General features: G+C 72.7%; 53 protein-coding genes (2 of these 53 cut by a window edge). 34 read left to right on the top strand and 19 right to left on the bottom strand.

The genetic code is table 11. The features are described 5' to 3' along the window. On the bottom strand, nucleotides 1-442 hold the 5' portion of the coding sequence (locus DEJ46_RS17145) for an alpha/beta fold hydrolase (protein WP_190622703.1). It extends 413 nt beyond the left edge of the window; 442 of the gene's 855 nt are visible here — the first part of the coding sequence; the start codon lies at nucleotides 440-442; its stop codon lies off the left edge, out of view. Between the two features lie 71 nt (nucleotides 443-513). Here DEJ46_RS17145 and DEJ46_RS17140 point away from each other — a divergent pair, with 71 nt between their 5' ends. Then, a complete protein-coding gene (locus DEJ46_RS17140; RefSeq protein WP_150267452.1) occupies nucleotides 514-1,512 on the top strand; it encodes a WD40 repeat domain-containing protein in 999 nt (332 codons plus the stop codon). Between the two features lie 88 nt (nucleotides 1,513-1,600). Continuing rightward, a complete protein-coding gene (locus DEJ46_RS17135; RefSeq protein WP_150267450.1) occupies nucleotides 1,601-1,966 on the top strand; it encodes a hypothetical protein in 366 nt (121 codons plus the stop codon). Between the two features lie 30 nt (nucleotides 1,967-1,996). Here the strand turns inward: DEJ46_RS17135 and DEJ46_RS17130 are convergent, their stop codons facing one another. Further along, nucleotides 1,997-2,794 (bottom strand): TetR/AcrR family transcriptional regulator, encoded by a 798-nt coding sequence (locus tag DEJ46_RS17130; protein ID WP_150267448.1) that lies wholly within the window; start codon nucleotides 2,792-2,794, stop codon nucleotides 1,997-1,999. A gap of 120 nt (nucleotides 2,795-2,914) precedes the next feature. On the opposite strand from DEJ46_RS17130, the gene DEJ46_RS17125 reads away from it, so the two are divergent. Both DEJ46_RS17125 and DEJ46_RS17120 read left to right on the top strand, forming a co-directional pair. Then, nucleotides 2,915-3,946: an ATP-binding cassette domain-containing protein gene (locus DEJ46_RS17125; RefSeq protein ID WP_150267446.1), complete on the top strand. Its 1,032-nt coding sequence runs from the start codon at nucleotides 2,915-2,917 to the stop codon at nucleotides 3,944-3,946. Continuing rightward, entirely contained in the window at nucleotides 3,943-4,791 is an 849-nt protein-coding gene (locus DEJ46_RS17120; protein WP_150267444.1) for an ABC transporter permease, read from the top strand. Before DEJ46_RS17125 ends, DEJ46_RS17120 begins: the two co-directional genes overlap by 4 nt. A gap of 75 nt (nucleotides 4,792-4,866) precedes the next feature. Here the strand turns inward: DEJ46_RS17120 and serC are convergent, their stop codons facing one another. Then, nucleotides 4,867-5,985, bottom strand: a complete 1,119-nt coding sequence (serC, locus tag DEJ46_RS17115; protein WP_150267442.1) for a phosphoserine transaminase — start codon at nucleotides 5,983-5,985, stop codon at nucleotides 4,867-4,869. Nucleotides 5,986-6,036: 51 nt separating this feature from the next. Between serC and DEJ46_RS17110 the strand changes: the two genes are divergently transcribed. Both DEJ46_RS17110 and DEJ46_RS17105 read left to right on the top strand, forming a co-directional pair. Beyond that, complete coding sequence (locus DEJ46_RS17110) at nucleotides 6,037-8,799, top strand: FAD-binding and (Fe-S)-binding domain-containing protein (protein WP_150267440.1); 2,763 nt, start codon at nucleotides 6,037-6,039, stop codon at nucleotides 8,797-8,799. A 56-nt stretch (nucleotides 8,800-8,855) separates the two neighbouring features. Continuing rightward, a complete protein-coding gene (locus DEJ46_RS17105; protein ID WP_150274509.1) occupies nucleotides 8,856-9,137 on the top strand; it encodes a pyrimidine/purine nucleoside phosphorylase in 282 nt (93 codons plus the stop codon). A 346-nt stretch (nucleotides 9,138-9,483) separates the two neighbouring features. Here DEJ46_RS17105 and DEJ46_RS17100 read toward each other — a convergent pair whose 3' ends face one another. Further along, nucleotides 9,484-10,017 (bottom strand): DinB family protein, encoded by a 534-nt coding sequence (locus DEJ46_RS17100; protein ID WP_150267438.1) that lies wholly within the window; start codon nucleotides 10,015-10,017, stop codon nucleotides 9,484-9,486. Between the two features lie 188 nt (nucleotides 10,018-10,205). Here DEJ46_RS17100 and DEJ46_RS17095 point away from each other — a divergent pair, with 188 nt between their 5' ends. After that, nucleotides 10,206-10,784: a GNAT family N-acetyltransferase gene (locus DEJ46_RS17095; RefSeq protein ID WP_150267436.1), complete on the top strand. Its 579-nt coding sequence runs from the start codon at nucleotides 10,206-10,208 to the stop codon at nucleotides 10,782-10,784. On the opposite strand, the gene DEJ46_RS17090 is transcribed toward DEJ46_RS17095, so the two are convergent. Beyond that, nucleotides 10,771-11,628, bottom strand: coding sequence for a LysR family transcriptional regulator (locus DEJ46_RS17090; protein ID WP_150267434.1), 858 nt, complete (start codon nucleotides 11,626-11,628; stop codon nucleotides 10,771-10,773). The genes DEJ46_RS17095 and DEJ46_RS17090 overlap by 14 nt on opposite strands. 171 nt (nucleotides 11,629-11,799) lie before the next feature. Here DEJ46_RS17090 and DEJ46_RS17085 point away from each other — a divergent pair, with 171 nt between their 5' ends. The 5 genes from DEJ46_RS17085 (at nucleotide 11,800) to DEJ46_RS17065 (ending at nucleotide 14,572) form a co-directional block, all read left to right on the top strand. Then, on the top strand, nucleotides 11,800-12,729 hold the full coding sequence (locus DEJ46_RS17085; RefSeq protein ID WP_411757757.1) for an EamA family transporter: 930 nt from the start codon (nucleotides 11,800-11,802) through the stop codon (nucleotides 12,727-12,729). 35 nt (nucleotides 12,730-12,764) lie between these two features. Next, on the top strand, nucleotides 12,765-13,142 hold the full coding sequence (locus DEJ46_RS17080) for a VOC family protein (protein WP_150267432.1): 378 nt from the start codon (nucleotides 12,765-12,767) through the stop codon (nucleotides 13,140-13,142). 128 nt (nucleotides 13,143-13,270) lie between these two features. Continuing rightward, a complete protein-coding gene (locus DEJ46_RS17075) occupies nucleotides 13,271-13,453 on the top strand; it encodes a DUF1272 domain-containing protein (RefSeq protein ID WP_150267430.1) in 183 nt (60 codons plus the stop codon). Nucleotides 13,454-13,499: 46 nt separating this feature from the next. Continuing rightward, a complete protein-coding gene (locus DEJ46_RS17070) occupies nucleotides 13,500-13,964 on the top strand; it encodes a pyridoxamine 5'-phosphate oxidase family protein (protein ID WP_150267428.1) in 465 nt (154 codons plus the stop codon). Nucleotides 13,965-14,077: 113 nt separating this feature from the next. Continuing rightward, complete coding sequence (locus DEJ46_RS17065) at nucleotides 14,078-14,572, top strand: carboxymuconolactone decarboxylase family protein (protein WP_150267426.1); 495 nt, start codon at nucleotides 14,078-14,080, stop codon at nucleotides 14,570-14,572. Between the two features lie 61 nt (nucleotides 14,573-14,633). Here DEJ46_RS17065 and DEJ46_RS39160 read toward each other — a convergent pair whose 3' ends face one another. After that, a complete protein-coding gene (locus DEJ46_RS39160; RefSeq protein ID WP_190622700.1) occupies nucleotides 14,634-18,446 on the bottom strand; it encodes a hypothetical protein in 3,813 nt (1,270 codons plus the stop codon). 7 nt (nucleotides 18,447-18,453) lie between these two features. After that, nucleotides 18,454-18,768 (bottom strand): trypco2 family protein, encoded by a 315-nt coding sequence (locus tag DEJ46_RS17055; protein WP_150267422.1) that lies wholly within the window; start codon nucleotides 18,766-18,768, stop codon nucleotides 18,454-18,456. A gap of 234 nt (nucleotides 18,769-19,002) precedes the next feature. Between DEJ46_RS17055 and DEJ46_RS17050 the strand changes: the two genes are divergently transcribed. Genes DEJ46_RS17050 through DEJ46_RS17030 form a run of 5 tightly spaced genes read left to right on the top strand, consistent with a single transcriptional unit; the run spans nucleotide 19,003 to nucleotide 26,105 of the window. Next, complete coding sequence (locus tag DEJ46_RS17050) at nucleotides 19,003-19,791, top strand: TIGR03084 family metal-binding protein (RefSeq protein WP_150267421.1); 789 nt, start codon at nucleotides 19,003-19,005, stop codon at nucleotides 19,789-19,791. Further along, entirely contained in the window at nucleotides 19,791-21,485 is a 1,695-nt protein-coding gene (locus DEJ46_RS17045; protein ID WP_150267419.1) for an acyclic terpene utilization AtuA family protein, read from the top strand. The genes DEJ46_RS17050 and DEJ46_RS17045 overlap by 1 nt, the downstream gene beginning before the upstream one ends. After that, complete coding sequence (locus DEJ46_RS17040; RefSeq protein ID WP_150267417.1) at nucleotides 21,482-23,080, top strand: acyl-CoA carboxylase subunit beta; 1,599 nt, start codon at nucleotides 21,482-21,484, stop codon at nucleotides 23,078-23,080. The genes DEJ46_RS17045 and DEJ46_RS17040 overlap by 4 nt, the downstream gene beginning before the upstream one ends. A gap of 8 nt (nucleotides 23,081-23,088) precedes the next feature. Continuing rightward, nucleotides 23,089-24,975, top strand: coding sequence for an acetyl/propionyl/methylcrotonyl-CoA carboxylase subunit alpha (locus DEJ46_RS17035; RefSeq protein WP_150267414.1), 1,887 nt, complete (start codon nucleotides 23,089-23,091; stop codon nucleotides 24,973-24,975). Further along, entirely contained in the window at nucleotides 24,972-26,105 is a 1,134-nt protein-coding gene (locus DEJ46_RS17030) for an acyl-CoA dehydrogenase family protein (RefSeq protein ID WP_150267412.1), read from the top strand. Before DEJ46_RS17035 ends, DEJ46_RS17030 begins: the two co-directional genes overlap by 4 nt. 24 nt (nucleotides 26,106-26,129) lie before the next feature. Here DEJ46_RS17030 and DEJ46_RS17025 read toward each other — a convergent pair whose 3' ends face one another. Then, nucleotides 26,130-27,773 carry an FG-GAP repeat domain-containing protein gene (locus tag DEJ46_RS17025; protein WP_150267410.1) on the bottom strand — a complete coding sequence of 548 codons (1,644 nt, stop codon included), beginning with the start codon at nucleotides 27,771-27,773 and terminating at the stop codon, nucleotides 26,130-26,132. A 127-nt stretch (nucleotides 27,774-27,900) separates the two neighbouring features. After that, nucleotides 27,901-28,296 carry a RidA family protein gene (locus DEJ46_RS17020; protein WP_150274506.1) on the bottom strand — a complete coding sequence of 132 codons (396 nt, stop codon included), beginning with the start codon at nucleotides 28,294-28,296 and terminating at the stop codon, nucleotides 27,901-27,903. Nucleotides 28,297-28,412: 116 nt separating this feature from the next. Between DEJ46_RS17020 and DEJ46_RS17015 the strand changes: the two genes are divergently transcribed. The 4 genes from DEJ46_RS17015 to DEJ46_RS17000 all read left to right on the top strand — a co-directional run bounded on the left by DEJ46_RS17015 (nucleotide 28,413) and on the right by DEJ46_RS17000 (nucleotide 32,421). Next, nucleotides 28,413-29,381 (top strand): helix-turn-helix transcriptional regulator, encoded by a 969-nt coding sequence (locus tag DEJ46_RS17015; protein ID WP_150267408.1) that lies wholly within the window; start codon nucleotides 28,413-28,415, stop codon nucleotides 29,379-29,381. A gap of 138 nt (nucleotides 29,382-29,519) precedes the next feature. Continuing rightward, nucleotides 29,520-31,097 (top strand): 4-coumarate--CoA ligase family protein, encoded by a 1,578-nt coding sequence (locus DEJ46_RS17010; protein WP_150267407.1) that lies wholly within the window; start codon nucleotides 29,520-29,522, stop codon nucleotides 31,095-31,097. Then, nucleotides 31,094-31,816: an enoyl-CoA hydratase family protein gene (locus DEJ46_RS17005; protein WP_150267406.1), complete on the top strand. Its 723-nt coding sequence runs from the start codon at nucleotides 31,094-31,096 to the stop codon at nucleotides 31,814-31,816. Before DEJ46_RS17010 ends, DEJ46_RS17005 begins: the two co-directional genes overlap by 4 nt. Beyond that, nucleotides 31,804-32,421 (top strand): TetR/AcrR family transcriptional regulator, encoded by a 618-nt coding sequence (locus DEJ46_RS17000; RefSeq protein WP_150267404.1) that lies wholly within the window; start codon nucleotides 31,804-31,806, stop codon nucleotides 32,419-32,421. Before DEJ46_RS17005 ends, DEJ46_RS17000 begins: the two co-directional genes overlap by 13 nt. Nucleotides 32,422-32,457: 36 nt before the next feature. Here the strand turns inward: DEJ46_RS17000 and DEJ46_RS16995 are convergent, their stop codons facing one another. After that, nucleotides 32,458-33,501 carry a M4 family metallopeptidase gene (locus DEJ46_RS16995; protein WP_150267402.1) on the bottom strand — a complete coding sequence of 348 codons (1,044 nt, stop codon included), beginning with the start codon at nucleotides 33,499-33,501 and terminating at the stop codon, nucleotides 32,458-32,460. Nucleotides 33,502-33,892: 391 nt separating this feature from the next. On the opposite strand from DEJ46_RS16995, the gene DEJ46_RS16990 reads away from it, so the two are divergent. Beyond that, a complete protein-coding gene (locus DEJ46_RS16990) occupies nucleotides 33,893-35,008 on the top strand; it encodes an isopenicillin N synthase family dioxygenase (RefSeq protein ID WP_223834707.1) in 1,116 nt (371 codons plus the stop codon). 10 nt (nucleotides 35,009-35,018) lie between these two features. Here the strand turns inward: DEJ46_RS16990 and DEJ46_RS16985 are convergent, their stop codons facing one another. Beyond that, the gene (locus tag DEJ46_RS16985) at nucleotides 35,019-36,122 is read right to left on the bottom strand and encodes a citrate synthase 2 (protein ID WP_150267400.1); all 1,104 of its coding nucleotides are present in this window, start codon (nucleotides 36,120-36,122) and stop codon (nucleotides 35,019-35,021) included. A 248-nt stretch (nucleotides 36,123-36,370) separates the two neighbouring features. On the opposite strand from DEJ46_RS16985, the gene pdxH reads away from it, so the two are divergent. Both pdxH and DEJ46_RS16975 read left to right on the top strand, forming a co-directional pair. Next, entirely contained in the window at nucleotides 36,371-36,997 is a 627-nt protein-coding gene (pdxH, locus tag DEJ46_RS16980; RefSeq protein WP_223835471.1) for a pyridoxamine 5'-phosphate oxidase, read from the top strand. Nucleotides 36,998-37,353: 356 nt separating this feature from the next. Then, the gene (locus tag DEJ46_RS16975; protein ID WP_150267397.1) at nucleotides 37,354-38,703 is read left to right on the top strand and encodes a PAS domain-containing protein; all 1,350 of its coding nucleotides are present in this window, start codon (nucleotides 37,354-37,356) and stop codon (nucleotides 38,701-38,703) included. A 106-nt stretch (nucleotides 38,704-38,809) separates the two neighbouring features. Here DEJ46_RS16975 and DEJ46_RS16970 read toward each other — a convergent pair whose 3' ends face one another. From DEJ46_RS16970 to DEJ46_RS16955, 4 genes are read right to left on the bottom strand one after another with little or no spacing between them, the layout of a single operon-like run. Next, entirely contained in the window at nucleotides 38,810-40,066 is a 1,257-nt protein-coding gene (locus tag DEJ46_RS16970; RefSeq protein WP_150267396.1) for an ABC transporter permease, read from the bottom strand. Continuing rightward, entirely contained in the window at nucleotides 40,066-40,863 is a 798-nt protein-coding gene (locus tag DEJ46_RS16965; RefSeq protein WP_411757826.1) for an ABC transporter ATP-binding protein, read from the bottom strand. Before DEJ46_RS16965 ends, DEJ46_RS16970 begins: the two co-directional genes overlap by 1 nt. A gap of 11 nt (nucleotides 40,864-40,874) precedes the next feature. After that, on the bottom strand, nucleotides 40,875-41,933 hold the full coding sequence (locus tag DEJ46_RS16960) for a peptidoglycan-binding protein (RefSeq protein WP_150267392.1): 1,059 nt from the start codon (nucleotides 41,931-41,933) through the stop codon (nucleotides 40,875-40,877). Continuing rightward, entirely contained in the window at nucleotides 41,930-42,451 is a 522-nt protein-coding gene (locus tag DEJ46_RS16955; RefSeq protein ID WP_150267390.1) for a hypothetical protein, read from the bottom strand. Before DEJ46_RS16955 ends, DEJ46_RS16960 begins: the two co-directional genes overlap by 4 nt. Before the next feature lie 88 nt (nucleotides 42,452-42,539). Here DEJ46_RS16955 and DEJ46_RS16950 point away from each other — a divergent pair, with 88 nt between their 5' ends. Continuing rightward, nucleotides 42,540-43,196, top strand: a complete 657-nt coding sequence (locus DEJ46_RS16950) for a response regulator transcription factor (protein WP_150267388.1) — start codon at nucleotides 42,540-42,542, stop codon at nucleotides 43,194-43,196. A 122-nt stretch (nucleotides 43,197-43,318) separates the two neighbouring features. Then, on the top strand, nucleotides 43,319-44,503 hold the full coding sequence (locus DEJ46_RS16945; protein ID WP_150274500.1) for an ATP-binding protein: 1,185 nt from the start codon (nucleotides 43,319-43,321) through the stop codon (nucleotides 44,501-44,503). Between the two features lie 29 nt (nucleotides 44,504-44,532). On the opposite strand, the gene DEJ46_RS16940 is transcribed toward DEJ46_RS16945, so the two are convergent. Then, nucleotides 44,533-45,288 (bottom strand): SIS domain-containing protein, encoded by a 756-nt coding sequence (locus DEJ46_RS16940; protein ID WP_150267386.1) that lies wholly within the window; start codon nucleotides 45,286-45,288, stop codon nucleotides 44,533-44,535. Nucleotides 45,289-45,485: 197 nt separating this feature from the next. Here DEJ46_RS16940 and DEJ46_RS16935 point away from each other — a divergent pair, with 197 nt between their 5' ends. From DEJ46_RS16935 to DEJ46_RS16915, 5 genes are all read left to right on the top strand, one after another. Then, nucleotides 45,486-46,175: a metal-dependent transcriptional regulator gene (locus DEJ46_RS16935; protein ID WP_150267384.1), complete on the top strand. Its 690-nt coding sequence runs from the start codon at nucleotides 45,486-45,488 to the stop codon at nucleotides 46,173-46,175. A 474-nt stretch (nucleotides 46,176-46,649) separates the two neighbouring features. Continuing rightward, nucleotides 46,650-47,633, top strand: coding sequence for an alpha/beta fold hydrolase (locus DEJ46_RS16930; RefSeq protein WP_150267382.1), 984 nt, complete (start codon nucleotides 46,650-46,652; stop codon nucleotides 47,631-47,633). A gap of 43 nt (nucleotides 47,634-47,676) precedes the next feature. Continuing rightward, nucleotides 47,677-48,522, top strand: a complete 846-nt coding sequence (locus DEJ46_RS16925; protein WP_150267380.1) for a hypothetical protein — start codon at nucleotides 47,677-47,679, stop codon at nucleotides 48,520-48,522. Nucleotides 48,523-48,668: 146 nt separating this feature from the next. Further along, nucleotides 48,669-49,901, top strand: coding sequence for a peptidase inhibitor family I36 protein (locus tag DEJ46_RS16920; protein ID WP_150267378.1), 1,233 nt, complete (start codon nucleotides 48,669-48,671; stop codon nucleotides 49,899-49,901). A gap of 247 nt (nucleotides 49,902-50,148) precedes the next feature. Then, entirely contained in the window at nucleotides 50,149-50,604 is a 456-nt protein-coding gene (locus DEJ46_RS16915; protein ID WP_150267377.1) for a peptidoglycan-binding protein, read from the top strand. A 56-nt stretch (nucleotides 50,605-50,660) separates the two neighbouring features. On the opposite strand, the gene DEJ46_RS16910 is transcribed toward DEJ46_RS16915, so the two are convergent. Further along, nucleotides 50,661-51,746, bottom strand: coding sequence for a helix-turn-helix domain-containing protein (locus DEJ46_RS16910; RefSeq protein ID WP_223834705.1), 1,086 nt, complete (start codon nucleotides 51,744-51,746; stop codon nucleotides 50,661-50,663). Nucleotides 51,747-51,947: 201 nt separating this feature from the next. On the opposite strand from DEJ46_RS16910, the gene DEJ46_RS16905 reads away from it, so the two are divergent. Then, complete coding sequence (locus tag DEJ46_RS16905) at nucleotides 51,948-53,024, top strand: GH25 family lysozyme (protein ID WP_150267374.1); 1,077 nt, start codon at nucleotides 51,948-51,950, stop codon at nucleotides 53,022-53,024. Between the two features lie 16 nt (nucleotides 53,025-53,040). On the opposite strand, the gene DEJ46_RS16900 is transcribed toward DEJ46_RS16905, so the two are convergent. Both DEJ46_RS16900 and DEJ46_RS16895 read right to left on the bottom strand, forming a co-directional pair. Further along, nucleotides 53,041-53,277 (bottom strand): DUF397 domain-containing protein, encoded by a 237-nt coding sequence (locus DEJ46_RS16900; protein WP_150267372.1) that lies wholly within the window; start codon nucleotides 53,275-53,277, stop codon nucleotides 53,041-53,043. Further along, entirely contained in the window at nucleotides 53,274-54,089 is an 816-nt protein-coding gene (locus DEJ46_RS16895; protein ID WP_150267370.1) for a helix-turn-helix domain-containing protein, read from the bottom strand. The genes DEJ46_RS16900 and DEJ46_RS16895 overlap by 4 nt, the downstream gene beginning before the upstream one ends. Before the next feature lie 81 nt (nucleotides 54,090-54,170). Here DEJ46_RS16895 and DEJ46_RS16890 point away from each other — a divergent pair, with 81 nt between their 5' ends. Further along, nucleotides 54,171-54,581, top strand: a complete 411-nt coding sequence (locus DEJ46_RS16890) for a hypothetical protein (protein WP_150267369.1) — start codon at nucleotides 54,171-54,173, stop codon at nucleotides 54,579-54,581. A 169-nt stretch (nucleotides 54,582-54,750) separates the two neighbouring features. Continuing rightward, nucleotides 54,751-54,983: the start of a hypothetical protein gene (locus DEJ46_RS39155; protein ID WP_223834703.1), read on the top strand. Its footprint extends 733 nt past the window's final position; the window shows 233 of its 966 coding nt (coding positions 1-233); the start codon lies at nucleotides 54,751-54,753; its stop codon lies beyond the right edge, outside the window.

The raw sequence follows: 54,983 nt of genomic DNA, 5'->3' as shown, positions 1-54,983 counted from the left end.
GCTCCTCCTCGCGCCACGGCCGCCGCGCCGCCGCGAGCCGCTCCTCGCCCGTCGTGTCGAGCCCGACGGCCGCCGTGCCCGGGGTGAGAAGGACGAGTCGGGCCACCCGCTCCGGATGGCGGGCCGTGTACAGCGCGGCCAGGTTGGCGCCCGCCGAGTGTCCCAGCAGGTCGACGGTGTCGAGCCCCAGCTCGGTCCGCAGCGCCTCGACGTCCTCGACCATCCGGTCGCAGCGGTACGAGGACGGGTCCTCCGGCACCGCCGACGCGCCCGTGCCCCGCAGATCGAGGCGGACCAGCGTGCGGCGGGCGTCGAGTCCGCCCAGCCCGTCGAGGTACACGGAGTCCTGCGCGGGGCCGCCCGGCAGACAGATCAGCGGGGCGCCGGACCCGGACGCGTGGTATGCGAGCAGGGTGCCGTCGGGGGCGGTGAAGGTAGGCATGCGCGCGACCATGGCAGCGGCTCCGACGCAGGTCAAGCGGGTTTCCGTGGCGTCGTGGCAGGCTTGGGTCCATGCGAACTGCTCTGTGCGCCCTCGGTGCGGCGGCGGCCCTGGTGCTGCTCCCCGCCGGTCATGCCCGTGCCGAAGGGCAGGAACCCGACCGGGACTTCAGGATCGCCGACCCCCGGATCACCGAGTCCAGCGGTCTCGCGGCGAGCCGGGCCCACCCGGGGATCTACTGGACGCACAACGACCAGGACGCGCCCCTGATCTACGGCATCGACTCCCGTACGGGCGAGACCGTCGCGACCCTGACGATGCAGGGCGTCGGCACCCCCCGGGACATGGAGGCCATCGCCGTCGGCCCGGACGGCGACATCTACGTCGGCGACATCGGCGACAACCTCGACGGCTCCTGGGACCACGTCTGGATCTACCGCTTCCCCGAGCCGAAGACGCTCAAGGACCAGAAGGTGGCGGCGGAGCAGTACGACGTGAAGTACGCCGACGGGCCGCGCAACGCCGAGGCCCTGATGGTCCATCCGAAGACCGGCCGGGTGTACATCGCGAGCAAGAACGAGGACGGCGGCGGCCTGTACGCGGGCCCCGAGAAGCTCTCCCCGTCGGGGACGAACACCTTCCGGCGCATCGGCGACGTGCCGTGGGTGACCGACGGAGCCTTCTCCCCGGACGGCGGACGGCTCGTCCTGCGCGGCTACTTCAGCGCGAAGGAGTACGCGTGGAAGGACGGCCGCCTCGGCGACGGGGGCACGGGCGTCGGCGCCCCCTTCCAGGGGCAGGCGGAGTCGGTGACGTACACGACGGACGGCTCGGCCTTCATGTTCGGCTCGGAGGGCGGGAACAGCAAGGTCGTACGGGTGGACCGGGATGCCGGGTCCGACCGCCCGGCCACGGAGGCACCGGGCTCACCCAAGGAACCGGACGCCCCGGCCGCCACGCCCGGCGCGGGCGACGGCCAGGGCGGCCAGGGCAGCGCGACCGTGGGCTTCCTCGTCCTCGCGGGCGCCACCGTCCTCGTCCTCGGCTTCAAGCGCCTGCTGCGCCGCTGACCCGCGGGGGCGAGACTGGAAGGAGACCGGAGAACCGGGGCGACCGGAGCCCGGGACCGGACCGGCCGTGGAGGAGTGTGGAGGAGTCATGACGGCAACCACCCGCGAGACCACCCCCGTCGCGCTCGAAGGCGGTGGTGTGGAGCTGCGCATGAAGGAGGCCGGAGGGGGCATGTCCGCCGCCTTCATCCACCTTCCCGCAGGCACCGACATGGCGCCGGCCCTCAAGGGCCTGGAAGGCGACCTGTGCCAGTGCCCCCACTGGGGTTACCTCTTCAAGGGCCGGATCAGGATGCGGACCGCCACCGGCGAGGAGATCTACGAGGCCGGACAGGCCTACTACTGGGGCCCTGGGCACGCCCCGGAGGCGCTTGAGGACGTCGACGTCGTGGAGTTCTCGCCGACCGACGAGTTCACCGCGGTGATCGATCACGTGAAGGCGCAGATGGGCTGACTCGCCGCGCACTCGCCGTGAAGGAGACTCTCAGGCGCCGGTGTCGCCGGTGTCGTCGGTGGCGCCGCTGACACCGCTGACACCGCCGGTGCCGTCCCCGCCGCCCGCTCTCGCCACGAGGATCTCGAAGCCGTCCAGGAGCCTTTCGAGGCCGAAGGCGAAGTGGTCGACGTCGCGGGAGAAGGTGTCGGCGGCGAGCGCCGCCATCATCGGGTAGTCGCCCGATGCCATCGCCCGCTCCAAGTAGGGCTGTTGCGTGCGCCAGAACTCCTCGTCGTCCACGCCGGTCTCCTTCGCGGCCTCGACGGCCTGGAGCTCCATGCGGGCGATGCCCGCCGTGTAGCTCTGCACGGTGATGACGACCGAGATGGTCTCGGGGTCGCCCAGACCCATGCCGTGCGGCCCCTTGAGCCCCGACAGGCAGAGCTCCAGGCCGCGCAGTGCGCTCGGGCCGAGGACGGAGCGGGCCTCGTTGACCTTGAGCAGCCAGGGGTGGGCCCGGTAGAGGCCGAGGGTCGTGCGGGCGAGCTCCGTGATCGTGTCCCGCCAGTGGGTGGGCGGGGGCGGGTCGGCCTCGAAGGACTCGCCCTGGACGCGGTCGAGCATCAGGTCGAGGAGCTCGGTCTTGCCGGGGACGTACCGGTAGAGCGACATCGTGCCGACGCCGAGCTCGCTCGACACCCGCCGCATCGAGACGGCGTCGAGGCCTTCGGCGTCGGCGAGGCCGACCGCCGTGGCGACGATCCGGTCGAGGGTGAGGCCCGGCCTGGGGCCGCGGCTGGGTCGGTCGCCCGTGCCCCAGAGGAGGTCGAGGCTGCTCGTCGTCATGCCGCCACTCTAAAACTGAGTACGCTGTACTCTTAATTGGGTACGGTGTACTCAGATGCTCGCGGAGACGCGAGCGCTACGTGCGTGAGACGCGAGTCCATGACCCACCGGAGGTCCCCCATGCCCGAACACGCCGTCCTCGCCGAGGGCTTGAGCAAGCGGTACGGAAAGAAACGGCGCGACGACGTCACCCACGCCCTCGACGGCTTCGACCTCGCCGTCCGCCCCGGCACCGTCCACGGCCTCCTCGGCCCCAACGGCGCCGGCAAGACCACCGCCGTCCGCATCCTCGCGACCCTCCTCAAGGCCGACGGCGGCCGCGCCGAGGTCGCCGGCGTCGACGTGGCCCGCGACCCGCGCGCCGTCCGCGCCCGCATCGGCCTCGTCGGGCAGTTCGCCGCCGTGGACGAGGGCCTCACCGGACGCCAGAACCTCGAACTCTTCGGCCGCCTCTTCCACCTCGGCGGCCGCGCCGCCCGCGTCCGGGCCGCCGAACTCCTCGACCTCTTCGCCCTCACCGAGGCCGCCGACAAGGGCGCCGGCCAGTACAGCGGAGGCATGCGCCGCCGCCTCGACCTCGCCGCCTCGATGATCCTCGCCCCCGCCGTCCTCTTCCTCGACGAGCCGACCACCGGCCTCGACCCGCGCGCCCGGGGCGAGGTCTGGGACGCGGTCCGCACTCTCGTCGCGGCCGGGACGACCGTCCTCCTCACCACCCAGTACCTGGACGAGGCCGACCGGCTCGCCTCCCGGATCACCGTCATGGACCGGGGCCGGGCCATCGCCGACGACACCCCCGACGGCCTCAAGGACCGGGTCGGCGGCGACCGCGTCGAGGTCGTCGTCGCCGAGCGCGCCGACCTCCCGGCCGCCCGCGCGGTCCTCGCCCGGATCGCGGGCACCGACCCCCGTACCGACGAGGCCGAACGGCGCGTCCACGCCCCCGTCACCGACCGGGTCGCCGCCCTGACCGAGGTCGCCCGCACGCTCCAGGAGGAACGGATCGCCGTCGAGGACCTGGCGCTGCGCCGACCCGCCCTGGACGACGTCTTCCTTCTGCTGACCGGCGGCCGGGGGACCGCCACGGACGGGGAGGAGTCGACCACCGGCCGGGAAGAGACCGCCACGGACCGGGAAGAGGTCGCCGCATGAGCACGATCGACGGCACCACGGGCACCACGGGCACCACAGGCACCATCAGCACCGCCGGCCGCGCCTACTGGGCCTGCGCCGACACCCTGACCCTCGTCCGCCGCACCCTGCTCAACTACCGCCGCACGCCCTCCGCCATCCTCTGGCAGCTCGGCTTCCCCATCGTCTCCGTCCTCCTCTACGGCTTCGTCTTCGGCAGCGCCATGCTGGTGCCGGGCGGCGGCGACTACCGCGAGTTCCTGATGCCGGGGATGTTCACCATGACCATGGCCTTCGGGCTCATGAACACCGCGGCGGCCGTCGTCTCCGACAACGCCAAGGGGGTCGTGGACCGCTTCCGTTCCATGCCGATGGCCCCGTCCGCCGTCCCCGTCGGCCGCGGCCTCTCCGACCTCATGATCGCCGCCGCCGAGCTCGCCATCCTCGCGGCGACCGCCCTCGCCATCGGCTGGACCTCGGACGGCGGACCCGGCGCGACCGTCCTCGGCTTCGGCCTGCTGCTGCTCCTGCGCTTCAGCCTGATCTGGGTGGGAGTGTGGTGCGGTCTCGTCCTGCCGAACACGGAGGCGGCGGGCGCCCTCTACGCGGTGATCTTCCCGGTCACGATGATCTCCAGCGTGTACGTGGCACCCAGCCTGATGCCCTCCTGGCTCGCGCCCGTCGCCGCCTGGAACCCGATCTCGTCCACGGTCACGGCCACCCGCGAGCTCTTCGGCAACCCCGGCGCGGGCGGCGACTCCTGGGTCGAACAGCACGCGGTCCTGATGGCCTTCGCCTGGCCGCTGGCGGTCACGGCGGTCTTCCTGCCCCTGGCGGTCCGCCGCTACCGGTCGCTGAGCCGGTGACGCGCGAGGGCCCGGCATCGGACGAGATCCGATGCCGGGCCCTTCGTACGCAAGCGTCCGTACAGGAGCGGAGAGTTACAGCTTCTCGATGACGTAGTCGATGCACGCCGTCAGCGCGCGCACGTCCGCCGGGTCGATCGCCGGGAACATCGCGATCCGCAGCTGGTTGCGGCCCAGCTTGCGGTACGGCTCGGTGTCCACGATCCCGTTGGCGCGCAGCACCTTCGCGACCGCCGCCGCGTCGACCTCGTCCGCGAAGTCGATCGTCCCGATGACCTGCGAGCGCTTCGCCGCGTCCGCGACGAACGGCGACGCGTACTTGGACTCCTCGGCCCAGCCGTACAGCGCGTCCGAGGACTCCTTCGTCCGGGCCACGGCCCAGTCGAGACCGCCCTGGCCGTTGATCCACTTCAGCTGCTCGTTGAGCAGGAAGAGGGTCGAGAGCGCCGGGGTGTTGTACGTCTGGTTCTTCAGCGAGTTGTCGATCGCCGTCGGGAGGGAGAAGAACTCCGGAATGTGCCGGCCCGACGCGTGGATCTTCTGCGCCCGCTCCAGAGCGGCCGGGGAGAAGGCCGCGAGCCACAGGCCGCCCTCGGCGGCGAAGGACTTCTGCGGGGCGAAGTAGTAGACGTCCGACTCGGTGATGTCGACGGGCAGACCGCCCGCGCCCGAGGTCGCGTCGACCAGGACGAGCGCGCCCTCGTCGGCACCGGCGACCCGCTTGATCGGGGCGGCGACACCGGTGGAGGTCTCGTTGTGCGTGTACGCGTAGACGTCGACGCCCGCCTCGGCCACCGGCTCCGGGTGCGTGCCCGGGTCGGAGGGGATCACGGTCGGCTCGGCAAGCCAGGGAGCCAGCTTGGCGGCCTTCGCGAACTTGGAGGAGAACTCGCCGAAGGTGAGGTGCTGCGACTTGTTCTCGATGAGACCGTGGGTCGCGACGTCCCAGAAGGCGGTGGAGCCGCCGTTGCCCAGGATCACCTCGTAACCCTCGGGGAGCGAGAAGAGGTCGGAGACGCCGGCACGCACTTCGCCGACCAGGTTCTTGACCGGGGCCTGGCGGTGGGACGTGCCGAGGAGAGAGGAGCCGGTCGCGGCCAGGGCGTCCAGCGCCTCCGTACGCACCTTGGAGGGGCCCGCGCCGAAACGGCCGTCGGCGGGCTTGATGTCAGCGGGAATCTGGATCTCAGCCACGAGGCGGAGAGTATCGGGTCGGGAAGGGACCGGTCGCGGGATGTCCGCCGGATGAGACGAGGACTGAGACATCCTGGCGTTGTGGGAACACACGAGGATCATGCGCCCGCCCTCGCCGCGGAGCTGCGCGCCGCCGTCGCCGGAGACGTCGACTTCTCCGTCACGGCGAGGGCCCTGACGACGATGGACGCCTCCAACTACCGCCGTGTGCCGGTCGGTACGGTCGCGCCGCGCGACGCGGACGACGTGGCGGCGGCCCTGGAGGTGTGCCGCGCCCATGGCGTCACGCCGGTCGTCGCGCGGGGCGGCGGCACCTCCATCGGCGGCCAGGCCACCGGCACGGGCGTGGTGCTCGACCTCACACGGCACATGGGCGGGATCGTCTCCATGGACCCGGAATCGCGCACGGCCGTCGTCCGGCCGGGGCTCGTCCTCGACCGGTTGCGGGAGGCGGCGAGGCCGTACGGGCTGACCTTCGGCCCCGATCCGTCGACGCACAGCCGCTGCACCCTCGGCGGAATGATCGGCAACAACGCGTGCGGGGCGCACTCGGTCGCCTGGGGGACCACGGCGGACAACGTGCGCTCGCTGGATGTGGTGACCTATCGGGGAGCGAGGTTGACACTCGGCCGGGACGGGCAGGGCGCGCCGCCCGGACTGAAGGAGCTCGTCGACCGCCACCTGGCCCTGCTGCGGACCGGCTACCCGGCGGGCCTGCCGCGCCGGATCTCCGGCTACGCCCTCGACGCGCTGCTTCCGGAGCGCGGGACGGACGTGGCCCGCTCCTTCTGCGGCAGCGAGGGCACGCTCGGGGTGGTGACGGAGGCGACGGTCCGGCTCGTCCCGCTGCCGGCCGACCCGGTCCTCGTCGTCCTCGGGTACGCGGACGAGAGCGCGGCGGCGGAAGCGGCGGCGGGACTGCTCGTGCACGAGCCGCTGACGGTGGAGGGCATGGCCGCCGACCTGGTGCGCGGCGGCGCGGCGGGGCTGCCGGAGGGCGGGGCGTGGCTGTTCTGCGAGGTGGACGGGGAGGGGGCGGCCCGGCGGCTGGTCCGGGCCGCGGACGCCGTCGACGCGGCGCTGGTGTCGGACCCGGCCGGGCAGCGGGCGCTGTGGCGGATCCGCGAGGACGCGGCGGGGACGGCGACGCGGATGCCCGACGGCGCGGCGGCGTGGCCGGGGTGGGAGGACTGCGCGGTGCCACCGGCCAGGCTGGGTGCGTATCTGCGCGAATTCCGTTCCCTCCTTGCGGAGTTCGGCCTCCGGGGAACTCCGTACGGGCACTTCGGGGACGGCTGCGTACACGTCCGGATCGACTTCGACCTGTGGACGGGCAAGGGGGTGCGGGACTTCCGTCGCTTCTCGGAGGCGGTGGCGGACCTCGTGGTCGCCCACGGCGGCTCGCTCTCCGGCGAGCACGGCGACGGGCAGGCGCGGGCCGAGCTGCTGCCGAGGATGTACGGGGAGGAGCTGGTCGGCCTCTTCGGTGCGGTGAAGGACGTGTGGGACCCGGACGGGGGCCTGAACCCGGGGATGCTGGTCCGCCCGAAGCGGCTGGACGAGGGGCTGCGGTTCGAGGGGCTGCCGCTGGTGGGCGTGGGGCGGGAGGCGGCGCGGTGCGTAGGGGTCGCCAAGTGTCGCGTGGAAGGCCCGAGTTCGGGTGCGACGGTGATGTGCCCGTCCTACCGCGCGACGGGGGAGGAGAAGCACTCCACGCGGGGGCGGGCGCGGCTGCTGCACGAGATGGCGCTCGGGGAGGTGATCACCGACGGGTGGCGCTCGGAGGAGGTCCGGGAGGCCCTCGACCTGTGCCTGTCCTGCAAGGGGTGCCGCAGCGACTGCCCGGTGGGCGTCGACATGGCCGCGTACAAGGCGGAGTTCCTCGACCGCCACTACACGGGACGGCCCTTCGCGCGCCCCCGCTCGCACTGGACGATGGGCGGGCTGCCCCGGTGGCTGGACCTGTTCGGGCGGGGCGTGAACACGGCGACGCGGCTGCCGTTCGCCGCCCGTCTGGCGGGGGTGACACCGGAGCGGGCGCTGCCGAGGGTGGCGGACCGGACCTTCGTGTCCTGGTTCGGCGAGCGCGGCTCGCGCCGCCCGCCGGCCCTCACCCTGTGGCCGGACACCTTCACGAACCACCTGGCCCCGGAGGTGGGCCGCGCGGCGGTGCGCGTCCTGGAGGACGCGGGCCTGGGGGTGGTTCTCCCGCCGGGCCGGGTCTGCTGCGGCCTGACGTACGTGTCGACGGGCCGGCTGGGGGCGGCGCGGAAGGTGATGCGGCGGACGCTGGACGTGGTGGGGGGCGCCGGGGGACCGCTGGTCGTCCTCGAACCCTCCTGCGCGGCGGCCCTCCGCACCGACCTGCCCGAACTGCTGCCGGACGACCCCCGGGCGGCGGGTCTGGCGTCGCGGGTCGTGACCTTCGCGGAGGCCCTGGAGACCCTGGCCCCCGACTGGACCCCACCGCGCCTCGACCGCCCGGTCACCGGCCAGACCCACTGCCACCAGCACGCGGTCCTGGGCGACGGCCCCGACCGCCGCCTCCGCGCCCGCGCGGGCCTCACGGGTGAACTGTCGGGCGGCTGCTGCGGTCTGGCGGGCAACTTCGGCTTCGAACCGGACCACTACGCCGTCTCGGTCGCCTGCGCCGAGGACCAGCTCCTCCCGGCCCTGCGCACGGCCCCGGAGGGGGCGGAGATCCTGGCGGACGGCTTCTCGTGCAGGACCCAGATCGGCGACCTCACGGCCGGCCGGGCGCGACACCTGGCGGAGGTGCTGGCGGAGGGCTTGGAGGAGGGCCGGGAAGGGTGACTCGTACACTCGCCTCGCCAGTAGCGGCGCGCGACGAGGTCCTCCGGAGGATGGTCATGTTCAAGGTCAACGAATACTTCGACGGTACGGTCAAGTCGATCGCGTTCGAGCAGGAGCAGGGCCCGGCGACCGTAGGCGTCATGGCGCCGGGTGAGTACGAGTTCGGCACGGCCGCTCCGGAGACGATGCACGTGGTCAGCGGCGCCCTGACGGTGAAGCTGCCCGACGCCGGTGACTGGGAGACCTTCGAGGCGGGCACGCGGTTCGAGGTCCCGGGCGACAGCACGTTCCAGCTGAAGGTCGAGGTCGCGACCGCGTACCTGTGTGAGTACCGCTGACCTGGGGTTGCTTACGCGTTGGGGGCGGCCCGGCACCGCGAGCTTCTGGTGCGGCCGCCCTCTTTCCGAGTGTGAAAAGGCGGCCCCCACCACCGCGTCAAGGGCAAGTCGGCGGAGCCGATGGGCTACGCCCACCCTTTGACCCGGCGGCGGAGGCCGCCTTTTCACACTCGGAGGGCGGCCTGGGGGCGTGGCCACGCGGGCGGTCCGGGCAGTCCACTGCGCCGTAGGCGGGTGTGGGGTGGGGGCTCGGTTTGTGGTGGGGGTGCGTGGGCGAAGCCCCCGGTCTGGGGTGACGGATTGCAGGGATTGTCGGCCTGGAGGTGGTGGGGGCCTTGGGCGGTGGTCACCGTTGGGCGGTGGTGCTGGCCCCGTCGAGTGTCTCCCGGATGATGTCCGCGTGGCCGGCGTGCTGGGCCGTTTCCCTGATGAGGTGGAGCAGGATCCGGCGTACGGACCAGTAGACGGTCTCGGGCGGAGACCACGGAGTCCTGGGCAGGGGCACGCTCCCGCCCAGATCGGGCAGGCCGGTCAGGGCGTCTTCGGTCATCCGGACGGCGGCTGCGTACTGCTCGAGCAGCCCGGCGAGTGTCTCGCCGTCCGTCATGCGGTACTGCTCCATGTCGAGCATGCCTTCCGGCATTTCTCCGTCACCTTTGGCGATGATCTGCGCCCAGACCTGCTCGGCGCGGGTGAGGTGCTTGAGGATCCCGCCCAGGGTCAGTTCGCTCACGGTCGTGCGCTGCATGGCCTGAGAGTCGCTGATGCCTCGGAGCGTGATCAGCAGCAACTCCCGCTGCTCAGCCAGCGCATTCAGCAGTTCGCCGCGCTCGCCTTCGAGGGGAGGGAGTGTGGTCGGGTTCTCCGGGGAAGTGGTCATGCGTCGACGGTAGGGAGCATGTAGGTCGGAGTGTGTCCTCAATCCCGACTCCGCGCCCGGGTCCCCCACCGGTGCTCGCACGAGAGCGCGGAGGCGCAGGCGTGGGCCCGGCACGTGTGGGGGTCGCTGCGGCGTGAGGCCGGGGCAACTCCCGTTTCCTGAGCGGGAGTCCCGGTACCCTCGGCCGTATGGAGCGAACTGTCCCGTCCGCGTGCGGGCGGCTCGTGCTGCGTGAGCTCGTCGGCGACGACGTGTCCGCCGTGCACGGCGTCTACGGCTCCGAGGCCGCGACCGAGCACCTCAGTTTTCCGCCTCGGTCCCTCGGCGAGGTCCGGGGGATCGTCGAGCGGTCGATGGTCTCCGCGCGGGTCGTTCCCCGGGAGGAGTACGCCCTCGGGGTCGTCGAGCGGGACACGGGCGTGCTCGTCGGGTTCGGGCGGCTCGCGGTCGATCCGCATCAGCAGCGCGCGGCGACCATGGGGTTCGCGCTGCGGCCCGAGTCGTGGGGCGTCGGGTACGGGCGGGAGACCGTCGGGCTGCTGCTGGCGCTGGCCTTCGGGGAGCTCGACCTGCACCGGGTCTGGGCCGCGCGGGCGCCCCTCAACACCGCCTCCGCGCGGACGCTGCTCGCCGCCGGGTTCGTGGAGGAGGGGCGGATCCGGGGACACGTCCACGTCCGGGGCGCCTGGCGGGACTCGATCACGTACGGGATCCTCCGCGAGGAGTGGGAGGGGCTCGGGCCCCGATGGGGGATCACTCCCCGCTGACGATCTGCCGGGCCATCGCGACCAGCGCGTCCGTCGCCGGGTGCGGGAAGGCGTCCCGCCAGGCCAGGACCACCGGCAGCGGCGGCGCGTCGGACAGAGGGCGGTAGGCGACGCCCGGGTGCGGGTGGAGTGCGGCGGTGGAGGCGGAGGAGACGCCGGTGCCCCGGCCCGCGGCGATCGCGGTGAGCCAGTCGTCGGTGTTGGCGACGGTCAGGGTGGCCGCCGGGCGGGCGCCGGGCGGCCAGAGCGCGAGGGTGGTCGTGCCGGAGACGGTGTTGAGGACGATCGTCTGGGCGGTCAGGTCCCCGAGGGCGAGGCCGGGGCGGTCGGCGAGCGGACTGTCGGCCGGCAGCGCGGCGACCCGCTCCTCCGTGGCGAGCTCCTCGGTGACAAGGCCGGGCGCGTCGACCGGGCCCCTGAGCAGCGCCGCGTCCACCTCGCCGCGGGCCAGCCCGGCCGTGCGGTCGTCGATGCGGAGGAGTTCGAGCGGGGTCTCGGGGTGGAGGCGCTGCCAGCGCCGGAGCAGGGGCGTGGTGTACGGGCCGAAGGCCGACCAGGCGTGCCCGAGGCGCAGGGGGCGGTGCCGGAGCCTGGCCGGGTCGACGGCGGCGTCGAAGGCGGCGAGGGCTGCGGCGGCCCTGTCCTGGAAGGCGCGGCCCTCGGCGGTGAGCGCGAGATGGTGGGTGGAGCGGTCGACGAGCCGGGCGCCGAGGTGCGCTTCGAGTGCGGCGAGCGTGCGGGAGACGGCCGGCTGGGTGAGGTGGAGCCGGGCGGCCGCCCTGGTCAGGCTGGGTTCCTCGGCGATGGCGAGGAAGCAGCGGAGGTGGCGTAGCTCGATGCTCATGTCGTCGGAGCATAACCGCAGCGCAATCGGCATTTCCGGTGCCGCGCGGGTGCTCGTAGCGTGAGAGGGGAATCCTGGCGGGAGTAGATGACGGGTTCAGTGTGTTGTACTAGCGGTGCAGTTGGATGAACTGGCCGTGGTGTGGTTCGTGTGCAGTGGAGGAGTAGCCCGGTGAACAGTCCGGTCAAGGATGCGCCGCCGGTCGCCGTGACGGTCGAGGCCCTGGGGGCTCCCGCGCCCGGGAGGGCCCGCCGGTCGCTCGGCCCCGTCGCCCTGGTCGTCGCGGGCGGGCTCTCCGTCCAGTTCGGCTCGGCCGTGGCCGTCCTCCTCATGCCCCGCGCGGGGGCACTCGGCGTCGTCACCCTCCGGCTCGTGCTCGCCGCCCTCGTCCTGCTGGCCGTCTGCCGGCCCAAGGTGCGCGGCTACAGCCGGGCCGACTGGGGCACGATCGTCGCCTTCGGCACGGCCATGGCCGGGATGAACATCCTCTTCTACCAGGCCGCCGACCGGATCCCGCTGGGCGCCGCCGTGACCCTGGAGGTCCTCGGCCCGCTGATCCTCTCGGTGGTCGCCTCGCGCCGGGCGGCGAACCTGCTCTGGGCCGGACTCGCCCTCGGCGGCGTCGTCCTGCTCAGCGGCGGCGGCTTCGACCGCCTCGACCCCGTCGGTGCGGCCTTCGCGCTCGCGGCGGGCGCGATGTGGGCGGCGTACATCGTCTTCAGCGCCCGCACCGGCCGCCGCTTCCCGCAGGCCGACGGGCTCGCGCTGGCCATGGCCTTCGGCGCCGTCCTCAGCCTGCCGCTGGGCATCGCGGAGGCGGGCGACAAGCTCCTCGTACCGTCGACGGTCCTGCTCGGCCTGGGCGTCGCGCTGATGTCCTCGGTCCTCCCGTACACCCTCGAACTCCTCGCCCTGCGCCGGCTGCCCGCACCCACCTTCGCGATCCTGATGAGCCTGGAACCGGCCATCGCGGCGGCGGCGGGCTTCCTCGTCCTCAGCCAGGCCCTGTCGGTCACGGACGCCCTGGCCATCGCCCTGGTCATCGGGGCGAGCATGGGCGCGGTCCGCATGCAGGCCCGCGCGGCGAAACAAGCCGACTGACACGCGACCGGCCGTCCCGTCCCTAGACTCCGCACGTGATCGCCGACCTCCAGTGCCTCGTCATCGACTGTCCCGCGCCCCGCGCGCTCGCGGATTTCTACCGCCAGGTCCTGGGCGGGGAGGTCGACCGGCCGGACCCCCGCTGGTCCCTCGACGAGGCCTGGTCCACGCTGCATATCCCCGGCGGTCTCGTCCTCTGCTTCCAGGGCGTCACCGACCACCGGCCCCCGACATGGCCGGACCCCGAACGCCCCCAGCAGGCCCACCTCGACTTCGGCGTCCCGGACCTGGATACGGCCCACTCCCACGTCCTCGCCCACGGCGCGACCGTCCTGGACGAAGGCCCCGCCACCCGAAGCTGGCGCGTCTACGCCGACCCGGCCGGCCACCCCTTCTGCCTGGTCCGCCACTGAGGCCGCGCGCCGCGGTGGCCCGATGCTTGTGATCTTTGGCTTCCGGCCTGTTTCGGGCGCGCGGCCCCGCCTCGGAGGATGAGGGTGTCGTCGGACGTCGTCGGACCTTACGAGGAGGGGAGCCGGTCATGGCCCTGGAGATGCGAGACCGTTGCGAGCGCTGTGAGACCGCGGTCCTGACCGTGGACGGGCCCGCGCGGATCTGTTCGTACGAGTGCAGCTTCTGCGTGCCGTGCGCCGATGCCATGGACGGCGTGTGTCCCAACTGCGGGGGCGAGCTCGTCGCCCGCCCGCGGCGCGCTGTCGGGTAGCTCCCCGGCGCGGAATTCTCTGGTGCGTACGGGAGTTGATCACGGCATGACGAAGCCCGCCGCACCCCGAGCCCTGTCCGACGACGCGCTCTCCGAGCTGCTGAGCACGCAGCAGTTCGGCACCCTCGCCACCAACAAGAGCAGCGGGCATCCGCATCTCACCACCATGCTCTTCCACTGGGACGCCGCGGAGCGCGTCGTGCGGTTCTCCACCACGGCCGACCGCGTCAAGGTCAAGCAGATCCGGCGCGACCCGCGCGCCGCCGTGCACGTCCCCGGCGGGGACGTCTGGTCGTTCGCCGTGGCCGAGGGGGAGGCCGAGGTCTCCGAGGTCACGACCGTCCCGGGGGACGCGACCGGGCGTGAACTGCTCGCGATGGTGCCGGAGGCCGCCCGTCCGCAGGGCGAGGCCGAGGCCGCGTTCCTGGAGCAGCTGGTCGACGAGCGCCGGGTGGTCATCCGGCTGAAGGTCTCCCGGCTGTACGGGACGGCCCTCGACATCAGCGGGTGAGGTGCTCGGGGTCCCGGGAAAATTCTTCCGGGATCCCGTCACATCCTCGTTCCGCCGTCCGTCAGTGCTGTGAAGACACCGACCAGGCAGACAGCACCGAGGAGCCCGCCATCATGACGAACACCTCCCCCTCCATCTCCCGGATGTCCAACCCCGCCGAGTTCGTTCCCGAGCTGAACGACATCAGCGCCGCCCTCTTCCGGGCCACCGGCAACCAGTCCGTGCCGCGCACCACGATGAACCTCGTCCACCTGCGCGCCGGGCAGATCGTCCACAACACGTACCTGACCATCCTGAACACCGGGTTCCTCCGCAAGGCGGGGCAGTCCGAGGAGCGCATCACCGCCGTCTCCTCCTGGCAGGACGCCCCGTACTTCACCGACGCCGAGCGCGCCGCACTCGCCCTCGTCGAGGCCACCCTCCAGCCCGCCCCGCACGGCAGGGAGCGCGTCTCCGACGAGCTGTACGCCGAGGTCGCGAAGCACTACGACGAGAAGGCGCTGGCCACCCTCACCATCGCCATCGGGCAGATCAACTTCTTCATCGCCCTCGCCGTCATCGGCAAGCCGCAGCCGGTCACCTCCCTCGCCGACGAGCAGTGGGACTGAGCTCGGAGAGATCGGTGTGGGGTTGGGTTGGGGGTGGGGCCGGTGTGGGGTTGGGGTGACGCTACGCCGCGGCGGTCTCGCCCTTCTCCCCCCGGCCTTCGCCCTCCCCCCGCGGCGGCGCGGGGCGGCAGGGTGGCGGTGGGCCCGGGCGGGGCGGGGACGCGCGGCGGGCCGGCGGTACGGGGCGGGCCGGCGGTGGGACCGGGCGCGGCGGGAGCATGTGGGCGTCGATGTAGGCGAGGGCCGCCGTGTTCCGTTCGTGGGGCGGCCAGGACGCCACCCACGTCCGGAGCCGCGCGGTGATACGGGCCCGCTCCGCTTCGTCGAACCCGCCGCCGAGCAGCAGCGCGTGGCAGCGGCTGACGATGCCGTCGTTGTGCCGGAAGACCGTGGGGTCCATGGAGAACGGCAGCGCGATCCACCTGCGGAGGCAGTCGTCGGCCCACGCCGCCCCGATTCCCGTACGGAACTGCTGGGCCAGCGTCGAGACGAGCGCGTCGAGCACGCCGTTGACGTTCGACGGAGGGCCGTGGCGCTCGGCGTGGTCGAGGCAGAGCTCGACCGTACGGAGCCAGTCGCGGGCCCCCTCCCACGTCCGCACGTACGGCCACACGTGGAACGCGGTGCCCGCCATGCGCGGGACGAGGTCCTCGTTGTCGAGGTTGGTGCGGGCCCAGTGGAGCAGGGCGCGGTAGATCGTCGGGCTCATCAGGCGCTGGCGCAGCACCCACTTGCTGAGGAAGGTGAAGTCCTGCTGCGGGGTGTGCAGGCCCACCCACGTGTCGACCATCTCCCGTATCTCCGGGGGAGTCCCGCCGCGCGGCAGCTGCTTGAGCAGCGAGCCGAGGACGAAGTCGGCGTCCTCGTTGGTGTGGTGGGACGCGAGCCAGGCCCGGGCCGAGGCGACGGCCTTCTCCGCCGTGTCCGGGTCCAGGTCCGTGCGGGACAGCAGGAGCTTCAGGACGAAGTCGGCGTCGTGGGTGTGGGTGTGCTGCTCCAGCCAGGTGAGGGCGGCGGCGACCGCCTTCTCCGACGCGACCGGGTCGAGGTCGGTGCGGGACTGCAGACGGTTGAGGACGAACCGGGCCCCCTGCGTGGCGGCGTGGAGGTCGAGCCAGGTCAGCGTCGCCTCGACCGCCTTCGCCGCCGTTGGGGCGTCCAGGTCGGTGCGGGACAGCAGCGGGTGGAGGACGAACCGGGCCTCCTGGCCGTTGGTGTGCGCGTCGAGCCAGGTCAGGGCCGCCTCGATCGCCTTCGCCGCCGATGCGGAGTCCAGGTCGGTGCGGGACAGCAGCGGTTCGAGGACGAAGCCGGCCTCCTGGGTGGCCGTGTACCTCTCCAGCCAGGTGAGGGCGGCGGTCACCGCCTTCTCCGACGCGACCGGGTCCAGGTCCGTGCGGGACAGCAGGGGGTTGAGGACGAACTGTGCCTCCTGCCCGGAGGCGTGGAGGGCCAGCCAGACGAGCGCGGCCGAGACCGCCTGCTCCGTCTCGCCGGCTTCGAGCTCCGGGCGGTGCAGCACCGGGGCCAGGACGAAGCTCGCCTGTCCGAGCTCGCGGTGCCGTGCCAGCCACGACCACACCGTGGGCAGCAGCAGCCGGGCGCCCTCCTCGGGGAGGTGGTGGAGGCCCCGGTAGAGGAGGTGGCGGGCGGCGATGCGGGAGCCATGATCCGCGAGCCAGGGGCTGACCACCTGCGACCAGCACTGGACGGCCGAGACGGACCAGGGCGCGCCCGAGCAGACCGCGCCGAGGGCGTAGCCGCCGATGCCGTCGTCGGTCCGCAGGACGGCGCCGAGGGTCGTGGCGTGCTGGGTGAACCAGGAGTTCAGGACGGCGGAGACCGGCCCCGAACGGTCCGCGAGCGCCAGGTCGTTGACGACCCGGCCGAGGTTGAGCGCGGCCCGGCCCACCGCGCGGGGGCTCACGAGACACCCGGCGAGCAGGGCGTGCGCCCCGTCCGTGTCGGGCGCCTCGTCCCGCTCGGGCAGGAGGACGGACTCCACGAGCTGGTCGGTGACGAGGTCGTGGGCCACTGTCAGCGTGCCGTCGGGTTCGGTCTCCAGCCAGCCGAGGGAGAGGAGGGTCGAGACCACGTCCTCGGCGCGCGGGACAGCGCCTTGCTGACCGGTGTCTGCCGCGGCTTCCCCAGGCGACCCGGGTGACCCAGGCGACCCGGGCGATCCAGGTGACCCAGGTGACCCATGCGACCCAGGCGATCCAGGTGACCCATGCGACCCAGGTGCCCCGAGGGCCGCCAGGGCCGTCAGTGCCGCGTGTGCCGCCGCCGTCACGTCCTCGCGGGCCTGCGGGCAGGCCGCCGTGGCAGCCGCGGCGGCCACGAGGGAGCGGGAGGCCCGTACGGGTACGAAGACGTGCTCGCGGCCCGGGACGGCCAGGTCGTCCTCGCCGAGGCGGCTCCTCAGCCACCGGGGGATCTCCCCGCCCTCGCGCAGGCCCGTCAGGTCGGGCAGGGACAGGCCCGAGGTGACGCGCCGCTCCACCTCCCGCGCGACGAGCAGCGCGACGATCGGGCGGTGCCCGCAGACCTCCCGCATCCGGCCGATGCCGTACCGCTCCGTCGCCACGGGGGCGAGCGCGTGCAGGGCGTTGTCGGCGACCTCCTTCTGGAAGTCGTCGTCCTGGCGCAGCTCCACCTCGTCGAACAGGTCGTGCAGCTGCCCCCGGTTGGCCTTTCGCAGCCAGCCGGGGCGTACGGACGCGAGGAGCGCGACCGGGATGTCGCGGCGGCGGGCCTCCGGGATGAGGCGGTGCCGCAGCGCCGGCAGGTCGAGCTGCGATTCGTTGAGGTAGTCGACGACGACGAGGACCGGGGTCTGCTCGGCGCAGACCTGCTCGGCGATGACGTCGGTGACGGAGCTGTCCTCGCCCGGCAGGACGTGCAGGACCCGCCAGCCCGCTTCGAGGGCGATCCGGCCCACCTCGATCCCGGCCCGGGTCTTGCCCGTGCCGGCCGCGCCGACGAGCAGGACGCCCCGGTCTCCGGCGGCGACGAGCCGGACGAAGAGGTTGGCGGGTTCGGCCGGGTGGTCGGTGCCGGGGGAGACGAAGGAGAGCTGCTCGGAGGTGAGGTTCCTCTTGAAGTCACCGAAGCCGCTGACGAGTTCGTGCTGCGGGATGACCGCGCGCAGCAGCGGCTCCGGCTCGGGCGGTTCGTCGTCGAGGGGGACGGGCCTGGGCTCGTACCGTACGCCGCCGAGGGCGAGCTGGCGGCACAGGTCCGGGTCGTCGAGGGCGTCGGCGATCGGTTCGGCCTCGGCGCCGGCGATTCCGGCGGCGGGCAGCCGGTGCGCCTGGACCCCGATGAGGAGTCCGCCGGTGGGGGTGAGGAACGCGGCGCCCGACATGCCCCGCCACGGGTCGCCGTCGCCGCCGCCGGGCGGGCGGGGCGCGGTGGTCGTGTACTGGAGGTCGAGCAGCCTCGATTTCAGGTTGGAGCCCAGCAGGACGACCCCCTCGGCCTGGCGGCTGTCCCGCCGGCGCAGGCCGGTGACGCCGGGCTCCTCGGGGCGGGTCGCGAAGGCGGGGAAGCCGATCCCGATGAAGGGCACGCTGCCCGCGCCCTCCGGGAGGACGCCGAAGGACACCGGCTGCACGGTGTCCGTGGGGGTGTCGTCGAGGCGTAACAGCGCCAGGTCCCGGCCGTTCCGGCCGCGCCACACGGGTGTCGCGGACAGTGCGGTGTCCCCGCCGCCGAGGCGGACGGTGCACGTGCCGGGGTCCGGGTCCGGACCGAAGAGGTGGTCCACGGTGAGGACGAGCCGGTGTGCGATGCGGTAGCCGGAGCCGTACTCGGCCTTGCCGTTCCCCGTGACGACGACCTCGGCCACCCGGGCCGTGTCGGGCACTGTCACGGGCCGCTCAGCCGGCGCCGAGGAGGTCGGACACGTCGTCGCCGGTGCGGACCTTCTGGCCGGTCGCGGCGTCCTCCGCGGTGAGCGTCATCCGGACCGTGTGCGTCTGGCCGCTCTTCGCGCCGGCCTTGCCGCCGAGCGAGACGACCCAGAACTTCATGCCGGCGTTCGCCTCGGCGGACTTCTCCACGGAGACCTGGAGCTCCAGATCGATGGAGTCGATACGGAACTTCACGTCCTCGTTCGCCGCTTCCAGCCGGGCGCGGCCGATCTCGGACCGCAACGAGGCCAGCAGGTCAGCGAGTTCGATGTCCATGCTCATGGGACCCCCGTGGTGGTGCGAAGCGGTACCGGTCAAGTGTTGCAGAAGGGGGTCGAGTTCGGCAGTGGTCGGTGCGTGCATGTGCGCGCACTCGCGCCCGTCCCTGGATGTCGCCGGCACCTCCCGGCACCTCCCGGCATCAATCAAAGCAAGCATGCTTGATTGTTTTCTGGTTCGCTGCCATGCTCCGGGGCACGCCGTCGTGCCGTCGCCGTGTCCCGAGGGGAGCGCACCGTGTCCGATCCCGCCGTCGTCCTCGACGATCTGCGCGAGGAGAGCGAAGAACTCGACCTGCTGGTCGGAGAGCTGGGCGAGGAGCAGTGGGGTGCGCCGACCCCCGCGCCCGGCTGGACCGTCGCCCATCAGATCGCCCACCTCGCCTGGACCGACCGGGCGGCCCTCCTCGCCGCCACCGACCCCGAGGCCTTCGCCGCCGAGACCACGAAGGCCCTCGCCGCCCCCGACCGCTTCGTCGACGAGGGCGCGGAGGAGGGCGCGAAGCTGCCGCCCGCCGAACTGCTCGCCGGCTGGCGTGCGGGCCGCGAGCGGCTCCAGGAGGCCCTGCGCGCGGTCCCGCCCGGCGCGCGCTTCCCCTGGTACGGGCCGCCGATGAGCGCCCCGGCCATGGCCACCGCCCGGCTCATGGAGACCTGGGCGCACGGCCAGGACGTCGCCGACGCCCTCGGGGTGGTCCGCGTCCCCACGGCCCGGATCCGGCACGTCGCCTGGATCGGCGTCCGCGCCCGTGACTACGCCTACCTCGTCCGGGGCGTCCCGGCGCCCGCCGAGCCCTTCCGGGTCGAACTCGTCGGCGTCGACGGGGAGACGTGGGCGTACGGCCCCGAGGGCGCGGCCCAGACCGTCACAGGCCCCGCCCTCGACTTCTGCCTGCTCGTCACCCAGCGCGTCCACCGCGACGACACCGCGCTCGTCGCGCACGGCCCCGACGCCGAGCGCTGGCTCACCATCGCCCAGGCCTTCGCGGGCCCTGCGGGCCCGGGCCGCGCACCCGAGGGGGCCTAGTGGCCCGCCCCGTCCTCCGTATCGGCAACGCCTCCGGCTTCTACGGCGACCGCTTCGACGCCGTCCGCGAGATGCTCACGGGCGGTGAGCTCGACGTCCTCACCGGCGACTACCTCGCCGAGCTGACCATGCTCATCCTCGGCCGCGACCAGCTCAAGGACCCGGGCGCCGGTTACGCGAAGACCTTCCTGCGCCAGATGGAGGAGGGCCTCGGCCTCGCCCACGAGCGCGGGGTCCGCATCGTCGCCAACGCGGGCGGCCTGAATCCCGCCGGCCTCGCCGAGGCCCTGCGCGGACTCGCCGTGAAGCTGGGCCTGCCGACCCGGATCGCCCATGTCGAGGGCGACCGGCTGCCGCCCCGGGACGGGGTGCTGACGTCCCACGCCTACCTCGGCGGGGCCGGCATCGCCGCCTGTCTCGCCGCCGGGGCCGACGTCGTCGTCACCGGCCGGGTCACCGACGCCGCCCTCGTCACCGGGCCCGCGCAGTGGCACTTCGGCTGGGGCCCGGAGGAGTACGACAGGCTGGCCGGCGCGGTCGTCGCCGGGCACGTCCTGGAATGCGGCACCCAGGCCACCGGCGGGAACTACGCCTTCTTCGCCGCCCACGACCCGGCCCTGTTCCGCCGCCCCGGCTTCCCGGTCGCCGAACTCCACGCGGACGGCAGCGCGGTCATCACCAAGCACGCGGGGACGGGCGGCCTCGTCGACGTCGGTACGGTCACGGCCCAGCTGCTGTACGAGACGGCCGGCGCCCGCTACCCCGGCCCCGACGTGACGGCCCGGCTCGACACCGTGCGGCTCGCCCAGGAGGGCCCGGACCGGGTCAGGATCCACGGCGTGACGGGCGAGGCCCCGCCCCCCACCCTCAAGGCCGGCCTCAACCGCCTCGGCGGCTTCCGCAACGAGGTCGTGTTCGTCCTCACCGGCCTCGACACCGAGGCCAAGGCCCTGCTCGTCCGCGAGCAGATCGAGGACGCCCTGGCCGGCTCCGGCTCCCGCCCCGCGGAGGTCCGTTGGGAGCTGGTCCGCACCGACCGCGCGGACGCCGCCACCGAGGAGACCGCGAGCGCGCTGCTCCGGCTCGTCGTCCGCGACCCCGGCCCCGAGGCCGTCGGCCGCGCGCTGACCGGCGCCGCGATCGAACTGGCCCTCGCGAGCTACCCCGGCTTCCACGTCACCGCCCCGCCCGGCAGGGGCGCTCCCTACGGGGTCTTCACCACCGAGTACGTCCCCGCCGCCGACGTCCCGCACACGGCGGTCCTCCCGGACGGCACCCGCCAGGAGATCCCCGCACCGGTGCGGACCCTCGATCTCGCCCCCGTACCCGACCCGCCCCTTCCGCCGCCCCTCGCGTACGACTCCACCCGACGGGCCCCCCTCGGCCGGATCGCCGGGGCCCGCAGCGGCGACAAGGGCGGCGACGCGAACGTCGGCCTCTGGGTCCGCACGGACGAGGAGTGGCGCTGGCTCGCGCACGCGCTCACCGTCGAGACCTTCCGCGCGCTCCTCCCGGAGACCGCAGGCCTGCCGGTCGTCCGGCACGTCCTCCCGCACCTGCGGGCCCTCAACTTCACCGTCGCCGGGATCCTCGGCGAGGGCGTCGCCTCCCAGGCCCGCTTCGACCCCCAGGCCAAGGCCCTCGGCGAATGGCTCCGCTCCCGGCACCTGGACATCCCGGAGGTTCTGTTGTGACCGTCCTCGCCTCTGCCCTCGACACCGGCGGACCCGAGTACCGGGAGCACCGCTCCGCGATGCTCGACAAGCTCGCCGCGCTCGAAGCCGAGCACGACAAGGCCCTCGCGGGTGGTGGTGAGAAGTACACCGCCCGGCACCGTCAGCGCGGCAAGCTCCTCGCCCGTGAGCGCATCGAGCTGCTCGTCGACCCCGACAGCCCCTTCCTGGAGCTGTCGCCGCTCGCCGCCTGGGGCAGCGACCACCAGGTGGGCGCCTCGCTGATCACCGGCATCGGGGTCGTCGAGGGCGTCGAGTGCCTGATCACGGCCAACGACCCGACCGTGCGCGGCGGCGCCTCCAACCCGTGGACGCTGAAGAAGGCCCTGCGGGCCAACGAGATCGCCTTCGCCAACCGGCTCCCGGTCGTCTCGCTCGTCGAGTCGGGCGGCGCGGACCTCCCCTCGCAGAAGGAGATCTTCATCCCCGGCGGGGCGCTCTTCCGCGACCTCACGCGCCTCTCCGCCGCCGGCATCCCCACCGTCGCGGTCGTCTTCGGCAACTCGACGGCCGGCGGCGCGTACGTCCCCGGCATGTCCGACCACACCGTGATGATCAAGGAGCGGTCGAAGGTCTTCCTCGGCGGTCCGCCGCTCGTGAAGATGGCGACGGGCGAGGAGAGCGACGACGAGTCCCTCGGCGGCGCCGAGATGCACGCGCGGACCTCCGGTCTCGCCGACCACTACGCCGTCGACGAGACGGACGCGATCCGCCAGGCCCGCCGGATCGTCGCCCGCCTCAACCACCGCAAGGCGCAGGCCGATCCGCCGCACGCCGAGCCCCCCAAGTACGACGAGGACGAGCTCCTCGGCATCGTCCCCGGCGACCTCAAGACCCCCTTCGACCCGCGCGAGGTGATCGCCCGGATCGTCGACGGCTCCGACTTCGACGAGTTCAAGCCCCTCTACGGGACGTCCCTGACGACCGGCTGGGCGCGGCTGCACGGCTATCCGGTCGGCATCCTCGCCAACGCGCAGGGCGTGCTGTTCTCCGCCGAGTCGCAGAAGGCGGCGCAGTTCATCCAGCTCGCCAACCAGCGCGACATCCCGCTCCTCTTCCTCCACAACACCACCGGCTACATGGTCGGCAAGGAGTACGAGCAGGGCGGCATCATCAAGCACGGCGCCATGATGATCAACGCGGTCGCGAACTCGCGCGTCCCCCACCTCTCCGTCCTCATGGGCGCGTCGTACGGCGCCGGGCACTACGGCATGTGCGGCCGGGCGTACGATCCCCGCTTCCTCTTCGCCTGGCCCAGCGCGAAGTCCGCCGTCATGGGCCCGCAGCAGCTCGCCGGCGTCCTGTCGATCGTGGCGCGGGCGTCCGCCGCCGCGAAGGGGCAGCCCTACGACGACGAGGCCGACGCCGGTCTCCGCGCGCTCGTCGAGGCGCAGATCGAGTCGGAGTCCCTCCCGATGTTCCTCTCGGGGCGGCTGTACGACGACGGGGTCATCGACCCCCGCGACACCCGCACGGTCCTCGGGCTGTGCCTGTCCGCGATCCACACGGCACCGGTCGAGGGCGCGCGCGGCGGCTTCGGCGTCTTCCGAATGTGAGGGCTCTGATGATTTCGACCGTACTGGTCGCGAACCGCGGCGAGATCGCCTGCCGGGTCTTCCGCACCTGCCGTGAGCTGGGCGTCTCCACCGTCGCCGTGTACTCCGACGCGGACGCCGACGCCCTGCACGTCCGCGAGGCCGACGCGGCCGTACGCCTGCCGGGGGCGGCGCCCTCGGAGACGTACCTGCGCGGCGACCTCGTCGTGAAGGCGGCGCTCGCGGCGGGCGCCGACGCCGTCCACCCCGGCTACGGCTTCCTCTCCGAGAACGCCGACTTCGCACGGGCCGTGACCGACGCGGGCCTCGTCTGGATCGGTCCGCCGCCCGAGGCGATCGAGGCGATGGCCTCGAAGACCAGGGCGAAGGAGCTCCTGGGGATCGCCCCGCTGTCGGACGTGACCGAGGCGGATCTGCCCGTCCTGGTGAAGGCGGCGGCGGGCGGCGGCGGCCGGGGCATGCGGATCGTCCGCGAGCTCACCTCACTGCCCGAGGAGTTGAGGGCCGCGTCCGCCGAGGCCGCGAGCGCCTTCGGGGACGGCGAGGTCTTCGTCGAGCCGTACGTGGAGAACGGCCGGCACGTGGAGGTGCAGGTCCTCGCCGACGCCCACGGCACGGTCTGGGCGCTCGGCACCCGCGACTGCTCCCTCCAGCGCCGCCACCAGAAGGTGATCGAGGAGGCCCCGGCGCCCGGCCTTCCGGCCGGCCTGGAGGCGTCCCTCCTCGACACGGCCGTCCGCGCGGCGGAGGCCGTCGGCTACGTCGGCGCGGGCACGGTCGAGTTCCTGGTCGCGGACGGCCGGGCGCACTTCCTGGAGATGAACACCCGGCTCCAGGTCGAGCACCCGGTGACGGAGGAGGTGTACGGGGTCGACCTGGTCGCCCTCCAGCTCGCCGTCGCCCAGGGCGAGGCACTGCCGCCGGAGCCCCCGGCCCCGCGCGGCCACGCGATCGAGGCCCGCCTCTACGCGGAGGACCCGGCCCGGGGATGGGCGCCCCAGACGGGTGTCCTGCACCGCTTCGAGGTTCCCCGCGAGGGCCGGGTCCGGGTCGACACCGGATACGTCTCCGGGGACGAGGTCGGCATCCACTACGACGCGATGCTCGCGAAGGTCGTCGTCCACGCCCCCACCCGCGCCGAGGCCGCCCGCAAGCTCGCCCACACCCTGGAGCGGGCCCGGATCCACGGCCCCGCCACCAACCGGGAGCTGCTCGTCGCGTCGCTGCGCCACCCCGAGTACGCCGCGGCGCGGAGGCTGGACACCGGCTTCTACGAGCGGAACCTCACCACCCTGACCGCCGCCCCCGAAGGCGCCCGGTACGCGGCCGTAGCCGCCGCCCTCGCCGACGCGAGCACCAACAGGGGCCGTTTCGGCGGCGGTTGGCGCAACCTCCGCTCCCAGGACGAGACGAGGACGTACGGCGGCATCGAGATCCGCTACCGGCCGACCCGCGGCGGAGGCCACGAGGTCACCGCGCCCGAGGGTGTACGGGTGGTGTCGGCGGCGCCCGACCGCGTACGTCTCGAAGTGGACGGGGTCGTACGGGACTTCGAGGTCGCCGCGTACGGATCGGGAGAGGTCGTCCACGTCGGCCCCCACCGCCTCACCCCCCGCCCCCGCTTCCCCGACCCCGCCGACCAGCGGGAACCCGGCTCGCTGCTCGCCCCCATGCCCGGCACCGTCGTACGGCTCGCGGACGGTCTCGCCGTCGGCGACCGGGTCCTTGCCGGGCAGCCGCTTCTCTGGCTGGAGGCCATGAAGATGGAGCACCGCGTCACCGCTCCCGCCTCCGGCACGCTCACCGCGCTCCACGCCGCCCCCGGCCGCCAGGTCGAGGTCGGCGCCCTGCTCGCCGTCGTACAGACCGAAGCAACGGAGGAAGACCCCGTATGAGCACCCTTGTCGAAACCGAAGAGCTGTCCGCGCTCCGCGCCGCCGTCTCCGCCCTCGGACACCGCCACGGCCCCGGCTTCGACCGGGCCGCGCTGTGGGCCGAGGCGGGCAAGCTCGGCTACCTGGGCGTGAACCTGCCCGAGGAGTACGGGGGCGGGGGCGGCGGCATGGCCGAACTGTCGGTCGTCCTGGAGGAGGCGGGCGCCGCCGGGGCCCCGCTCCTCATGATGGTCGTCTCGCCCGCGATCTGCGGCACGGTCATCGCCCGCTTCGGCACCGAGGAGCAGAAGCGGGCCTGGCTCCCGGGCCTCGCGGACGGTTCGAGGACGATGGCCTTCGGCATCACCGAACCCGACGCGGGCTCCAACTCGCACCGCATCACGACGACCGCGACCCGCACCGAGGAGGGCTGGGTCCTGAGCGGCCGCAAGGTCTTCGTCTCGGGCGTCGACATCGCCGACGCGACGCTCATCGTGGGCCGCACCTCCGACGCCCGCACCGGCAGCCTCAAGCCCTGTCTCTTCATCGTCCCGCGCGACGCCCCGGGCTTCGGCCGGCGCCACATCGAGATGGAACTCGACGCGAACGAGAAGCAGTTCGAGCTCACCCTCGACGACGTCCACCTCCCCGCCGAGGCACTCGTCGGCGACGAGGACGCGGGTCTGCTCCAGCTCTTCGCGGGCCTCAACCCGGAGCGGATCATGACGGCGGCCTTCGCCATCGGCATGGGCAGGTACGCCCTCGCGCAGGCCGTGAAGTACGCGAAGGAGCGCCAGGTCTGGAAGACGCCGATCGGCGCCCACCAGGCCATCGCGCACCCCCTGGCGCAGGCCCACATCGAGCTCGAACTGGCCCGTCTGATGATGGCGAAGGCGGCCCACCTCTACGACGCGGGCGACGACATGGGCGCGGGCGAGGCCGCCAACATGGCGAAGTACGCGGCGGGAGAGGCCTGCGTGCGGGCGGTCGACACCGCGGTCCACACCCTCGGCGGCAACGGCCTCACCAAGGAGTTCGGGCTCGCCCGGCTGGTCACCGCCGCCCGCGTGGCCAGGATCGCCCCCGTCAGCCGGGAGATGATCCTCAACTTCGTGTCGCACCAGACGCTGGGGCTGCCCAAGTCGTACTGACCCGGGCAGCCCGCCGCGACCACGTCAGCTGACGTGGTCGTACGTCCAGCCCGAGGCGATCTTGACGCGGGCCTTGAACGTGTACGCGCCGCGCAGGCCGCGGGCCGAGTAGCGGTACACGTCACCGCCCGGGGTGACGGCGACCAGGTCGGCCCGGCCGTCGCCGTCCATGTCGCCGGGCGAGGCCAGGTGCTCGTACGCATACCAGCCGTGGCCGACGTAGACGCGCGGAGCGAACGGAGCGGTGGCGGACCCGGTGCCCGCGTGCACGTACAGGACCTCGCCCTCCCGGGAGATCAGGTCGGGGCGGCCGTCGCCCGTGACGTCCCCGGGGCCGATCAGGATGTCCCTCGACCCGTTCGTGCCGATCCGCACGGCCGGGCCGAGGTACGCGGGCACGTGACTCTTCAGGCCCAGGTGGAGGAAGAGGTCGCCCTGGTGGTCCGCGCCGACGAAGTCGGCCTCGCCGTCGCCGTTGACGTCGCCGGGTGAGACCTTGAACAGGTAGTTCTGATAGGCGCTGCCGCTGCCGACCTGGTGGCCGAGCGGGCTGCCGCCCTCCTCGCGCCACATCGTGAGGCCGCGGCTGTCGGCGGTCAGCACGTTGGCCCGGTCGACCCCGTCCAGGGCGTACCCGTTGACGGTGGGCCAGTGGTAGGCGAAGTCCCCGGCCCCGGCGTACTGCCTGGCCGCGGTGAGCCTGCCGTCCGCCAGCGTCCCGTGGGTGAAGGCGGTGCCCGCGCCGTTCACGGTGAACAGGTTGTGCTTTCCGTACGCCGGTACGCCGCCCTGGCCGAGGTAGTACGAGAGGCTCTGGCCGCCGCCCCCGTAGGACGTGGGCGTCCCGAACTTCCCGCCGCCGACGGAGAGGTACCGGTAGAACGCGCCGCTGTACGTGCGGGCCAGGAGGTCGGCCCTGCCGTCGCCGTCGAGGTCGTCGGCGCCGATGATCTGGTTGTACGTGTACCAGCCGCCGCCGATCAGGACGCGGGCCTTGAAGGGGACGGTGGCCGAGCCGGTGCCCTTGTAGAAGTAGAGGTCGCCGCCCGGCGTCCTGGCGACCATGTCGGCGATCGCGTCGCCGTCGAGGTCGTTGGTGCCGACGAGCTGGTCGTAGACCTGCCAGCCGGTACCGACCTTGGCGCGGGTCCTGAACGGGCCGCCGTTGTCGATCGTGCCCTTCCCCGCGTACAGGTAGAGCGTGCCGTCCGGGGTGCGGGCCAGCAGGTCCTGGTGCCCGTCCTTGGTCAGGTCGCCGGGGGCGAGGACCTTGTTGTAGATCTGCCAGCCGTATCCCGACCAGTCCGCCGTGCCGACGGAGGTGGGGCTGTCGCCGCGGCGCAGCACGAGGCCGCCGTCGGCATGGAGCGTCAGCAGTTCCGGGGTCGCGGTTCCCGTGAGGTCGTCCGCCGGCAGGATCTCCATGCCGGGGTGGCTGAGCGCGAACGGCGCGCTGGTGCCGGTCTTCGACAGGGATATCCGCAGCTCGCCGGTGGTGGCCGACCGGTAGACCCGGTCGCTGCGGCCGTCCCCGTCCCGGTCGAAGCGGGGCTTCGCCGGGGTCGCGGCGGGGGCGGCGTCCGCCGTCGGTGACGTGGGGCCGACGGACAGCAGGCCCACGCCGAGGGCGAGGGCCGCGCAGGCCGCGAGGCGGCGCGTGTGGAGCAAGGTTTCTCCTGGTGCGGGGACGGAGAGAGGACTGAAGGCGTCCGGATCCTAGAGCCCGCAGGAAGCGGAAAAGAAGATCCTCCACGCACAACCTTTCTCCGGCCCGGCCGTCCTGAGGCTCCGTCCTCTACCCGACGGCAGTTCCCTCCAGCTCGATCAGCTGCCCGGGGACGGCCAGCCGGACGACCCCGAGCATCGTGGTCGCCGGTGCCGCGCCGGCGGCGCCCAGCCGTCCGGCGAGTACGCCGTAGTGCGGGAAGAGCCCGTCGACGTCGGTCGTGTAGACGTTGAGACGGACGAGGTTCGCGAGGGTCATGCCGGCCTCGCGCAGCACCGCCTCCAGGTTCTCGACGCTCAGGGCCAACTGCGCTGCCATGTCGCCCTCGTGCAGGGGCTTGCCCTCGGGGCTCATCGCGGTCTGGCCGGAGACGTACAGGGTGCGGGTGTGCCCGGAGACGAGCTCGCCCTGGTTGAACCCCATCTCCAGCGACCACGTCACCGGGTTGATCGCCGTTCGCTCCATCGCCATGTCGACTCCAATCGGTTCATCGGTTGTCGGTTCTTCGTTCCCTGCTTCCGCCGATGAGCCTTCCAACGAATCACGACACCCTCCGTCATGTATTCCGTTAGCGTTTCCGCATGCGCGCCGACCGGCTGGTCTCCCTGGTGCTCCTGCTGCGCCGGCACGGCCGTCTGACCGCGGACACGCTCGCCCGCGAGCTGGAGGTGTCGACCCGCACCGTGCTGCGCGACATCGAGGCGCTGTCCGTGGCGGGCGTCCCGGTCTACGCCGAGCGCGGGCGGCACGGGGGGTTCTCGTTGCTGCCCGGCTTCCGGACCGAGCTCACCGGGCTGAACCACGACGAGGCCCTGGCCCTGCTGACGGCCGGAACGGGGCGCGGCGAGCAGGTGCTCGGCCTCGGCTCGGCGCTCGCCTCGGCCGTACGCAAGGTGGTCGACGCGCTGCCCGAAGGCCGGCTGGCCACCGCGAGCGACGCGGCCCAGCGCTTCCTCGTCGACCCGGAGACCGACCTGCTCTCCCGCCGGCAAGCGACCGACGAGGTGCCCGACGCCACCATGACCGAGGTCCGCCGCGCGGTGCTCGCCGGACACAAGCTGCGCATCCACTACGCGGCCACGGGCCAGGCGCCGCGCTGGCGCACGGTGGACCCGATCGGTCTGGTCACCGTCCGGGACCGGGGCTACCTGCTGGCCGCGAGAGAGGGCGAGGACCGCACCTACCGGCTGTCGCGGGTGGTGGCCGCCGAGGAGCTCCCCGAAGCGGCCGAGCGGCCGAACCGGGTCGACCTGGACCGGATCTGGCGGGAACGCTCCGCGCGGTTCCTCTCCGACGGCCACATCACCGTGCTGGTGCGGGTGGACCCGGCGCGCCGGGAGGACCTGCTGGACACCGCGGTGGCCGTCCGCGCGGAGGAACCCGACGAGGACGGCCGGCTGCGTCTTGCGCTGACCTATCAGGACGCGTGGCACGCCGAATGGGCTCTGTGGCAGCTCGGCACGGACGTGGAGGCCCTGTCCCCGCGGTCGTTGCGGACGGCGCTGCGCGAGCGGGCCGCCGCCGTCGTCGCCCGCTACGACGACGCCTGAGGCGGCCGTACCTCCCAATAATCATGCATGCATGCTTGATTGTTTTGATGGAGTGCTGACAAGGTCTCCCCAAGCCGTAGCGACACACGCGATCCTGGCGACCACCTTCCACCTCTCCCACCTCTCCAGGGGGCTTGCATGGTGTTCCACAGCGAGTACGAGGCCGTTCCGACCGTCTCCCTGCCGATCCACGACGCGGTGCTCGGCCGCGCGGCCGAATGGGGCGACACCCCCGCACTGATCGACGGGGCAGGGGAGTTCACCCTCACGTACGGGCAGGTCGACGCCTTTCATCGGCGGGTAGCCGCCGGGCTCGCCGAGACCGGCGTGCGGAAGGGGGACGTGCTCGCGCTGCACAGCCCCAACACCGTCCTCTTCCCCGTCGCGTTCTACGCCGCCACCCGCGCGGGCGCCTCCGTCACCACCGTGCACCCGCTCGCCACGCCCGAGGAGTTCGCCAAGCAGCTCCGCGACTCCTCCGCACGCTGGATCGTCACCGTCTCCCCGCTGCTCCCGACGGCCCGCGCGGCGGCCGAACTCGCGGGCGGCATCGAGGAGATATTCGTCTGCGACCAGTCCCCCGAGGGGGAGGGCACCCGGTCGCTCCAGTCCTTCCTGGCCTCCGCCGGACCCGTCCCTGAGCCGCGGATCGACCCCGACGAGGACGTGGCGGCCCTGCCGTACTCCTCCGGCACCACCGGCGTCCCCAAGGGCGTGATGCTCACGCACACGTCGATCGCCACCAACCTGACGCAGCTGGCCCCGCTGGTCCCGATGGGCCCCGGCGACCGCATCCTCGCGGTACTGCCCTTCTTCCACATCTACGGCCTGACGGCCCTCATGAACGCCCCGCTCCGCCACGGCGCCACCGTCGTCGTCCTGCCGCGCTTCGACCTCGACACCTTCCTCGGGGCCGTCCAGAAGCACCGCATCAACGGCCTGTACGTCGCCCCGCCGATCATCCTGGCCCTCGCCAAGCACCCGGCCGTCGCCGACTACGACCTGTCGTCCCTGAAGTACATCGTCAGCTCCGCCGCCCCGCTCGACGCGGCCCTCGCCGAGGCCTGTTCGGCCCGGCTCGGGCTGCCGCCGGTCCGCCAGGCGTACGGCATGACGGAGCTCTCCCCGGCCACCCACGTCACCCCGCTCGACGCCGAGACGTCCCCACCCGGCACCGTCGGCAAACTGTTGCCCTCGACCGAGCTCCGGATCCTGTCCCTCGACGACCCGGCGAAGGACGCGGCGCCCGGCGAGGCCGGCGAGGTCGCCATCCGGGGACCGCAGGTCATGAAGGGCTACCTGGGGCGGCCCGACGCCACCGCCGCCATGATCGACGAAGACGGCTGGGTCCACACCGGCGACATCGGGCGCGTCGACGCCGACGGCTGGCTGTTCGTCGTCGACCGGGTGAAGGAGCTCATCAAGTACAAGGGCTTCCAGGTCGCCCCCGCCGAACTCGAAGCGCTCCTCCTCACCCACGAGGGCGTCGCCGACGCCGCCGTCGTCGGCGTCACCGACGCCGAGGGCACCGAGACCCCCAAGGCCTTCGTCGTACGCCAGCCCTCGGCGCCCGGCCTGACCGCCGAGGACGTCATGGCGCACGTCGCCGCCCGGGTCGCCCCGTACAAGAAGGTCCGCGGCGTGGAGTTCGTGGAGAGCATCCCGCGGGCGGTGTCCGGCAAGATCCTCCGCCGAGAATTGAGGAACCGCGCATGACCCTGGTCGACATCACCGAGGAGCGGGGCGTCACCACGCTCGCCCTCGACTCCCCGGTCACCCGCAACGCCCTCTCCACCCACCTCGTCACCGAGCTCGCCGACGCCCTCACCGCCTGCGGCAAGGACCCGGCGGTCCGGGCGGTGGTCCTCACCCACACCGGCGGCACGTTCAGCGCGGGCGCCGACCTGAAGGCCCCGCCCAGCCCGTACGCCTTCGTGGACCTGCTCCGGCAGCTCGTCGAACTGCCGAAACCCGTCGTCGGCCACGTCACCGGGCACGTCCGGGCCGGCGGACTCGGCCTCCTCGGGGCGTGCGACGTCGTGACGGCGGGGGAGGCGGCGGACTTCGCGCTCACCGAGGTACGCATCGGGGTCGCGCCCGCCGTCATCTCCCTCACCCTCCTCCCGAAACTCGACCCGCGCGCGGCGGCCCGCTACTACCTGACGGGCGAGCGGTTCGGCGTGCCGGAGGCCGTCGCGATGGGCCTCGTCACGGCCGGGGCGGAGGCCTTCCCCGGCATCCTCGACGCCCTTCGCGCGGGCTCCCCGCAAGGCCTCCGGGAAGCGAAACGGCTGGTCACCGCTAGAGTCCTGGAGACCTTCGAACGCGACGCGGAGGAACTGGTGCAGAGGTCGGCCACACTCTTCGCCTCCGCCGAGGCGCGCGAAGGGATGACGGCCTTCCTCGAACGACGGGACCCCGAATGGCGGCAGTGACCGCGCCCAGGCCGGACCGGAATCCCAAGCCGGACCGGAACCCCAAGCAGGACAGGAGCCGCGCCACCCGGCAGCGGCTCCTGGAGGCCGCGGTGGCCTGCCTGGCCGAGCACGGCTGGGCGGGTTCCACGGTCGCCGTCGTCGCCGAACGGGCCGGTGTCTCCCGGGGCGCGGCCCAGCACCACTTCCCGACCCGCGAGGACCTCTTCACGGCGGCCGTCGAGTACGTCGCCGAGGAACGCTCGCAGGCCCTGCGGACACTCCGTACGGACAACCGCGAGCAGGCCGTCGAGGCCCTCGTCGGCCTCTACACCGGGCCCCTCTTCCGGGCCGCGCTCCACCTCTGGGTCGCGGCCTCCGACGAGGCCCAGCTCCGGGGCCGGGTCACCGAACTGGAGGCCCGGGTCGGCCGGGAGTCCCACCGGATCGCCGTCGAGGTCCTGGGCGCCGACGAGTCCCGCCCCGGCGTCCGCGAGACGGTCCAGGGCCTGCTGGACATGGCCCGCGGCCTGGGCCTCGCCACCCTCCTGACGGACGACCGCGCCCGCCGGGAACGGGTGGTGTCCCAGTGGGCGCGGCTGGTGAACGAGGCGCTGAGCGACTAGCCGAGCGGCTGGACGCCCGGGATCAGACGCCCGGGATCAGACGCCCGGGATCGCGCGCGCCCGGAAGGCGTCCCTTACCGCGTCCGCCGCCGCCGTGCCGTACATCTTCTGCGCGGTCGCGACGGTCGTCTTCGCCGCGGCCTCGAAGCTCGTGTCGGGGGCGAAGCCGAACTGGGCGTTGACGATGATCCGGTCGGCGGTCCGGGCGCCGAGCGAGGTGCGGATGTCGAGGAGCGCCCGGGACCAGATCTCGCCGTCGGCGTGGACCTCGCCCTCGCGGTCCGCGTAGGTCTTCGTGCCGTCGATCCGGCGCAGGCAGTGCGGCGCCTCGCTGTAGCCGGTGGCGTCCCAGTCGGCGACGCAGGCCGCGTCGGCCTTCAGCGGCCAGCCGTACTTCGTGGCCGCGTGCGTGCCGACCGCGACGGCGAGGTAGTCGCCGAAGGCCTCGCCGATCGCGCCGGACTCGGCGTTCGTGCCGAAGCCGGGCACCTGGGCGTGGTGCACGGCGTGGCCGTACTCGTGGACGACGACGTCCGCGTCCTCGGCGTCGTCGACACCGCCCTTGCCGAGGCGGATCTCGTCCTTCTTGTCGGTGAAGAAGGAGTTGTCGGCGCCGTACTGGTTGAGCCGGACCGGCTGTACGCGGTCGTTCGCCCCGGGCAGCTCGGTGCCGAAGCCGAGGCCCTGGAGGTACTCCTGCGCCTCGTTGATCCAGAAGTACGCCATGACCTGCTCGAACTGGTCCTGGGAGCGGTCGTACGTGGTGGCGTCGGCGACCTTGGCGGGCTTGCCCGTCTCGGAGCGGACGGTGACCCACTTGCCGGACAGTCCGCCGCTCGCGTCGAGGTTCCGGAGCGTGACGGTGGCGTAGGCGGAGGCGGGCACGTCGCTCGCCGCGTCCTTGTGGTCGGCGAGGGACTGGTCGCCGGAGGACTGCACCGGGTTCACCATGAAGACCCGGGCCTGCGGCAGCGCGGCCGCGACGGCCCCCGGGGACGGGAGCAGGGCGGCGGCGGCCGTACCGGCGACGGCGGCCGCGGCGACCAGGCCGCGCGAGGTACGGCGGGTGCGGCGGGTCATGGACATCCTCCTGCGATGGGCTGCTGCGACGGGAAGCTTGGCATGCGCGTGACACGCGTGGCGGCGATCTTCGCGCACGCCCACCGTTTTGACCAGAGCCCGGGAGCCGGGCATTCCGATGGCGCGGACGTGACGCGGACCACATCCCCTCGCGGCCCTCCGCAGTACGCTGTTCGCATGCCTTCGCTCGTACGCCGTCGCCACGTGGACTTCGTCCGCGTCACGAGCATGAGCTGTCGCCGCTCCGCCTGACCCCCCGACCTCCGGGCGCCACACCTCGCCCCCGGGTCCCCGGGTCCCTCGTTCAGAGCCCAAGACCGATCGGCACCCGTGGCCCCCGCCCCACCCCCGGCGGCCGCCCGGGCACCCCGTACACCCCGCGGACGCACCCATGAATCGCAGCTCGACCTCCCTCCAGCAGCCGACCCGCAGCGCGCGCTCCCACGAGCCGGTGGACGGCTCGCGGATCCACCCCTCGTACGCCTCGCAGCTCCCGATCGTCGACCTCTCCGCCGCCGACCGGGGCCCCCAGGCGCGCCGCCTGCTCCACGCCCAGCTGCACTCCGCCGCCCACGACGTCGGCTTCTTCCAGCTCGTCGGGCACGGGGTGAGCGAGGCCGAGACGCAGGCCCTCACCACCGCCATGCGCGCCTTCTTCGCACTGCCCGAGGCCGACCGGCTCGCCCTCGACAACATCAACTCGCCGCACTTCCGCGGCTACACCCGCATCGGCGACGAGCGCACCGCGGGCGCCCGCGACTGGCGCGACCAGCTCGACATCGGCGCCGAGCGCCCCGCGCACGCCCCCGCGCCCTGGGAAGCCCCGTACTGGTGGCTCGAAGGCCCCAACCAGTGGCCGGAGGCGCTCCCCGAGCTCCGCACCGCAGCCCTGCACTGGATCGACCGGCTCAGCGGCGTCGCCCAGCGGCTCCTGCACGAGCTGCTGACCTCGATCGGCGCGCCCGCGGACTTCTACGACGAGATCTTCGGCGAGCGCGCCCACCCGCACCTCAAGCTGGTGCGCTACCCGGGCAGCAGCGGCGAGGGCGACGACCAGGGCGTCGGCGCGCACAAGGACTACGGCTTCCTGACGCTGCTGCTCCAGGACCAGGTCGGCGGGCTCCAGGTCCAGCGGGAGGACGGGGAGTTCCACGACGTGCCGCCGCTGCCGGGCGCCTTCGTCGTCAACCTCGGCGAACTCCTCGAAGTGGCCACGAACGGCTACCTGATCGCGACGAACCACCGCGTGGTGTCCCCGCCCGGGGCGACGGAGCGCTACTCCGTGCCGTTCTTCTACAACCCGCGCCTGGACGCCCGGATCGCGCCGCTGGCCTTCCCGCACGCCTCCGCGGCCCCGGGTGTCACGGCGGACCCGGCGAACCCGCTGTTCGCCGAGTACGGCCGCAACGAACTGAAGGGCAAGCTCCGGGCCCACCCGCTGGTGGCGGCCCGCCACCACGCGGACCTGCTGCTGCACCCGGAGACGTACCCGGCGATGTCGTCCTGACCCGCCTCGCCTATCGGCCGACGATGTCGGCGTACCCCTCGATCTCGCGCGGGTCCCGCTGGCCGGGACCCGTGTAGCGGGCCGACGGGCGCACGAGCCGCCCGGTGCGCTTCTGCTCCAGGATGTGCGCCGACCAGCCGGCCGTGCGGGCGCAGCTGAACATCGACGTGAACATGTGCGCCGGAACCTCGGCGAAGTCGAGGACGATGGCCGCCCAGAACTCGACGTTCGTCGCCAGGATCCGGTCGGGGCGGCGGTTGTGCAGCTCCTCCAGGGCGGCCTTCTCCAGCGCGGCGGCCACCTCGTAGCGCGGGGCGTCCAGCTCCTTGGCGGTGCGGCGCAGGACGCGGGCGCGCGGGTCCTCGGCGCGGTAGACGCGGTGGCCGAAGCCCATGAGCCGCTCGCCCTTGTCGAGGGCCTGCTTCACCCACGCGGTGGCGTCGCCGGTCCGCTCGATCTCCTCGATCATGCCGAGGACACGGGAGGGCGCGCCGCCGTGCAGCGGCCCGGACATGGCACCCACGGCGCCGGAGAGCGCAGCGGCGACATCCGCACCGGTGGAGGCGATGACACGCGCGGTGAACGTGGACGCGTTCATGCCGTGCTCGGCGGCGGAGGTCCAGTAGGCGTCGACGGCCTTGACGTGCTTCGGGTCCGGCTCGCCGCGCCAGCGGATCATGAACCGCTCGACGACGGACTCCGCCTTGTCGATCTCGCTCTGCGGGACCATCGGCATGCCCTGGCCGCGCGCGGACTGGGCGACGTACGAGAGGGCCATGACGGCCGCGCGGGCGAGGTCGTCGCGGGCCTGCTCGACGGAGATGTCGAGGAGCGGCTTGAGGCCCCACACGGGCGCGAGCATCGCGAGCGCGGACTGCACGTCGACCCGGATGTCACCGGAGTGCACCGGGATCGGGAACGGCTCGGCCGCCGGCAGACCCGGGTTGAACGCGCCGTCGACCAGCAGGCCCCAGACGTTGCCGAACGAGACGTGGCCGACGAGGTCCTCGATGTCGACGCCTCGGTAGCGAAGGGCGCCGCCCTCCTTGTCGGGTTCGGCGATCTCCGTCTCGAACGCGACGACTCCTTCGAGCCCGGGTACGAAGTCGGACATCAGGCGGCTCCTCTATCGATGATCGATCAACCGTGCGGTGGTCGATGGTGGGGAATCAACAGTCATCCAGCCCAAGAGTCTGTACGGTTCCGATGATGCCGGGAAGCGTGACATCCGGCACACTGCGCCGATCCGGCGAGAGAGGATTAGGTCCGGGGTGTGCCGGGCAGGCTCAGGTGCTGCGGCAGGATGGCCCCGTGACCGATCCCGTGACCGACGCCGTGACCGACGCCCTGGATCCCGCCGACATGCGCGAGCAGTACCGCACCACGGAGCTGACCGTGGCCGACCTCGCGCCCGAGCCGATCGCGCAGTTCTCCCGCTGGTTCAAGGAGACCGCGGAGAACCCGGCGATCCACGAGCCGAACGCGATGGTCGTCTCCACCGCGACCCCCGACGGCCGCCCGTCCTCCCGGACCGTCCTGCTGAAGCACTACGACGCGGCCGGCTTCGTCTTCTTCACCAACTACAGCTCCCGCAAGGGCGAGGAGCTGGCGGCCAACCCCCACATCTCGCTGCTCTTCCCGTGGCACCCGCTGGCCCGCCAGGTCATCGTCACGGGCCGCGCGGTCCGCACGGGCCGGGACGAGACGGTCGCCTACTTCCGCACCCGCCCGCACGGCTCCCAGCTGGGCGCCTGGGCGAGCCACCAGTCCGCGGTGATCGCCTCCCGCGAGGAGCTCCTCGCCCGCTACGAGGAACTGGAGGCCCGCTACCCCGAGGGCGAGCAGGTCCCGGTCCCGCCGGAGTGGGGCGGCATCCGGGTCGTCCCGGACACGATCGAGTTCTGGCAGGGCCACGAGAACCGCCTCCACGACCGCCTCCGCTACGTCCGCGAGGCGGAGACCTGGAGGGTGGAGCGGCTGGCGCCCTGAGCGGTCCGCGCCGACAGCTCCGAGAACGCAGACGACCCGTGAGCCTTGGTCCCGTCCGCCTAGGTTCGGACAGGAGCCGGTCGGACTGACCGGCGACTCACGGGTCGGGTGACTGCGGTGGTGTTCGGCAGACAGGCCTGCCGAGGTGCACAGAGTGCGTGCGACGGCAGGCCTTAGCCCGCAGTCACCTCACGAGTCCGAAACGAAATCATGTTTTCGGATCACCTCCTTTCGCGTGTACCCACACCCTAGGAAGCGCCCCCACGCGCCTCAACCCATTTATTCAATTCGCGGAACAGGGTGTGCCCTGCGTCACGTTTCCAGTTGAATGGGGCGCAGCAATGGGGGGTACCGGGATGAGTGCTTTCACGGGGGCCGCGAGCGAGACCGCCTCCGTTCCGGGGGCCGGGGCCGATCTGTTGGCCGCGCTGCTCGACGGGATGGACGCGGCGCTCTGCGCCCTGGACGCCGACGGGATGATCACGCACTGGAACCGCGAGGCCGAGCGGATCCTCGGCTGGTCCGCCGCGGAGGCCGTCGGGCGGCGCGGCTTCGGCGGGTGGGCGGCGCGCGGCGCGGACGCCGAGGAGACCCTCGGGCGGCTGATGGGAGCCATGAAGGGCCCCGGCCGACAGGTCCACGAGCTGGCGCTGCTGCGCAAGGACGGCGGGCGGGTGCTCGTGCGGAGCCAGGCCGCCGGGGTGCGGGGCGCCGACGGCAGCCCTGCGGGCGTCTACTGCGCCTTCAGCGAGGTCCACGTACAGCTCGACCTGGAGCGTTCGGTCGCCCTGAGCGAGGCCCTCTTCGAGGACGCCTCCTGGGGTGTCGTCCTCGTCGACGCCGACCTGCGCCCCGCCGTCGTCAACGGCCATGCCGCCCGCGCCTTCGGGACGGGTCGTACGGCCCTGCTCGGGCGCCCGCTCGGAGATGTCGTCGTGCACGGCGCCGAGGAGCTGGAGGGCGCGCTCCAGCACGTCCTGGCGGAGGGCACGCCGCCCGCGCCCGCCGAGGTGTGGGTGACGCTGCGGACCTCGGAGGGCGAGCGGCGCCGGTGCTGGCGCAGCGGTTTCCTGCGGCTGTCCTCGCCGATGGCGGAGGAGCCGGTGCCGCTGGGGGTGGCCTGGCTGTTCCAGGACGTGACGGAGGAGCGGCTCGCGGTGCGCGAGGCGGACCGGCTGCGGTTCCGGTGGAGCCAGCTGCACCGGGCGGGCGTGGCGGCCTCGGAGTGCGAGGACGCCGAGGAGGCGGTGACGGTCCTGCTCGACTTCGCCCTGGCCGGTTTCGCGGACCACGCTCTCGTCGACCGGGTCGTGGGCGACCGCCGGCTCACCCGCGCCCTGGCCACCCCGCCCGGCGCCCCCGGCCCGTCGTCCCCGGTCGTGGGCGGCGGCATTCCGCTGCGGTACGGGCCGCGGCACCCCGCCCTCCAGGCCTGGGACCGGTCGGGCGCGGTGCGGGCGAGCGCGGGCCGGACCGCCGAGGTGTGGGCGGAGGCGCACCAGTGGCCCGGGGACGCGGCGCACGCGCTGTGCGTGGTCCTGCGCACCCGGGGCCGGACGCTGGGCGTGCTGACCTTCCTGCGGGCGTCCTGCCGCCCGGGCTTCGAGCGGGAGGACGTGATGTACGCGGAGACGGTGGCGTCCCGGGTCGCGGCGGAGCTCGGCGCCGGGGTGCCGCCGGAGGAGCGAGGGCCGGCGGGGGGATGAGGGCTGCCGGGTGAGGGCGACGCGGTGCGGGGGGCGCGCCGTCCCCCGGTGCGGCGGGGGACGCGCCGTCCCTGGTGCGCACCGCGTCGCCCCCCACCCGGCCCGCCTACGCCGTCTGCAGCGCCAGCGTCGGTGACAGCCGGGACGCCCGTACGGCCGGATACAGCCCCGCGACCGTCCCGATCGCCAGCGTCGCGCCGAAGCCGCCGCCCACCGCCCAGGGCGGCACCACCCACGGCAGTCCGCCCGTGTGCGCGTACACGCCCGTCGCCGCCCCGCCGAGCGCCACGCCCGCCAGGCCGCCGAGGCCGGAGAGCATCAGGGACTCCGTCACGAACTGGATCCTGATCTGCCCCCTCGTCGCGCCGAGGGAGCGTCGCAGACCGATCTCGTGGCGGCGTTCGAGCACCGAGATGATCATGGTGTTGGCGACTCCGACACCGCCCACGAGCAGGGCGATCCCGCCGAGGCCGAGCAGCAGGGTGGAGAAGGCCCCCTCGGTCGCCGCCTTGGCCTGGAGGGCCGCGGACGGGTCGCCGACCGACACGTTCCGCGGGTTCTCCGGGTCGATCGTCGGGGCGAGCAGCCGCCGGACGGACTGCACGGACGCGTCGGTGGACCGCTCGTACACCGCCGTCGGATGCCCGTCGAAGCCGAGGAGCCGCTGCGCGCCCTCCCAGCCGACCAGCGCCGCCCGTTCGATCTCGGGCGCGAGCGGCAGCGGGTCCAGGATGCCGACGACGGTGAAGTACCGGTCGTCGATCCAGACCTGCCGGCCGGGCTCGGTGATGCCGAGCCGTTCGGCCGCGACATGCCCCAGCACCACTGCCGGATAACGGCCGTTGGCGGCGTTCAGCCAGGTGCCGGCGGCCGTCCCGCCGCGCAGGACGGCGAGCAGCCGCTCCGTGGCGGCCTTGACGGCGATGCCGCCCGTCTCGCCCTCGGGGATCTTCTCGGAGCGCCGGACCGTGCGGTCGAGGTCGGCGGTCGCGCCGACCTCCTCGACGCCGTCGATCCGGCCGACCATGCCCACCGCGTCCTTGGGGAGCTTGACCTCCTCCCCGCTGAACATCGCCTCGCCCGGCTTGGCCACCAGCATGTTCGTGCCGAGCGCGTCGAGCTGCCGCATCAACTGGGCCTGGCTGGAGGCCGATATGCCCACCACCGCGATCATCGTGGCGATCCCGATGGCGATGCCCAGCGCCGAAAGGACCACCCGCGCGGGCCGGCTGCGCAGTCCGGCCGAACCGACATGGAGGACGTCACGCGGCCCGAGCCGCGCGGCCTTCAGCCCGATGCGTGCACGTCGTGTCCGCCGCCCTGCTCGCCGTGCCGCCCGCCGTACTCCTCTGCTGTGCGTCATCAGGCCGCGGCCTTTCCGCGCGCCGTGTCCGCCACGACCCGTCCGTCGCGGATCCGGACCTGGCGCGGCAGCCGGTCGGCGATCTCCGTGTCGTGGGTGATGACCGCGATCGTCGCGCCCTGCTCGTTGAGGGCGTGCAGGAGGTCCATCACCGCCTCGCCGGAGGCCGAGTCCAGTGCGCCCGTCGGCTCGTCGGCGAGCAGCAGATCGGGTTCGCCGACCACCGCGCGGGCGATGGCGACACGCTGCTTCTGCCCGCCGGACAGCTCGTGGGGCCGGTGCTTCATCCGGTCGGCGAGACCGACGCGGGCGAGCGCGTCCGCGGCCATCGCCCGCCGTCGCGCCCGGGGGAGCCCGGAGTACAGCAGCCCCTCGGCGACGTTCTCCAGCGCGCCGACACCGGGCACCAGGTGGAAGGCCTGGAAGACGAATCCGATGTGGCGCGAGCGCAGGGCGGACAGCCGGCGGTCCGGCAGCGCGGCCACGTCGTGGCCGGCGATCTCCACCGTCCCGGAGCTGGGCCGGTCCAGGGTGCCGACGATGTGCAGGAGCGTGGACTTGCCGGACCCGGACGGGCCGACGATGCCGAGGAGTTCCCCCGCGCCGACGGAGAGGTCCACGCCGTCGAGGGCCCGGACCCCGCCCGCGTACTCCTTGGTGACCCCGGAGAGCCGGACGACGGTATGCGCCGGCGCACTCGCACTCACCACACTCGCACTCGCACTCGTACTCGTACTCGTACTCGTACTCGCACTCGCACTCGTACTCGTACTCGTACTCGCCGCGGCGCTTCCCATCTCACTCATGCTCATGCGGACGGCACCCCGACCTTCATGCCCTCGCGCAGTCCCTTGCCGCCGATCTCGACCCGGCCCTGGCCGAACATGCCGAGCTCGACCTCGACGTCCCGCGTCCGCCCGTTCTCGACGACCTGGACGCCGAAGCCGCCGCCGGGCAGGGCGAGCAGCGCGTTGACGGGCACGGAGAGCACGTTCCTCCGTGTCTCCCCGGTGAGGTCGACGGTGACCGGGGACTGGTCCACGCCCTTGACCTTCGCCGGTGCGTCGAAGGAGACCGTGATGTCGATCTTCGGGGTCCGGTCCTGCGGCTCGTTGCCCGCGGAGGCGGTCCTGCCCACCGACGACACCTTTCCGGGTGCGGTGGTCCCGTCCGGGAGCTGTACGGAGACCCTGGTGCCGGTCTTCGCGAGGCCGGCGTCCGCGACGGGCAGCTTGAACCGTACGACCCGCTCGGAGCCGGTCACCGTGAGCACCGGCCGCCCGGGCCCCACCTGGTCGCCGGTCGCGGCGCCCGCCTCCTTGACGCGTACCGCGCTGCCGGCGAAGGCGATGGTGCCGGGGCCGAGGCTGCCGGTCCGCTTCAGGCCGTGGGACTTCTGCCAGCGCTTGACGGCGTCGGCCGTGTACGTCGTGTACTCGTCGTCGACGGTGAAGCCGACGTAGCCGAGGGCGGCGAGGTTCTCCTCCAGCTGCCGCACGTCCTTGCCCTTGTCTCCGGTCTTCAGGGTCCGGTACATGGGCTCGGCGCCGTACATGAGGAGGACGGGCGTGCCGTCGACCTCGTACAGCCGCTCGTCGCGCTCGACGGTGGAGCCGGCCGGGGCGATCCGGGTGAGGATCCCGGACGGCCCGGCGTTGATCTTCCGCTCGCCGAGATAGCCGAGGGTGCCGTCCTGCTGGGAGCTGTCGCTCAGGTCGCCGCGGGTGATCGGGGCCGTGGCGGGCGCACGTCCCTTGTCCGCCACGGCCTGCTGTTCCTCGGGGGCGGCGAGCGCGGTCACCGCCACGCCGCCGCCCGCGACGACGGCGATCGCCGCCAGGGCGGCCACGAGCTTGCGCCGGCTCATCGCGACACGCCCGCGCAGGCCTTGTCGGCCTTCTCGAACTTCTTGGCCTCGGCGCCCTGGGGTATCGGCCGGGCCGCGGTCATCCCGCCGCCGCCGAACTCGGGGTCGGGCATGTCGAAGCCGTTCTTCCGCATGCACTGGGCGTACTTGATCATCTTGTCCTTGTCGGCCTGGGTCAGCTCCTTGCCCATGCCGGCCCCGCCGCCCTTGCCCTGGCAGGCCTTGAACGCCTTCTCCATCTTCTCCTTCGACATGCCGTCGCCGCCGATGGTCAGGCCGACGCCCTGCTCGCCGGGCTTCGGCTCGGGCACGTCCAGGCCCTGCTCGCGCAGGCACTTGCGGTGTTCCAGCGCCTGGTCGGCCTGCTTGACCTCGTCGCTCACGCCCTCGCCGCCGTCCTTGGCGCCGCCGTCGGCGGTGCACGCGGTGGTGAGGAGGCAGAGCGCGGCGAGAGCGGCGGCGGCAGCCAGCTGGAGGGTCTCGCGGGTCGTGCGGCGAGTGATCGTGGTCGTCGTCATGAGCGGGAGCGTGCGCGCGGGCGGCGTTTCGTTTCTCTCACCGGATCGGTTTACGGAGACGAAAGCCCCGGTCCGGTAGACAGGGGCCATGCGCGTACTGGTGGTGGAGGACGAGGCGTTTCTCGCCGAGATGATCGCCGAGGGGCTGCGCCGCGACGCGCTCGCCGTGGACGTCGCCGGCGACGGCCTGGAGGCCCTGCGGAAGCTCCAGTTCGGGGAGTACGACGTCATGGTCCTCGACCGGGACCTGCCCGGGATGCACGGCGACGACGTCTGCCGGCGGGTGGTCGAGCACCGGCTGATGACCCGGGTCCTGATGCTGACGGCGGCCGGGACGGTACGGGACCGGGTCGAGGGCCTCGGGCTCGGCGCCGACGACTACCTCGCCAAGCCCTTCGCGTACGACGAGCTGCTCGCCCGGGTCCTCGCCCTGGGCCGCCGCGCCCGGCCCGCGCTGCCGCCCGTCCTCGAACGGGCCGGGATCGTCCTGGACACCCCGCGCCGTCAGGCGAGCCGCGACGGGCGGCATCTGCACCTGTCGCGGAAGGAGTTCGCGGTCCTGGAGGCGCTGCTGCGGGCCGAGGGTGCCGTCGTGAGCGGTGAGGACCTGATCGAGCAGGTCTGGGAGGAGCACACCAGCTACCGCACGAACGCGGTACGGGTGACCCTGAGCAAGCTGCGTGCGAAGCTCGGCGAGCCGCCGGTGGTGGAGACGGTGCCCGGCGCGGGCTACCGGATCGCGTGATGGGGACCAGGCAGACGACGAGGGCCGGGCAGACCATGAAGGCCGGGCAGAGCATGCGGCCCAGGCAGAGCATGAGGGCCAGGCAGTCCCTGCAGACCATGAGGGCCTGGGCGCGCAGGGCCATGGGCGGCGAGCGGGCCCGCCTGACGGCGCTCTACGGCGGACTGCTCCTCCTCGCGGGCGCGCTGCTCACCGGAGTCGTCTACTTCCTCGTGAAGGACGGCCTCTACTCGTCGATCAGCGTGGCCATGACGACGGCCGTGCCCGCGCAGCGACTCCAGGACCTGCCCGCCGCCACGACCAGCCCGATGTGGACACCGGCCACACCCACGAGCGCGGCACCGCTGCCGCCGGGCGTGACCCAGGGCATGGCGATCACCCGGACGCTGAGCGACGCCGCCGAGAGCGCCGCTCTGGAGCGCCTCCTCACGGTCTCCCTGATCGTCCTCGCCGCGTACGCCGTCCTCTCGGTCGCGCTCGCCTGGTGGATGGCGGGCCGGGTCCTGCGCCCGGTCGCCGTGATCACCGACACGGCCCGCCGGCTGTCCGGGGAGAACCTGCACGAGAGGATCGCCCTGGACGCGCCGCCGGGGGAGCTGAAGCGCCTCGCGGACACCTTCGACGGGATGCTCGGGCGGATGGAGCGGCTGGTGTCGGCGCAGCAGCGGTTCGCCGCGAACGCGGCGCACGAGCTGCGGACCCCGGTCGCCGTGCAGCGGGCGGCGGCCGAGATCGGCCTCGCGGGCGATCCCGGCCCGGAGCGGGTCGCCCGGATCAGGGAGAAGCTGATCGAGGTCGCCGACGCCAGCGAGCGGACCATCGAGGGACTGCTGCTGCTCGCCTCCTGCGACCAGGGGCTGCGGGAGCGGCGCCCGGTGGCGGTGCACGAGGTCGCAGCGGGGGCGGTCGACGCGCTGGCGGCCGAGGCGGCCGAGCGCGGGATCACCGTCTCGCTGGACGCCCGGCCCCTGACCGTGCGCGGCGACGCGGTCCTCCTGGACCGGCTGGCGCACAACCTGGTCGCGAACGCCGTCCGGCACAACGTCCCGGACGGCCGCGTGGAAGTCCGTACGGGCCCGGGAGGCATCGAGGTGACGAACACCGGCCCGGTGGTCCCGCTGGACACCGTGCCCCTGCTCTTCGAGCCCTTCCGCCGCCTGTCCGCACGCACCCAGGCCCCCGGCGAGGGCGTGGGCCTCGGCCTGTCGATCGTCGAGTCCATCGCCCGCGCCCACGACGCGACGGCGACGGCGACGGCCAACGCGGAGGGCGGGGGCCTGACGGTCCGGGTGCGCTTCGCCCCGTAGCCGGTAGCCCCCGCATCCCGTGAGGCGGTCTAGTGCCGGTAGAAGATCCGGTCGGCGTACTCCGACATCACGCGGCCGTTCCACTCGTGCCCGCCGTCCACGTTCCCCGAGCGCAGCAGCGGCGGCTCGATGCCGCGGCGTACGAGCTCCTCGGCCGCGGCGGCCATCGCGGCCTGCATGAGCGCGCTGGTCACGACGGTCGACGCGGGCGCGAAGGGCGCCTCGATGCCCTCGTGGGTGAGCTCCGCGTCGCCGACGGCGATCCGGGAGTCGAGGACGATGTCGCAGTGGTCCTTGAGGTACTGCCCCGAGACGTGCCGTGACTTCGTCTCCGTCGCGTACGCCACCGAGGTGACGCCGATGACGGTGAGGCCGAGCGCGCGGGCGTTCATCGCCATCTCGACGGGCAGGGCGTTGCGCCCGGAGAGGGAGATGATGATCAGGACGTCCCCCGCCTTGGCGGGGGAGGAGTCCAGGACGGCCCCGGCGAGGCCGTCGACGCGCTCGAGGGCCGAGCCGAGCGTGGCGGGCATGACGTCCACGCCGACGACGCCGGGGACGGCGAGCAGGTTCATCAGCGCGAGGCCGCCGGCCCGGTAGACGACGTCCTGGGCGGCGAGCGAGGAGTGGCCCGCGCCGAAGGCGAAGAGCCGGTTGCCGTTCGCGACGGCTTCCGCGATGGCCGCTCCGGCGGCGGCGATCTCCTCGGAGTCCCCGTCGCGGACCTGCTGGAGCAGGCCGATCGCGGCGTCGAAGAACTGTCCGGCCAGCTTGCTCTCGCCCATGACGGCGGCTCCTTCTCGGCGTGGCTCTCGCGTGGCTCTCGGCGCGCTTCCGGTCGTGGCTCGTGCCGAGGTCGCGGATCACGGTGCGGTCTGGACCATTGCTCTGTCAATACCGCCTCACCCCGGTGAGGCCCGGTTGTCGGTGTGATGCGTCAGAATTGGGGCAGGGCCAGCGCACGACTCATCGAGGGGCACGTATGTCCGGACTGATCGACACAACGGAGATGTATCTCCGCACCATCCTCGAGCTTGAGGAGGAAGGTGTGGTCCCCATGCGTGCCCGGATCGCCGAGCGACTCGACCAGAGTGGCCCAACGGTGAGCCAGACGGTGGCCCGGATGGAGCGCGACGGCCTGGTGGCCGTGGCGAGTGACCGCCATCTGGAGCTGACGGACGAGGGCCGTCGCCTCGCCACCCGCGTCATGCGCAAGCACCGGCTCGCGGAGTGTCTCCTCGTCGACGTGATCGGCCTGGAGTGGGAGCAGGTCCACGCCGAGGCCTGCCGCTGGGAGCACGTGATGAGCGAGGCCGTGGAGCGGCGGGTCCTGGAGCTGCTGCGTCACCCGACGGAGTCGCCGTACGGGAACCCGATCCCGGGTCTCGAGGAGCTCGGCGAGAAGGCGGAGGCCGAGGCGTTCCTGGACGACTCGATGGTCTCCCTCGCCGACCTGGACGCCAGCGGTGGCAAGACGGTGGTCGTGCGCCGGATCGGCGAGCCGATCCAGACGGACGCCCAGCTGATGTACACGCTGCGGAGGGCGGGCGTGCAGCCCGGTTCCGTGGTGTCGGTGACGGAGTCGCCGGGCGGTGTCCTGGTGGGCAGCAGCGGCGAGGCCGCCGAGCTGGCCGCGGAGGTCGCGGCACACGTCTTCGTCGCGAAGCGCTGAACTTCTCCCGCACGGAGTGAGGGGCGCCCCGCCGGTCACGGCGGGGCGCCCCTCACTCCGTTCCCGGGGGTACGGCCGTGGCCAACGGCCCGTCGCGCGCCCCGGTTTACGCCGGAATGGCCACGCCCGCCCCCTCGGCGTGCCACGCTGGTACGAGCTGGGTGCGGAAGGGGTGTGAGGCCATGAGGGCCACGGACGGCAGAGGGTCCCGAACGGCAGAGGGCCCCGGCGCCTTGTGGCGCCGGGGCCTGTCCTCCCCTGTGCTGACCTGGAGCCCCGAGCTCTCAAGGTCAGTCCCGTCGGACCGTTTTTCCCCGAGCGGTCCGCCTCCCGTTCAAGATCTCCCCTCGGCAGCGGGAGTCAATCCTTGAGCCCTGTCACTCGAACGAGGGGTGTTGGGTGGCAGAAGCGCATTTTCGAATGCGAGTTCGATAGTCTGATGCGGTTCGACGGGAAAGAGGGGGTGCCAGGGACATGGCGCGACGACTCGACGTCACCGGGGCCGGCGGCGTACGCCTGGCCGCCTGGGACTACACGACGCTGACCGGCGAAGGCGAGGACCCGAAGGCCCCGCGGCCCCCCGCCCCGCGGCCGGCACCGGCATCTGCCGCGCGGCACGCGGGCGGCGCCCCCGTCCCCGCCGCCACCAGGCCGACTCCGGTCACTCCGGCGACCTCCGCCACCCCCTCCACCCAGGGCGTCTTACTCCTCCACGGCCTCATGGGGCACGCCGCCCACTGGGCCCCCGCCGTCCGCCGTCTGACCGGCCGTCACCGCGTCATCGCCCTCGACCAGCGCGGCCACGGCCACAGCCAGAAGCCCGCCGCCGGCCCCTTCACCCGCGAGGCGTACGTGGCGGACGCGGCCGCCGCCGTCGAGCAGCTGGGCCTCGGCCCCGTCACCCTCGTCGGCCACTCCATGGGCGCCCTCACCGCCTGGCAACTCGCCGCCGAGCGCCCCGACCTGGTCCGCGCCCTCGTCATCTGCGACATGCGGGCCTCCGCCCTCGGCGCCGCCTCGCAGCGCGCGTGGCAGGACTGGTTCCGGGGCTGGCCCGCGCCCTTCCCGTCGCTGGACGCCGTCCGCCGCTGGTTCGGCGAGGACGACCCGTGGGTCGAGCGCCCGAACCCCGCCCGGGGCGCCTTCTTCGCCGAGGTGATGGCCGAGCACCCGGACGGCTGGCGCCCGGTCTTCGACCCGGCGCAGATGCTGACCTCCCGCGAGACATGGGTCCACGACGCCCACTGGGAGTCGCTCGCCCAGGTCCGCTGCCCGACGCTCGTCGTCCGCGGCCTCGACGGGGAGCTGGGCCGCGCGGAGGCCCAGGAGATGGTCAGGGTCCTGCCCCACGGGGCGTACGCGGAGATCCCCGACGCGGGCCATCTCCTCCACTACGAGCACCCGGAGGCCTGGAGCGAGACCGTCGAGCCCTTCCTGAACGGGGTCCTGACACCGTAGAAGCCCCTGGAAGCCTGGATGACTCCCCTCTACGATCACGCCCATGTCCCTCGCCTCGCCCATACCCGTCCTGCGTGGCTCCGGCGGCGCCGTCCTCCAATCCGAAGGCGAAGCCCTCGTGTTGAGCCGCGCGGACGCGGAGACGCGGATTCCGCTCCAGGCCGTCCGGCGGATCCGCGCCGAGGGCCGCGCCGTCGCCGTGGAGCTCACCGCCCCGGCCGGGACGTCGCCGGCCGTCCACCGGGTCGAGGGCGTGAGTGAGGCGGCGGCCACGGTGTTCGCCGACGCGGTCAACGCGCGCCTGCCCGAGCGCGCCGGGGAGTCCGCCGACGGCGCGGCCCTCGTCACCGTCCGCGCCCTGACGGAGTCCGACGAGGACGCGCGGAAGCGCAGGTTCAAGATCGCGCTGTGGGTCGCCGCCCTTCTGGTCGCCGGGGTGACCGTGGCCCTCGGGATCCTGGCGCCGGTGGTGATCGCGTTCCTGTTCCTGCTGACCACCCCCGTGAGTGTGGGGATCGCCGCGTTCGGCGCCCTGTCGATGAAGGTGGTGTACGACCAGTGGTACCTGCCGCGGTACGGCGTCACGGTCGAGGCGATGCGGTACGAGGACATGAGCGGCCTGTTCGGCCGCTCGGGGAACTACGTGTACACCGACCTGCACGGCGCGAACCGTCGTGTGTACGCCAAGGGCGGTGCGGCGACCATCCAGGTCGCCTACCACCCGAAGAAGCCCGGCACCGTGACCGTCGCGTACTCGTGGCTCCGCAAGACGTGGGACACCGTCTTCTGTCTGGGCGTCCTCCTCGTCGGCCTCGCCTTCTCCGCCGCGAGCATCGTCCTGGCGGTCGTGGCCTTCCTGGGCGGATACGACGACTACTCCATCCGGTAGGGCGACCGCCGAGGTTCCGTGAGAGGGCACGGAATGGGGCATTCCGGATAGTGGGGCCCCCTGCGGAGAGGTGCGTACCCGGGCGCGATACGGTCCCACTCCCGGCGCGTCGAGGGCTTCTCCGCGCCACCTCACAAGGGGAAGAATTGCGCATTTCACTGCTGAAGCGCCTGGCCACGGTGGCCACGGCACTGGGCCTCGCCTCGGCCGGCCTCCTGGGCGCGGGCGCCGCCCCGGCGCAGGCCGCGATCAGCGACTGCCCGTCGGGCTACTTCTGTGCCTGGAAGACCGACAACGGCACCGGCACGATGTACAAGACGACCGCGAACACGGCGACGCTCGGGACCTGGGACAACACGTTCCGCTCGGTCGTCAACCGCACGAACAAGTTCGCGTGCCTGTACGACGACCCGAACTACGGTGACGACGCGGGCGCCGGCGTGATCCCCTCCAGCCCGTCGGGCAGCGAGTGGAGCGGCCCCGGCAGCAACTCGGTCAGCTCGCTGAAGTTCGTCCCCACCGAGCGTGAGTGCGTCCTGCCCGCCTACCCCGAGTGGCACTCCGCGACCACCTGGAAGCTCTCGGGCTTCGGTGACATGACCGCCGACCTCCAGGCGGACGTCATGGTCCGCGACAAGATCGGCCGTCTCTGGTTCCTGCCCGGCGACGGCACGGGCAAGCTCGTGGGCGCCGGCGGCTGGAACGCCATGAACGCCATGACGCGGCACGGCGACTTCTCCGGCGACGACCGCGAGGACGTCATCGCCCGCGAGGGCTCCACCGGCAAGCTGTGGCTCTACCCGAACAGCGGCAGCGCCACCGGCGGCGTCGGCGCGCGCAAGCTCATCGGCAGCGGCGGCTGGAACGCCATGGACAAGCTCACCGCCTTCGGTGACCTGACCGCCGACGGCCGCTCGGACCTGCTCGCCGTGGAGAAGACCACCGGCAAGCTGTGGCTGTACCCGGGCACCTCGACGGGCGCCCTCGGTGCGCGCAAGCTGCTCGGCGCCGGCGGCTGGAACGCCATGAACGCCCTGGTCGCCACCGGTGACCTGAACGGCGACAACCGGGCCGATCTGGTCGCCCGCGAGGGCTCCACGGGCAAGCTCTGGTTCTACCCGGGCACCGCCACCGGCACCCTCGGCTCGCGCGTGCTGATCGGCAGCGGCGGCTGGAACGTCATGGCCTCGTTCCTCGCGGTCGGCGACTACGACGGCGACGGCCGCCACGACCTGGCGACGATCACCAACGGCAGCTACGTCTCCCCCGAATGCTCGGGTGCGGGCTGCCTGGTCCTCTACACGGGCAAGGGCACGGGCGCCTTCAACGCGGGCATCCCGGAGGACGGCAACTGGTGGGGTCTGAACGGCGCGTTCTGATCCGCCGAACCGGCACGGACGACGGTGAAGGCCCCCGCCCCACGGCGGGGGCCTTCATCGTTCCCGCCTTCCCCGGCGCCCGCCCGCATCCCATCCCCGTCCCGGCGGGCGGGGCATCCGCCCAGCTCACGCGGCCGGGACCGTCCCGTCGTCCCAGGTGGGCGGTGTTCGTTGCGGCGGTTCGGGACGTCCTGCCAGCGTCGTCCCCGTTCGACACCGGCAATGTCACCGAATGAAGGGAAAGCACATGCGACCGAGCGTTCTGACGAGGGCTTTCGTCAGTGCCACCGCCGTCGTCGGCCTGGCGGCGGGAACCCTCGCGACCGCGGGCACCGGCTTCGCGGCATCTCCGCCGGCGGCCCGGCAGGCGGTGGGCGCCGAGGCCTTCGGCACGCTGGCGACGAACAACCTCGGCCTGAGCACCACACAGGCCAAGAACGTGCAGCGCTGGCTGGCCCAGTACTGGGACTACAACGGCAGCATCGACGGCCTCCTCGGCACCAACAGCTGGAAGGCCTACCAGCGCTGCCTGAAGCAGTACTGGGGCTACACGGGTGAGATCGACGGAGACCCCGGCCCCAACACGATCAAGGCGCTCCAGCGGCAGCTGAAGGCGACCAGCGGCTACACGGGTGCGATCGACGGCGTCGCCGGGCCGGCGACACGGGCCGCGTTCGCGCGGTTCGCCGACGCCCACGCCTGATCCGTACGCGCCCGCCTCACCTCTTTACGGGGGAGGTGAGGCGGGCGCGCCCGTCCTCAGCGGGACGCGGACGCCGACGGTGCGGCCGGGGTCTTCCTCAGGGCCCGCTCGCAGTGGGGCCAGTCGCCGAAGTCGCGCTCGCGGCTCCACAGCTTCCGGGCGGCCTGGATGTTCCATTCGGGGTCCAGCGCCTGGGCGGGCGTACCGCCCAGCTCGCCCAGACGGGCGTCGGAGATCTGGAACAGCCCCCAGTTCCTGCTGCCGTTGGTGTTCGGCAGGATGTGCAGGGGGTCGAGGAAGGACTGGCAGTCGGCGATGGCCACCGCGTCGTCCGGGACCTCCGTGAACACCTCGCGGACCCGTTGGCGCACCTTCTCGGGCGACCAGGTCTCCATGCGGACCTGCGACTCGTGGAGCGCCTTCTTCGTCGGGTCCCCGACGACACCGTTCGGAACGAGGCCCGCGAGGACCTGGAACGCCGTCACCCGGCGCAGGGTCTCCGGTCCGAAGGAGCCGTCGACGCCGATGCGGGCGCCGCGGCCGCGGAGCCGCTCCTGCACGTCCCGTACGCACCCGTCGTTCTGCCCCATGCTGATCACGGGCCCGCAGGCGTCCGAGAACAGCAGCCGTCCGTCGGGCGCGGTGTCGTCGGCGGGGGAGGCGAGGACGGAGACGCCCCAGGCGGCGAGGGCGAGGACGAGACCGGTGACGGCGAGGGCGACACCGAGCCGCCGCCAGGACCGCCGCTCGGACGCGGGTCCGCCGGCCGGGGGCGCGGGCTCAGCGGACGCAAAGGACTCCACAGGTTCAGCAGGCCCAGCGGATTCGGCAGGTTCGGCATGTTCAGCGGGCTCAGCAGACTCGGCGGGTGCTGTCGGCCCGGCCGCCTCGGCCCGTTCGACGTCGGCCAGGGCCCAGAGCCGGTGCAGCTCGCGCAGCTCGGCAGGGGTGGCTCCGCAGGCGACGGCGATGCGGTGGGCGGGGCCGTAGTCCTGTGGGACGGAGGAGCCGGTGCAGTAGCGGTGCACGCTGGAACGGCTCGTGCCGGTCTTCTGGGCGAGGGTCTCGTAGCTGTAGTCGGCTCTCTGGCGTAACTCGCGCAGCCGGGACGCGAACCGTTCGGCCGCTGTGAATCGTTTCAACGTGAACTCCTGACGAGAGCACCCCCGGCCGTCGGCCCAGTGACGCCCCAGGGTTCGGCGTAGTCCTCGGTCCGGGGCCGCCCCGCCGCCCCGACGTCCCAATGTGCCAGAACTGGACTGGGGAGTCCCGTAGTTGAGGCCGGACCGCATGTCGTCGGGAAACGCTCGGCACTCACATCACACAAGTCACGGGAGGCAAGGATGGGACGAAGGAATCTCCGAGGGCTACTGGCTCTCGCCGGGGCGTCGCTCGCGCTGCTGCTCGCGTCGACGACGGCGTCGACGGCGACGGCCGATGCGGCCGGACGCGCCGCCCGGGAAGGACCGGTAGCCGCCGTGTGCGGCCACTCCGACGCGCGCCCGACCCTGCGACGCGGCGCGAGCGGCGCCGAGGTCCAGAAGGCCCAGTGCCTGCTGAACCTGACGATGGAGCCAGGCCATTACCCGCCCCTCGTGGTCGACGGCGACTTCGGCGGAGGGACGGAGAGCCGGGTCGCCCAGTTCCAGTCGTGCGCCGGTCTGGGCAAGGACGGGATCGTCGGCCCGAACACCTGGGCCGCACTGGACGACTGGGCCGCCCGAGGCGCCTACTGTGAACCGCCCCGCCCGGCGGGCTACGCCGTCGACGGCGTGGACACCTCCGTGTACCAGCACCCCGGAGGCGCGGCGATCGACTGGAACGGCCTGCGCGCGGAAGGCGTCGAGTTCGCGACGGTCAAGGCCACGCGGGGCCTCGACGTCACGGACCCCTACCTCGCCACCGACCTGGAAGCGGCCCGGCGGGCGGGCCTCGCGGTCGCCCCGTACCACTTCTACACGGCGGCGACGGCGCCGACGGGACCCGCGCAGGCGGACCGTTTCATCGCCGCCGTACGCGCCACCGGCTACACCGGCCACCGCCCCGGTGACCTGCCGCCCGTCCTGGACCTGGAGCGCATGGACGACGGCACCGGCCGCTGCCCGGTCCACGGCTCGGTGGCCGACGTGACGGCATGGCTGGACAAGGTGGAGACCGCGTTCGGCCGGAAACCGGTCATCTACACCCAGAAGTCGTTCCTGGACGACTGCATGGGCTCGACGACGGCCTTCGCCGGGTACGGCCTCCAGCTCGCGGACTACCGCCGGTCGATCACCCGGCCGCCGCTGCCGGCGGGCTCGGCGAGCTGGCTGATGTGGCAGTACACGGAGTCCGCGCTCTTCGACGCCATCAAGGCCCCGGTGAACGCGGACGTCTTCAACGGCACGCGGGCCGACCTGGACCGGCTCGCGAACCGCTGAGGTCCCGTGGCCCGGGTCAGCCGACCCGGGCCACGAAAGCGGCCCAGGCGCCGGGGGAGACGGAGAAGGAGGGGACGCCGAGGTCCTTGGAGTCCCGGACGTGGACGGAGTCCGCACAGGAGGCGACCTCGACGCAGTTGCCGCCCTGGTCGCCGCTGTAGGAGGACTTGGACCAGGAGAGGGCAACTTCGACGCAGTTGCCGCCCTGGTCGCTGCTGTAGCTGCTCTTGAACCAGTTGAGGTCGGTGCTCATAGCTCTCGTGCCACCTGTTCGATGAGTCGTGCCGATTCCTCCGGACTGAAGGCCTGCGCCCGCAGAGTGCTGTAGCGGGCGAAGCAGTCCCCCACGTCCGGCTGCTCGCTGAGAAAGTACCTGCCGCCCTGACCCTCGACATAGACGAGTTGACCTCGGCGCCGCTCGGTCTCAAGAAGGATGAACGGCCCGCTGAGCCCGGCGTGGGTCCGCCGGTCCTCCGGCATCACCTGGATGGTGACGTTCCGCAGGTCGGCGCACTCACGCACGTACAGCAGGTTCTTCCGGAGCACTTCCGGCCCGCCGAGCGGCTTGGTCAGCGCGGCCTTCTCCAGGACGAAGGTCACCAGCGGCGCGGGCCTGCGGGAGAACAGTTCCTGCCGCTTGATCCGGGCCGCGACGCCCGCCTCTATCTCCTCGTCCTCCAGGGCCGGCACGGCGCAGTGGAAGACGGCCCGCGCGTACTCCGGGGTCTGGAGAAGCCCGGGGATCAGATGGTTCTCGTACATGTGGATCCCCGCCGCCTTCGCCTCCTCCAGATAGTCCTCGAACCATGCGGCGATGCCACTCGCCGTGACCTCCCCGGCCACCGTCAGAAGTGCACCTTGTGCACCCAGCAACTCCTCCGCGATGTCGACGAAGTTTCCCTTCGCCCGCCGCTCCCCGCGCTCGATCATGGCCACCTGGGACTTGGAGTATCCGGTTGCCCGGCCCAGTGCCTCCTGTGAGATGCCTGCCCGCTCGCGGTAGAAACGCAGGAGCGCACCGAAGGCCTTCGCGGCCCCCGGGCTCCCCTTCTTCTCGTTGTTCACACCCGACCTCCCGAGTGCACAGTCCTGCACAACCGGACTGTGTCGCTGGTCTCAGCAGACCACGGCCTCCAAGCTGGCCGCATGAATCTGCGCAAGTCGCTTGACATCACACCCGCTTGGGTACCCGAGACCGGTCACGCCCTCCGTCACGCGGGCGTGCACTTCGACGCCGTACGGATCGGGGGGTTCCTCGGCGAGGACGTGGCGTACAGGATCATGTCGTTCACGGACTTCCAGGCGGGCCCGATCGTCCGCGAGGCCACGGGTGAGAAGAACCTGTACTTTCTGCTTCCGCCGCGCGCCGCAGGCGACTTCGCGTGGCCGGCGCCGACGAGGGCGCTGAGTGGCGGCGGCAGGAGTGAGGCGTACGTCGGGATCCCGGCGTTGCAGGGGCTGACCTGGCCGTTGGACTGGCGGTCGCGGCCGACGCTCGAAGATCCGTTCGTAGAGGCGGAGTTGTTGCATTGGACCGTCAATTGTGCGCTACGGTAACCCTGTTATCACGCTCCGTAAAGGGAGCGGTCCCCGGGGGTGCGCCAACACCGTCCGAGGACCTTCACGCCCAGTGGAATCCAGAGGTCCACCAGAAATGCTTCGGCATGTTATCGCGCCTACGCGCAGCTACACGAAGGCTTCGAACGAGATCCTCTACTCGCGTCGGATGAACAGCGACGCGAAGGTCCTGATCCTCATCGTGCAGAGCCTCCCCGAGAAGGAGCGCTACGAGGCCCTCGGCAAGTACGCGGAGGCGCTGGAGCTGACGCCCAGGGAGTACCGGAACGCGAGGAAGCACCTGATCGCGAACGGGTACCTCCACGAGTGGAGGTGGCAGAACGAGCGGGGGCGTTGGGTCACCGACCAGCTCGCGTCGAACGTCACCCTCACGAGCGAGGA

The organism is Streptomyces venezuelae (assembly GCF_008642375.1).
In the GTDB taxonomy this organism is placed as follows: domain Bacteria; phylum Actinomycetota; class Actinomycetes; order Streptomycetales; family Streptomycetaceae; genus Streptomyces; species Streptomyces venezuelae_G.
Note: the sequence above shows the minus strand (reverse complement) of the source record. Positions and strands in the feature narration are given on the sequence as shown.

Excerpts from the sequence above, each read along its gene's own strand:
- DEJ46_RS17140 (WP_150267452.1), top strand. The coding sequence starts at position 514 with ATGCGAACTGCTCTGTGCGCCCTCGGTGCGGCGGCGGCCCTGGTGCTG.
- DEJ46_RS17135 (WP_150267450.1), top strand. The coding sequence starts at position 1,601 with ATGACGGCAACCACCCGCGAGACCACCCCCGTCGCGCTCGAAGGCGGT.
- DEJ46_RS17130 (WP_150267448.1), bottom strand. The coding sequence starts at position 2,794 with ATGACGACGAGCAGCCTCGACCTCCTCTGGGGCACGGGCGACCGACCC.
- DEJ46_RS17125 (WP_150267446.1), top strand. The coding sequence starts at position 2,915 with ATGCCCGAACACGCCGTCCTCGCCGAGGGCTTGAGCAAGCGGTACGGA.
- DEJ46_RS17120 (WP_150267444.1), top strand. The coding sequence starts at position 3,943 with ATGAGCACGATCGACGGCACCACGGGCACCACGGGCACCACAGGCACC.
- DEJ46_RS17110 (WP_150267440.1), top strand. The coding sequence starts at position 6,037 with ATGAGACGAGGACTGAGACATCCTGGCGTTGTGGGAACACACGAGGAT.
- DEJ46_RS17105 (WP_150274509.1), top strand. The coding sequence starts at position 8,856 with ATGTTCAAGGTCAACGAATACTTCGACGGTACGGTCAAGTCGATCGCG.
- DEJ46_RS17100 (WP_150267438.1), bottom strand. The coding sequence starts at position 10,017 with ATGACCACTTCCCCGGAGAACCCGACCACACTCCCTCCCCTCGAAGGC.
- DEJ46_RS17095 (WP_150267436.1), top strand. The coding sequence starts at position 10,206 with ATGGAGCGAACTGTCCCGTCCGCGTGCGGGCGGCTCGTGCTGCGTGAG.
- DEJ46_RS17090 (WP_150267434.1), bottom strand. The coding sequence starts at position 11,628 with ATGAGCATCGAGCTACGCCACCTCCGCTGCTTCCTCGCCATCGCCGAG.
- DEJ46_RS17075 (WP_150267430.1), top strand. The coding sequence starts at position 13,271 with ATGGCCCTGGAGATGCGAGACCGTTGCGAGCGCTGTGAGACCGCGGTC.
- DEJ46_RS17070 (WP_150267428.1), top strand. The coding sequence starts at position 13,500 with ATGACGAAGCCCGCCGCACCCCGAGCCCTGTCCGACGACGCGCTCTCC.
- DEJ46_RS17065 (WP_150267426.1), top strand. The coding sequence starts at position 14,078 with ATGACGAACACCTCCCCCTCCATCTCCCGGATGTCCAACCCCGCCGAG.
- DEJ46_RS17055 (WP_150267422.1), bottom strand. The coding sequence starts at position 18,768 with ATGAGCATGGACATCGAACTCGCTGACCTGCTGGCCTCGTTGCGGTCC.
- DEJ46_RS17035 (WP_150267414.1), top strand. The coding sequence starts at position 23,089 with ATGATTTCGACCGTACTGGTCGCGAACCGCGGCGAGATCGCCTGCCGG.
- DEJ46_RS17030 (WP_150267412.1), top strand. The coding sequence starts at position 24,972 with ATGAGCACCCTTGTCGAAACCGAAGAGCTGTCCGCGCTCCGCGCCGCC.
- DEJ46_RS17020 (WP_150274506.1), bottom strand. The coding sequence starts at position 28,296 with ATGGAGCGAACGGCGATCAACCCGGTGACGTGGTCGCTGGAGATGGGG.
- DEJ46_RS17015 (WP_150267408.1), top strand. The coding sequence starts at position 28,413 with ATGCGCGCCGACCGGCTGGTCTCCCTGGTGCTCCTGCTGCGCCGGCAC.
- DEJ46_RS17010 (WP_150267407.1), top strand. The coding sequence starts at position 29,520 with ATGGTGTTCCACAGCGAGTACGAGGCCGTTCCGACCGTCTCCCTGCCG.
- DEJ46_RS17005 (WP_150267406.1), top strand. The coding sequence starts at position 31,094 with ATGACCCTGGTCGACATCACCGAGGAGCGGGGCGTCACCACGCTCGCC.
- DEJ46_RS17000 (WP_150267404.1), top strand. The coding sequence starts at position 31,804 with ATGGCGGCAGTGACCGCGCCCAGGCCGGACCGGAATCCCAAGCCGGAC.
- DEJ46_RS16995 (WP_150267402.1), bottom strand. The coding sequence starts at position 33,501 with ATGACCCGCCGCACCCGCCGTACCTCGCGCGGCCTGGTCGCCGCGGCC.
- DEJ46_RS16990 (WP_223834707.1), top strand. The coding sequence starts at position 33,893 with ATGAATCGCAGCTCGACCTCCCTCCAGCAGCCGACCCGCAGCGCGCGC.
- DEJ46_RS16985 (WP_150267400.1), bottom strand. The coding sequence starts at position 36,122 with ATGTCCGACTTCGTACCCGGGCTCGAAGGAGTCGTCGCGTTCGAGACG.
- pdxH (WP_223835471.1), top strand. The coding sequence starts at position 36,371 with ATGCGCGAGCAGTACCGCACCACGGAGCTGACCGTGGCCGACCTCGCG.
- DEJ46_RS16975 (WP_150267397.1), top strand. The coding sequence starts at position 37,354 with ATGAGTGCTTTCACGGGGGCCGCGAGCGAGACCGCCTCCGTTCCGGGG.
- DEJ46_RS16970 (WP_150267396.1), bottom strand. The coding sequence starts at position 40,066 with ATGACGCACAGCAGAGGAGTACGGCGGGCGGCACGGCGAGCAGGGCGG.
- DEJ46_RS16965 (WP_411757826.1), bottom strand. The coding sequence starts at position 40,863 with ATGGGAAGCGCCGCGGCGAGTACGAGTACGAGTACGAGTGCGAGTGCG.
- DEJ46_RS16960 (WP_150267392.1), bottom strand. The coding sequence starts at position 41,933 with ATGAGCCGGCGCAAGCTCGTGGCCGCCCTGGCGGCGATCGCCGTCGTC.
- DEJ46_RS16955 (WP_150267390.1), bottom strand. The coding sequence starts at position 42,451 with ATGACGACGACCACGATCACTCGCCGCACGACCCGCGAGACCCTCCAG.
- DEJ46_RS16950 (WP_150267388.1), top strand. The coding sequence starts at position 42,540 with ATGCGCGTACTGGTGGTGGAGGACGAGGCGTTTCTCGCCGAGATGATC.
- DEJ46_RS16945 (WP_150274500.1), top strand. The coding sequence starts at position 43,319 with ATGGGCGGCGAGCGGGCCCGCCTGACGGCGCTCTACGGCGGACTGCTC.
- DEJ46_RS16940 (WP_150267386.1), bottom strand. The coding sequence starts at position 45,288 with ATGGGCGAGAGCAAGCTGGCCGGACAGTTCTTCGACGCCGCGATCGGC.
- DEJ46_RS16935 (WP_150267384.1), top strand. The coding sequence starts at position 45,486 with ATGTCCGGACTGATCGACACAACGGAGATGTATCTCCGCACCATCCTC.
- DEJ46_RS16930 (WP_150267382.1), top strand. The coding sequence starts at position 46,650 with ATGGCGCGACGACTCGACGTCACCGGGGCCGGCGGCGTACGCCTGGCC.
- DEJ46_RS16925 (WP_150267380.1), top strand. The coding sequence starts at position 47,677 with ATGTCCCTCGCCTCGCCCATACCCGTCCTGCGTGGCTCCGGCGGCGCC.
- DEJ46_RS16915 (WP_150267377.1), top strand. The coding sequence starts at position 50,149 with ATGCGACCGAGCGTTCTGACGAGGGCTTTCGTCAGTGCCACCGCCGTC.
- DEJ46_RS16905 (WP_150267374.1), top strand. The coding sequence starts at position 51,948 with ATGGGACGAAGGAATCTCCGAGGGCTACTGGCTCTCGCCGGGGCGTCG.
- DEJ46_RS16900 (WP_150267372.1), bottom strand. The coding sequence starts at position 53,277 with ATGAGCACCGACCTCAACTGGTTCAAGAGCAGCTACAGCAGCGACCAG.
- DEJ46_RS16890 (WP_150267369.1), top strand. The coding sequence starts at position 54,171 with ATGAATCTGCGCAAGTCGCTTGACATCACACCCGCTTGGGTACCCGAG.